Source organism: Spongiactinospora gelatinilytica (assembly GCF_003236385.1).
GTDB lineage: Bacteria > Actinomycetota > Actinomycetes > Streptosporangiales > Streptosporangiaceae > Spongiactinospora > Spongiactinospora gelatinilytica.
The window spans coordinates 1-46,359 of sequence record NZ_POUA01000013.1 but is presented as its reverse complement, the minus strand read 5'-3'; the positions used below and the strand labels follow the sequence as shown (position 1 = coordinate 46,359).

Below are 46,359 nucleotides of genomic sequence, written 5' to 3'. Positions count from 1 at the left end.
CGTCGGGGAGGGCCGAGTGGAGACGGGAGCGGTGCCGCATGGCGGCTTCGTGGGCGATCACCTGGAGCGGGTCCATGACAGCCTCCTTAATCGATTAAGAGCTTAATCGATTAAGGGCGTTGTGGCAAGGGGCGGGCCGCTACGTTGGGAGCATGGCGGCGCGTGGCAACAAGGTGACCCTCCAGACGATCGCCGACCAGGTCGGCGTCTCGCGGGCGACCGTGTCCTACGCCTTCTCCCGGCCCGACCAGCTCAGCGACGCGCTGCGCAGGGAGATCCTGCGGGTGGCGGCCGAGCTGGGGTACGCCGGGCCGGACGCCGCCGCGCGGTCGCTGCGGCTCGGCAGGGCGGGCGCGCTCGGGCTGTTGTTCACCGAGACGCTGTCCTACGCCTTCGCCGACCCCTACGCCATCGACTTCATCAGGGGGCTCACCGGGGCCGTCGAGGACGCCGGAGTGGGGCTGTTGCTGCTGCCGTTGCAGGGCGGCGGCGGCAGCCGGGCCGCGACCGTGCGCGACGCCGTGGTGGACGGGTTCTGCATGTTCTCGCTGCCCGACGGGCATCCGGCCGTGGTGGAGGTGACCCGCCGCAGGCTGCCGGTCGTGGTAGTGGACGAACCCTACCTTCCCGGTCATCCGTTCATCGGGATCGACGAGCGTACGGCGGGCGCGCAGGCCGCGCGCCACCTGCTGGACCTCGGCCACCGCCGGATCGCCGCGATCGTCACCGGCCTGTACCACGACGGCGCCGGCGGCTGGTGCGGCCCGGAACGCCGGGACGGCGCGATCTTCCAGGCCATGCGCACCCGCATTCTGGGATACCGCACGGCGGCCGAGGAGGCCGGGCTGGACTGGGACCGGGTGCCGATCTACGAGGTGCCGCGCAACCTGCGCGAGCAGGCCAGGCAGGCCGCCCACGAGGTGCTGCGCCTCGCGCCGCGGCCCACCGCGCTGCTGGCCAACACCGACATCCTGGCGCTCGGCGCGATGGACGCGGCGGCCGATCTCGGCCTGCGCGTCCCGGCGGACCTGTCGATCGTCGGGTTCTCGGACAGCGGAGCCGAGGAGGCGGGGCTGACCACCGTACGGCAGCGCGGTCCCGAGACCGGCGAACTGGCCGGCCGGCTGCTGCTCGCCGCCGACCCCGCGCCGCCCGGCCGCACGATCGTCCCGCACGAACTCGTCGTCCGCCGCTCGACCGCGCCGCCATCCAGCGAATGAGCCCGCGCGTGGCGCGGGCGCCGGGCGGGCACAATCGCCCTCGGTCACGCCCCATCGCCTACCGCTGAGGAGCGCCAACCGTGCCCGGTTCCGCCGATTCGTTCCGCGCCGCCCGCGACGCACTGCTCCGGTTCTCGCACGACCGTGCGGCCGCCGCCCGGGAGTTCCGCTGGCCGGAGTTCGGCCCGGTGTTCAACTGGGCCACCGACTGGTTCGACGAGATCGCCCGGGGCAATCCCGCCACCGCGCTGTGGATCGTGGCGGAGGACGGCACCGAGACCAGGCTGTCCTTCGATGAGCTGGCCCGGCGTTCGGACCAGGTGGCGACCTGGCTTTCTGACGCCGGAGTACGGCAGGGCGACCCGGTCATCGTCATGCTGGGCAACCAGGTCGAGCTGTGGGAGACCACGCTGGCCGTCATGAAGCTCGGCGGGATCGTCATGCCGACCGCCACCGCGGCCGGTCCGGCCGACCTCGCCGACCGGGTGGCCCGCGGCGGCGCGCGCTTCGTGATCGCCAGGGCGGCCGACACGGCCACGTTCGAGCGGGTGCCGGGGGAGTACACCCGGATCCTCACCGGGGAGAAGGACGCGCCGGGGTGGCTGCCCTACCGCGAGGCGTACACCGTGAGCCCGCGCCGCTGCACCGCCAGGACCGCGCCCGGCGACCCGCTGCTGTACTACTTCACCTCCGGGACCACCTCCCGTCCCAAGCTGGTGGTGCACACTCAGGTGTCCTATCCGGTGGGGCACCTGACGACGATGTACTGGCTCGGCGTACGCCCGGGCGACGTCCACCTGAACATCAGCTCGCCCGGCTGGGCCAAGCACGCCTACAGTTGCCTGTTCGGCCCGTGGAACGCCGAGGCCACGGTCTTCGTCGCCGACCACGCGCGCTTCGACGCCGCGGCGCTGCTCGACCGCATCCGTGCGGCGGGCGTGACGACGTTCTGCGCCCCGCCCACGGTGTGGCGGATGCTGGTGCAGACCGACCTGTCCGGCGGTCCGGGCGCGCTGCGCGAGGTCACCGCCGCGGGCGAGCCGCTGAACGCCGAGGTCATCGCGCAGATCGAGCGGGCGTGGGGGCTGACCGTCCGCGACGGGTACGGCCAGACCGAGACGACGCTGCTGGTCGGCAACTCGCCGGGCGTTCCGGTGCGGCCCGGGTCCATGGGGCTGCCGATGCCCGGCGTCGGCGTCGAGCTGATCGACGCGGCCACCGGGCTGCCGGGCGATGAGGGCGAGGTGTGCCTGGACCTCGCCGCCGGGCCCCGCAACCTGATGGCCGCCTACCTCGCCGACGAGGGGCCGGTCACGCCGGGCGCGTCCGACGGCCGGTACCACACCGGCGACATCGCCGTCCGCGACGTCGACGGCTACATCACCTTCCTGGGCCGGGCCGATGACATGTTCAAGGCGTCGGACTACCGGATCAGCCCGTTCGAGCTGGAAAGCGCGCTGATCGAGCATCCGGCGGTCGCCGAGGCCGCCGTGGTGCCCGCGCCCGACGCGATCCGGCTGGCGGTGCCCAAGGCGTACATCACGCCGGCGGCCGGCTGGGAGCCGGGCAGGGACACCGCGCTGGCGATCTTCCGGCACGCCCGCGAACGGCTCGCGCCCTACCAGCGGATCCGCCGCCTGGAGTTCGGCGACCTGCCCAAGACGACCTCGGGCAAGATCCGCCGTGTCGAGCTGCGGGCCAGGGAGCAGGGGGCCGCCGTCGCGCCCGGGGCGCACGAGTGGCGCGACGACGAGTTTCCTGAACTGCGCGCCGCGGGCGGCTGACGGCCGCCCGGTCCGGCCGGGCCGCCGGGCGCCCCTCCGAGGCGGTCAAGGCCGGCCGTACGATCTGCCTCGGCCGCGGGTGATCACCCCGGTCTTCCGGTGAGGAGGCCGCGCAGGCGTTCCAGGAGCCGTCCGCGGCGCAGTTCCACGACCATCACGACCAGCAGGATCAGGCCCTGGGCGATCTGGTAGAGGAACGGGCTGAGCCGCATGATGTTGAACCCGCTGGCCAGCACCTGCAAGGCGATCGCGGCGAGCACGACCCCGGCCACCGAGCCGCGCCCGCCGAACGGGTCGGTGCCGCCGAGTACCGCGATCACGATGGCGAGCAGCACGTACGAGCCGCCGTAGTCGGGGCTGGCGCTGGTGGACTTGGCCGCGATCACGATGCCGGCGATCCCGGCGAGCAGCCCGCTGATCAGGTAGGTCCGCATCAGCACGCCGCGCTCGTCCACGCCGGAGTACCTGGCCGCGACCGGGTTCGCGCCCACCAGGACGATCCTGGTGCCAAGGCCGGTACGCGAGACGATGTGCCAGATGAGCAGCGCCGCCCCGATGAAGATCAGGAACGCCACCGGCACGTACGCGATCGTCGCGTCACCGAGCCACAGGAACGTGTCGGGGAAGCCGTACTGCGCCTCGCCGTCGGTCCACAGGATCGCGATGCCGTTGAAGATCTGCATGGTGGCCAGCGTGGCCAGGATGGGGGAGACCCGCACTCGGGAGACCAGCAGGCCGTTCACCGCGCCGCAGGCCATCCCGACCAGCAGCGCCGCCGCGCAGAACGCCACGAGCAGCAGCGGGCTGGTCGCCGTCTCGCCGCCGGCCGCGATGTAGAGACCGGCGGTGGTGAGCGCGGCGAGGTTCGCGGTGGCCACCACGGACAGGTCGATGCCGCCGGTGATCATGGTGAGCGCCATCGCCAGCGCGAGCAGCCCGATCTCCGGCACCGAGTAGGCGATCGACTGGAAGTTCAGCGCCGTCGGGAACACTCTCGGCGCGAGCGCCGAGAACACCACGACGAGCAGCAGCGTGAGCGCCACCAGCCGTGTCACGTGCGCGTTGCGCAGGGCGACCCCCGCCACGGTCCGAACGCCCGTCATGACCGCACCTCCGCGAGGATCGGGGGGGATTTGCGTCTGCCCTGGCCAAGGGCCTGCAGGCCGACGCCCAAAAGGACGAGCAGGCCGACCGCGAGGCGCTGCCAGGCGCTCGGCACGCCGAGCAGGACGAGGGAGTTGTTGATCACGGCGATGAGCGTGACGCCGAGCACGGTCCCGAGGACCGAGCCCCGCCCGCCGAAGATCGACGCGCCGCCGATCACGACGGCCGCGATCACGTCCAGCTCGCTGCCGACCAGGTCGTAGGGGTTGGCCTGGCGGCTCAGCGTCACGTGCATGAGCCCGCCGAACCCCGCCAGCGCCCCGGCGAACAGGTAGACGAACGTCTGGACGCGCCCGACCCTGATCCCCACCCGGCGGGCGGACTCCACGTCGCCGCCGATCGCGTAGATCGACCGGCCCAGCATGGTGCTCCGCAGCAGCAGCGCGACCAGGACGCACAGCACCGCCACCGGCAGCGCGAGGAGGGTCATCCGGGCGGTACCGCCGCCGGTGGTGACGGCGAACAGGTCCGAGCGGGCCAGGGACTCCAGCCCGGTGGGCAGGTTGGAGAGGTACTGGGAGCCGACGAACGCGATCAGCGCACCCCGCACGATGCCCTGCGTGCCCAGGGTGACGATCAGTGTCGGCAGCCGGAGTCCGGCGACCATGGCCGCGTTGAGCCCGCCGAGCACCGCCCCGGCCAGCGCGGCGAGCGCGAACGGCCAGACGGTCCCGTCCGCGCCGAGGTCGTTCATGAGCACGATGACGCCGTAGCCGCTGAAGATCGCGATGGCGGTGAACGAGACGTCGATGCCGCCCGAGATGATGACCACCAGCATGCCGAGCGCGAAGGTGAGGTCGACCAGCAGCGACCTGACCACGTTGGTGAGGGTCGCCGGGCCCAGGAATCCGGGTTCGACCACCCCCATCATCAGCACGAGGAGAATGATGAGGCCGGCCAGCAGCCCCTCGTTGTTCTCCCCGCGCAGCCGGGAGAGTCGCATGGCGTTCACCCGGTCAGCCCGTCCGTGACGGCCTGGACGCTCATCCGGTCCGAGGTGATCTCATCGACCACCCGGCCCCGCCGTACGACCAGGACCCGATGGCAGACGCTCACCAGTTCGGGCACGTCGTCGGAGATGACGAGCACCCCCATGCCGGCGCGGGCGCGGTCGCGCAGCACCTGGAGGATCCCTTCCTTGGAGCCGATGTCCACCCCGACGGTGGGGCTGTTCAGCACCAGTACGCGCGGCGAGCGGGCCAGCCACTTGCCGAGCACCACGCGCTGCTGGTTGCCGCCGGACAGGGTGCGCACCGGGGCGGACACATCGGAGGTCTTGATCCGCAGCGACTCGACCGCGGTGGTGACCGTGCGCTGGACGGCCTCGCCGCGCAGCCGCCCGGACCGCGAGATGAGCCGGTCGATGCTGCCCGCGATGAGGTTGCGGCGGATCGACTGGCCGAGGAACACGCCCTGGGTCAGCCGGTCGCCGGGCACGTAGGCGATCCCGGCGCGGATCGCGTCGTGGACCGAGCGCACCCGGACCGGCTCGCCGTCCACGAGGATGTCGCCGGTGTCGGCGGGCCGCATGCCGAAGATCGCCTCGGCGATCTCGGTACGGCCGGAACCGAGCAGCCCGGTCAGCCCGACCACCTCGCCGGCCCGCACCGAGAACGACACGCCGGCGAACTCGTGCCTGCGCCCGAGCCCGCGGGTCTCAAGTACCGGGCGGGCGTCCGGCGGCAGGCCGGTGACATCGCGGTCCTCGGTGACGTCCTGGCCGGTCATCACCCTGACCAAGGTGGGCCGGTCCAGGTCCTTGACCTCGCCCGCGTGAACGACCTCGCCGTTGCGCAGCACGGTCACCCGGTCGGAGATCCGGAAGACCTCCTCCAGCTTGTGGCTGACGAACACCACCGCCAGGCCCTCGGCGCGCAGCGTGTCCACCAGGGCCAGCAGCGCGTCCACCTCCCGCCAGGTGAGGGCGGTGGTGGGCTCGTCCATGAACAGGACCTTGGCGTCGTGCGCGAAGGCCCGGCAGATGGCCGCGAGCTGGCGCTGGGCGACCGGCAGGTTCTCCACCCGCTCGCCGAGGTCCAGGGAGACGCCCAGGCGTTCGGTGGTGGCCCGGGCCAGGGCCATCGCGTCGCGGCGGGAGACCAGCCGCCGCCGCGACGCCACCCGGGCGACCATCGCGATGTTCTCGGCGACCGACAGGTTGGGAAACAGCGACAGATCCTGGTGGATCACCTGGATTCCCAGCTCGACGGCCCGGGTGGGGGTGAGCCGGCCGACGTCGTGGCCGTCGAGCGTGATGGTCCCGGAGTCGGGCTGCTCCACGCCGCTCACTATCTTGATCAGGGTGGACTTGCCCGAGCCGTTCTCCCCGGCGAGGCAGTGCACCTCCCCGCGGCGGATGTCCACATCCGCGTCGCGCAGTGCCGCCACGCCCCCGTACGTCTTCCTGACGCCGCGCACGCGCAGCACGATCGCCGTTTCCGGCATCCGCGCTCCTTCCGGCGGGGCTGGGGCCGCACGCCGGTCCCAGCCCCGGGATGGTCTAGAACTTGTATTCGGCGGCGTTGGACTTGTCCACGTCGATCCAGGCGTTGCCGTGGAAGGTCGTGGCGTTGCCGGGGAACCGCTTCAGCGACTCATAGCCGGGCAGCCCGAGGTTCGTGCCCTCCTCGACCTGCTTGCCCTCGGCCAGCAACCGGGCGATCTTCAGCATGGCCTTGCCCGCGACCGCGGGGTCCCAGAAGAAGATCTTGTCGATCGAGCCGTCGGCGAAGTACTTCTCCGAGACCGACGGGATCGAGGTGCCCATCACGCACACCTTGTCCTGGAGGCCCGCCTCCTGGACGGCCCGGCCGATGCCGGCGACGTCGGTCGCGGCGCTGCCGATGATGCCCTTGATGTCCGGATTGCGAGTGAGCAGTTCCTTGGTCCGGTCATAGGCGACGCCGGTGTTCTCCTGCGACTCGATCGGGTCGGCGACCCGCGTGACGCCCTTGAACTTCTCCTGCGCCCGCGCCTGGGCGCCCGCCGCCCACTCCATGTGGGTCTTGGCGGTGAGGTGACCGACGAAGTTGGCGTACTTGCCGGACTCGCCCATGCACTTGGCCAGCTCGTCCATCATGTGCGCGCCGTACGCGGTGTTGTCGAACGCCTCGATGTCGGCGTCGGTGTTCTTCTGGTCGCTGGCCTCGTGGGTGACGACCTTGATACCGGCGTCGCGGGCCCGCTTGAGCACGCCCTCCAGCGACTCCGGCGAGTTGGGGACGACCGCGATGGCGGTCGGCCGCTGCGGGATCAGGTCCTGGATGATCTTGACCTGCTTCTCGGGACCGGCGTCGTCGGCGCCGGTCTGGGTGGCGTCGATGCCGGTCTCCGTGGCGAACTCCTTGACGCCGGTCTCCATCCGGTTGAACCAGCCGACGCCGGTCAGTTTCACCACGGTGACGAAACGCAGGTCGGCGGGGGCGGCGGTGTTCCCGCCGCCGTTCCCGCCGTCCGAGCTGAGGTCCGCGCTCGAACCACAGGCGGCGAGGGCACTGGCGGACGCGACGGCCACCAGGAGCGTTGAGATCTTGCGCATTGAGGGCTCCTGTCCGGAGGGTCGATTCAGGCGCCGCCCCTGCGCGCCGGCTCCCAGTGGCCGGACTCGGCGGCCACGGAGACCAGGCGCTTGACCCGCTCGGGGTCCACCTCGTTCCACGTGACGCCGTCGCGCTTGAGGGCGGTGCCGACGATGCAGGCGTCCGCGATCGCCAGCATCTGCGCCACGGTCTGTGGGTTGACGCCGGTGTTGGCGATGACGGGTACCTCTCCGACCGCCTCCTTGGCGGCACGGAGCTGCGCGACGTCCACGCCGGTGCCGGTCACGACACCGGACACGCACACCGCGTCGGCGAGCGAGCTGAACACGGCCGACCGCGCGGTGAGCGCGATGTCGCGGGGCGCGATCGGCGCCGCGAACTCGGCGGTGACGTTGTAGAACATCTTCACGCCGTCCGCGCCGATCCGGTCGCGGAAGGAAAGGGTCTCGGCCGGGTCGGTGTTCCACACCCCGAAGTCGCCCGCGTAGGCCCCCGTGAACACTTCGCGGACGAACAGCGCGCCGGTGGCGTGGGCGAGGGCGAGGGCGGCCTTGGGGTCCCAGAGCACGTCCACGCCGAAGGGGATCGGCAGGTCGCGGCTCAGCTCGGCCACCGCCGCGCCCATCACCGCCGTGGTCTCCGGCCCGGCCACCGTCCGGTACGGCCGGTCGCCCTCGTTGCAGAACATGACCGCGTCCACACCGCTGTCCGCCAGGTGCTCAAGGTCGCGGCGGACGGCGTCGATCACGCCGCGCACCCCGGCCGACCTGTCGTGCAGCGGCTGGCCCGGCAGCGGCGGGAAGTGGGCCATCGCGATGACGGCCTTGCGCTTGCCGAACATCTCCTGGAAAAGGGTCATGCCATCCCTCCGTTGCGAAGTTGCGCCGCGCCGCGCGACAGGTCGGTGTCGCGCAGGCGGGCGTTGAGTGCGACGAGCAGATCGGTGGTCGCGACGACGTCCGAGAGCTGCCCGGTTTCCGTTGGCGCGTGGGTGTAGCGCACCGGGATGCCCACGCCGACGGCGGCGATGCCCTCGGCGGTGGCCATCGGCACGAACGCCGCGTCGGTGATGATGCCGACCATGGCGTCGTGCTGGAGCGGGACGCCGGCGTCGCGTCCCGCGGCCTCGACGGCGCGGACCAGCCCGGGGTGCGGGATGAGCCCGCCCAGGGTGCCGCGCCCGTGGAAGGAGAGGCGGGAGAGCGTCGGGCCGCCGCCCAGCGCGACCGAGCCGACCCCGCTGAGGTCGGGGGTGTCGGTGGCGGGGGCGACGTCGACGTTCACCACCACGTCGGGGGCGAACCGTGACACCAGGGCCAGCGTGCCCCTGACGTGGAACTCCTCCTGAGTCGTGAACGCGACGTGGACGGGCTGCGGTGGCGGGTCGGCCAGCAGCCGGTCCACGTACGCCAGCAGCGCGGCCACGCCGACCCGGTCGTCCAGCGACTTGGCGGCGAACCGGCCGCCGGCCAGCTCGTCCCAGGTGGGCGCGTAGGTGATCGGATCACCGACCCGCACGCCCAGGCGCGCCGCCTCCTCCCGGCTGTTCGCGCCGAGGTCGAGGTAGAGGTCGGTGGCCGGGCGGGCCACGTACTTCTCCTCCGGCGGGGTCAGGTGGTGGCTTTTCACGCCGACGACCGCCGGTATGTCGCCGTCGCGGGTGTGGACGACCAGGCGCGCGGCCGGCAGCACCCGCTCCGGCATGCCGCCGAGCCGGTGTACGCGAAGCCAGCCGTCCGCCTCGATGCCCCGCACGACCAGCCCCAGCTCGTCGAGGTGGGCGCTGACCAGGATGCGCGGCCCGTCACCGGAGCCGCCCACGGTCACCGCCACCTGGCCGAGCCGGTCCACCACGGGCGTGAGCCCGCGTGCGGTGAGGTGGTCGGCCACCGCGGCGGTCAGCCGGTCCTCGTTTCCCGCGGGGGCGGGCGTCGCGGACAGCGACCTGATCAGCCCTGACGGATCGCCGAGCGGGTCCCAGGAGGTCAACCTGTACCTTCCTTCCTGCGCGAAGTTGGGCGCCAGTTTGCACGGTTACGTGCAGAACCGTCAAGGTTTTTGCGCGGAAGCGTGCAATGGCACCGGGTTCTGCGCTTTCTCCCGTGCACGGATTCGCGTATGGTGCTGCCACCGGGAGGGGAGATGCTCACGAGTCAGCGAAGGCGCGAGATTCTGCGCAGGGTGGCGGAAGAGGGTTACGTCGAGGCCCGCGCACTGGCCGGCGACCTTGCGGTGGACCCGTCCACCATCAGGCGCGACCTCGACGCGCTCGCCCGGGCGCGGCAGATCACCCGGGTCAGGGGCGGGGCGCGTCCCGCGCCGAGCGGCGCGGCCGACGTGCCGTACGTGGTCAAGCAGCAGGAACGGCTGCTCGCCAAGACGGCCATCGCCCAGGCGGCGGCCGAACTGGTCGCCGACGGCATGTCCGTGGTGCTGGACAGCGGGTCCACGATCTACCAGGTCGGCCTGGCCCTGAGGGAGCGGCGCGGGCTCACCGTGGTCACCAACGACCTGCGCACGGCCAAGATGCTGGCCACCGTGCCCGACATGCGGCTGCTGGTCTCCGGCGGCGAACTCCTCGGGTCGGTGTACTCGCTGGTCGGCCACGCGGCCGAGACGTTCGTCCGCGACGTCGCGGTGGACATGGCCTTCCTCGGCGCCGACGCGATCGAGGTGGCGGCGGGCATCACCAACACCAACAGCCTGGAGGTCCCGCTCAAGCGGGCGATGATGGAGTCGGCCGGCCGCACGGTCGTGTGCGCGGACAGCAGCAAGTTCGGCAGGCGCGCGCTGGTCAAGGTGGCGGCGCTGGACGAGGTGGGGCTCGTGCTCACCGACACCGAGCTTCCCGAGGGGGAGGCCGGGCCGTACGGCGGGGTGCTGCGCCGGGTGCCGGTCGCCGAGACCCCGGCGCCCGATCCCGGCGACGGCGACACCGAGGCGGTGTTCGCGTGAGCGCGCCGGCTTCCGCGGGCCGTTTCCTGGGCATCGACGTCGGCACCGCGTCCAGCAAGGCGGTGCTGGTCGCCGAGGACGGCACGGTGGTCGCCTCCGCGACCCGCCCGCACGAGACCGCCAACCCCCGGCCCGGCTACTTCGAGCACGACCCCGAGGGCGTGTGGTGGGCCGACACGGTCGCGCTGCTGCGCGACCTACGCGAGCGCGCGGGCCTTTCCGCGGTCGCCGGGGTCTGCGCCAGTGGCATCGGGCCGGTGGCGCTGCTCACCGACGCCGCCGGGCGGCCGCTGCGGCCCGCGATCCTGTACGGCATCGACACCCGCGCCGGCCGGGAGATCGGCGAGCTGACCGCGCGGCTCGGCGCCGAGCGGGTCGCCGAGGCCGCGGGCAACCCGCTGACCAGCCAGGCCGTCGGCCCCAAGCTGATGTGGGCGCGCCGCCACGAGCCGGAGACCTGGGCGCGGGCCCGCCGCTGGTACCAGGCGTCGAGCTGGCTCGTCCACCGGCTGACCGGCGAGTACGTGATGGACCGCTACTCCGCCAGCGCCTCGGACCCGATGTACGCGCTCGACGCCCACGACTGGTGGGACCCCGCCTGGGAGGCGCTCCGGTCTGAAGGGGCCCCCGGGCTGGAGCGTCCCCGCCTGGCCGCTCCCGGCGAGGTCGTGGGCGAGGTCGCCCCCGCCGCCGCTGACACGCTCGGCCTGCCCGCGGGTGTGCCGGTGCTGGCCGGCACGATCGACGCACTGGCCGAGGCGTACAGCGTCGGCGTGCGCGACGTCGGCGACATGATGGTCATGTACGGCTCGACGATGTTCTTCATCCAGCACGCCGCCGCCCCCGCCCGTCACCCCGGCCTGTGGAACAACGCCTCGCTGACCGGCCGGGGCTTCTCGGTGGCCGCGGGCATGGCCACCTCGGGCCTGGTCACCGGCTGGTTGCGCGACCTCACCGGCGTCGGCTACGCCGAACTGGCCGCCGAGGCGGAGCGGGTCGCCCCCGGCAGCGACGGGCTGGTCCTGCTGCCCTACTTCGCCGGGGAGCGCACGCCCGTCGCCGACCCCGGCGCCCGGGGCGTGTGGGCCGGGCTCACCCTGCGGCACACCCGCGCCCACCTCTACCGCTCGATCCTTGAGGGCGTGGCGTTCGGCGTGCGCCACAACATCGAGGCCATGGCCGAGGCCGGCGCCGACCCCGCCCGGCTGGTCGCGGTCGGCGGCGGCGCGACCGCGCTGTGGCCGCGCATCGTGACCGACGTGACCGGCAGGCCGCAGGACCTGCCGTCCACCACGGTCGGCGCCTCCTACGGCGATGCCCGCCTGGTCGCCGACGCGCTCGGCGTGGACACCTCCACCTGGAACCCCGTCAAGGAACGCCTGGAGCCCGACCCCGTTCCCCGCGACCGCTACGACGAGCTGTACGGCGTCTATCGCCGCACCTACCAGGCGCTGCGCACCGACCTGCACCTGCTCGCCGAGATCCAGACCGGCGGCCGACCGGCAGAACGGTCAGCAGACCTGACTGCTGATCCCGTTGATTCCGTGGCCCGAATCAACCGAGACGACCGTGAATCCGGCTGAATCGGCGGCCAGGTCCAGGCCCGGGTCCCGGCGCGCCACGCGCTCGCGCAGATGCTCGATCGCCGCGCCCGGCAGGGCGCCCGCGTCGGCGAGCCGTTCCCGGTAGGCCGCGTAGACCGAAAGCGCCTCGGCGGGCCGGCCGGAACGGTAGCAGGCCAGCATCAACAGACCCGACACCTCCTCGTCCGGCGGGCCGTCCCCGGCCAGTCGGGACAGCTCGGGGATGATCCGGGCGTGCCTGCCCAGCCGTAGTTCGGCCTTGAGGAGGGCGATCACCGCGGCGCGGTGCTCCTCCTTCAGCACCTGCCGCTGCTCGGCCGCCCACCGGCCGGTCAGCCCGTTCAGCGGCTCGCCGGCGATCAGGCGTTCCGAACCCCATTCCCGCAGTGCCGCGCGCAGCAGCCGCACGGCCTCGGGGTCATCGTCGTGCAGCCGGGCATAGCCATCCCGCGCCTGGTCGCGGAATCGGTGCACGTCCACCTCGTCGCGCTCGGCGCGCACCCGGTACAGGCCGCCCTTGCCCTCGGGCAGCAGGTGGCCGCCCGCCCGCGCCCTGCCGAGGTGGCGGCGCAGGTCGCTCGCGTAGTGGTGGATGACCTTGCGCGCGCTTTTGATCGGCTCGCCGTCCCACAGGGTGCCGATCAACTGCTCGATATGTACTGGATCGGTCTCTGAGAGCAGGAGTACGGCCAGGAGTAAACGCTGTTTACGGTCGCCGAGATGTACCCACACTCCCTCCCGATAAGCATCGACTTCACTCAACAATCGAAACCGCATCGCCCCTCCTTCGCGAACTACGAGCCGCCACCCGGCGTGATATCCGATCCTCTTTTCCAGCGGGCGGCACCGGCACCCCCGCCAACAGCCCCACAAGGGAAAGGACGTAACGATGGAAACCGCACAGGAAACCCGGCGGCGTGCCGCCGAATGGTTCAAGGCCACCGCCAGTGACAACGGCGGAGGCTGCGTCGAGGTCGCCAGGCGCGGCGAGGGGGTTTCGGTCCGCGACTCCAGGGACCCCGCCGGCCCCGTGCTCCACTTCAGCGGCAAGGAGTGGACGGAGTTCATCGCCGGGGTGCACGCCGGGGAGTTCGACCTGACGACCTGACACGGGGTTGTGCCTGGCGGGGGGAAGGTGCCCGCCGCCCGTCCGCGCACGGGCGGCGGGCGGCCGGGGCGCCATGGCCGCGGCGGTCAACGCGCCGATCCGCCGATCTCGGCGCGCAGGGCAGCGAGGAATTCGCGTGCCTCGTCCTGATAGATCGCCGTTCCGCTGAGCAGATTCCATTGCCGTTCGTAGATGGCGACGTCCTCCGCGGCGTTGGCGTTCAGCCGGACATGGGTGGTCTCGACCTGGACGAAGGTGTCCTCCGCGCTTTCGTCACCGATGTACACCGTGAACCCGTGCGCCGGGCAGACCACCGCTTCCCTGTTGTGCGGTATCAACCCGATCGAGACGTTCTCCAGCGTGCTCAGGGACGAGACCCTGTCCAATTGGGCCAGCAGCAGTTTGGCCGGGCCGGGGCGGCATCTCAGCGCCGCCTCGGTGACCAGGAATTCAAAACGCCGGTTTTCCTGATAAAGTGCGAGCTGGCGTTGCAGGCGGGCGGCCACCGCCATCGCCAGATCGCCCTCCGAGTAGGGCGGGTCGAATAACAGAAAGACCCGCCGGGCATACTCGGCGGTCTGTAGCAGGCCGGGGACGAGCGTCGGCTGGAAGACCCTGACGAGCTTGGCCTGGTCCTCCTGCTCCCGGATGTCGTCCTGCAGATGGGGTTGCCGTTGCAGCGCCGTCCGCCAGGTGTGGATCTCGGTGAACGCCGACTCGGTCAGGTCGACCAGCCACTCCCGCGTCTGCGTGGAGGACTCCACCGCGTCGGCCCACGCGGTCACCTCCGGCATCGTCGGGATCACCGTGCCCGACTCGATCCTAGAGATCTTGGACTGGCTCATCCCGATGCGATGGGCGAGGTCCCGGCCGGAGATCCCGGCGAGGTCGCGCAGCCGGCGCAGCTCGGTGGCCAGCCGCTGTCGCTTGGTCAGATGTACTCCGCCATCACCGCTGCTTCCGTCCCGCACAGCGCCCCCCGTGGCAGTCACGCAATTGAACATCCTTGGATTACCTGATTTAGCGTGATTCCAAATGATGTAGCACTAAATCAGGTCGAGTCGGGGATGTCAAACCAGGCGCAGTCCGGACATCGTTCCCGCTCTGCCGTGTCAGGCGGGCCTCGCGCTCGCTGAGCGGGCTTCTGGCGATTCGCGATGATGCGGCTTGATGCGACACGACGGCGCCGGGCCTGCCGACTGGCAGGCCCGGCGCCGGTGGATCAGCCGAGGGACGTGCGGTTTCAGTCGAAGACGTAGCGGACGCCGACGCCGCCGTGGGCGGCGTTGGCCGTGGTGCCGTTGATGTTGTTGACATTGCCGGACAGGTGCCCGTTGCCCAGGGCCTGGATGATGCTCTCGCCGAACAGGTTGCCCGACTGTGCCGCCTCGAGGTTGCGCGTGCGGTTGTTCCAGGAGTCCGCGTGGGCAGGCGCCGACAGCAACGAGACCGCCGCGGCGGCCGCGATGACGGCACCTGTGACACACAGCTTCTTGATCACTTGAGCTCCCTGCCGAGTTGGTTGACCGTTGTGGAGCAATGGCATGGTCATCCTATAACCCTGTGTGCCGGATCAGTAGCGGACCGTGACGCCGATTTGATCGCGGTGTGGCCACGCCCGGCAGGGGAGTCCGCGCCCGGCAATCGCCCTGAATCACCGCACATCCCGCCCAACAGTCCTTATGGTGGGCTGCGCGAGGAGGGCGGGGATTGTCGCCCTTACGTAGATGTAGCCGAGAGGGTTGACCGAGAGACGGAAGGTAGTGGATAAAGTAAACCGGGAGGGGGCCCCGTATTACAGATCTGTCCGGACCTTATCGGAGCCGCCGATGTCGAGCATGGCCGCATCCATTCTGGTGGGCCGTGACGCGGAGCTCGCCGCGCTCCTCGACGTGATCACCTTGCCGCCGGCGATCGCCCTGCTGGAAGGCGAGGCGGGCATCGGCAAGACACGCCTGGTGCACGCGGCGATCGACGGGTTGCCGGTGCGCGAGCGCACAGTGTTGCTCGGACACTGTCACCAGATTCGGGAGCCGTTCCCTTACGGCCCTGTCTTTGATGCGTTGAGGCATGTGTCGGGTCTGTCGGCAGACGGGCTAAATCCAGTCATCGGGGCGCTACGGGCGTATTTGCCGGAGTTGGCGGGAGAATTGCCGCCCTCGCTACCGCCGCTCGACGACCCGAGGGCCGAGCGGCATCGGCTGTTCCGCGCCGTCCATGCGCTGCTCGCCGCGGTGGCCCCCGCCGTGCTCGTGGTCGAGGACCTGCACTGGGCCGATGACGGCACCCGTGACCTGCTGCGTTTCCTGACCGACGAGCCTCCGGAAGGGTTCGCGCTGATCGTCACCTACCGGCGCGAGGATCTACCGGTCCCCGGCCTGCCGTTCGGGCGCGCCCACCGCAGGCCGCCGGGCACCCGCGGCGGCGTGATCGCGCTCAGGCCGCTGGCCGCCGCCGACGTCGGCAGGCTGGCCGGGGCGCTGCTCGGCCGCTCCGACCTGAGCGAGGCGTTCGCCGCCAAGCTCCAGGAACGCACGGCCGGCATCCCCTTCGTGATCGAGGAGGTCGTGCGCTCGCTGCCGGGCGGCGACCGCGACCCGCTCGCCGGAGAGGGCGGCGCGGACGCGCTGGACGGCATCGGCGTGCCACTGCTGCTGCGCGAGGCCATGGCCGAACGCCTGGCCGGGCTCTCGCCCCCCGCGCTGAGCGCGGTGCGGGCCGCGGCCGTGCTGCGCGTGCCCGCGAGCGAGGAACTGATCGCCGCCGTGGCCGGCGGCGCCTCAGAGGCCGGGCTGCGCGAATGCCTCAAGGCCGGCGTCCTGCACGAGCACACCGAGGGCCGGTACGGCTTCCGCCACGCCCTCGCCCAGCAGGCCGTCTACGACGCGATCCCCGGCCCCGACCGCCGCCTGCGGCACGAGCGGGCGATGGCCGCGCTCGCGCCACTGGACCCGCCGCCGCTGGTCCAGCTCGCCTTCCACGCCCGCCGCGCGGGCGCGATCCAGGCATGGCAGCGCTACGGCGCCGCCGCCGCCGACCACGCCGCCTCCATCGGCGACATGCCGATGGCGGTCGACCTCATGGAGGGCATGCTCGCCGACTCCGAACTGCCGAATGCCGTACGCGGCCCGATGGTGCTGCGGCTCAGCAGGGTCGCCGCGGTCGGGCTGTCCCACCGGCGGGTCGTGGGCCTGGTACGCCGCCTGCTGGCCGACGACTCGCTGTCGCGCGAGGTACGCGGCGAGGCCCGGCTGAACCTCGGCGTACTGCTGTGCAACCAGGCCGGCGAGGTGGCCGCCGGGCGGAGGGAGACCCTGGCGTCCCTCGCCGACCTGGAAGACCGTCCGGACATCGCGGCGCGCGGGCTGGCGCTGCTCGCGATGCCTCCCTGGGGTGACGACTCGCTGGCCACCCATCTGTCGTACATGGAACGCGCGGAGAAACTGGTGGCCACCACCGGCGATCCCGAGCTGACCACGGCCGTGCACGCCAACCGGGTCGCGCTGACCATGCTCGTGGGCGCGCCCGAGGCGGCCCAGCTGGTCGGCACGCTGCCGGCGAGCGACCCTTCGGCCGCGGTGCGCAGGCAGGTGGCGCGGGGGTACGCCAACTTCTGCGACGCGGCCGTCGCGCTCGGCAACTACGACACCGCGAAAAGCTACGAGGCCGAGACGAGGCGGCTGGCCGAGGAGACCGGGGCGCAGTACCCGGACTATCTGGTCCAGTTGTCCTCGCTGCGCCTGGACTGGCTGACCGGCCACTGGGAAGGGCTTTGGGACCGGGCCGCCGCGGTGGTGCGGATGACCGCCGAGACGCCGCTGGTCGCGGTGGACGCCCGGCTGGTGCTCGGCATGCTCGCCGCGGCCAGGGGCGAGTGGGACGAGGCGGAGAACCACCTGCAGGAGGCCGGGCCGAACGACGCCGACTCGGGCTTCCTCCCGGTCATGTGCTCGGCGTCCGGCGGGCTGATCGAGCTGTACCTGATCCGCGACATGGTGGACGAGGCCGTGGCCGAGGCCGGGCGCGCGGTCGGCAGGATGCGCCACAAGGGCATCTGGGTGTGGTGCGACCGGTTGGTGCCGCCCGCCGTGAGCGCGCTGCTGCGGGCCGGGCGCGAAACCGACGCCGCCGAGCTGGTCGCCGACTTCGAGGCGGGCGTGGCCGGCCGCAGCGCCCCGGCCTGCCTGGCCGCGCTGGAGATGGCGCGCGGGATCCTGGTGGAGTCGCGCGGCGAGTTCGAGGAGGCCGCCGGCCTGTACGCGCGGGCCCGCGCCGCGTTCGAGCCGCTGCCGCAGCCCTTCGCCGCGGCCAGGGCGGCCGAGGCCGAGGCGGGCGCGCGGCTCGGCCTCGGTGACCGCGCCGCCGCCGCCCGGCTGCTCGCCGACGCGGCCGGCCGCTTCGCCGGGCTCGGGGCGACCCACGACGCCGCCCGCTGCCGCAGGACGATGCGGGAGATCGGGGTGGAAAAGCCGCCGCCGAGGGGCCGCAAGAGCGGCGGGAACACGCTGTCGCCCAGGGAACGCGAGGTCGCCAGGCTGGTCGGGCTGGGCCGCACCAACCGGGAGATCGCCGAGGTGCTGTTCCTGTCGCGCCGCACGGTCGACACGCACGTCGCCAACGTGCTGCGCAAGCTCGGCGTCCGTTCGCGCGGCGAGGTGACGCCCCCGCCTGACTGAGCCGTTCGCCATGGCACCTCCCTTCGTTCGCCGGGCCTGTTCGTGTTCTGGATGAGATGGGACGGGATGTGGCGAGCCCCGGCCGGTGGCATCGCACTGGGGCGAGCGCGCTGCCACCGGCCGGGGACCGGTGCCCCCTTCCTCTGGGGTCTGGGATGGATATGACCGTGCTTTTCGCCGTGCCCTACGCGTGCCTTACAGGGTGATGCTCCAGGAGTCGAGCGTCCCCTGGTCCTGCGGGTAGACGTCGGTGACCTGGAGGGTCCAGGTGCCGACGGCGTTCTGGCTGACCGGCACCGAGTAGGTCCTGGTCTCGTACGGCGTGCAGTAGGTGCCGCCGTACTGGTCCACCAGATAGGTCGCGCCGTTCGGGGCGCGCAGGGTGAGGTGCAGGTCCTCGGCGCAGGTGTGGTCGATCGTCACGCTCAGCTTGACCGGGGACTCGGCCCTTCCGGTCGCCGTGGAGCTGATCGAACTCGACACCGTGGTGTAGTCGTAGACCGGGTAGTCGGTGTCGTTGGTGAAGGTCCGGTCACCGCCGTCGTCGCCCACGGTCAGCCGGTAGGTCGCCGTGTGCGTCGCGGTCTCGCCGGTGCCGGTGATCGTCACGTTGTACGTGCCGGGCGGCGTGTTCCCCGAGGTGGAGATGGTCAGGCTGGACGTTCCACCGGAGGTCACCGTGGGCGGGTTGAGCGTGGCGGTGGTTCCGCCGGGCAGCCCGGCGGCGGCCGACAGGTTCACCGTCTGGGGGGTGCCCGCGGTGGTGGTCGTGCCGACCGTGGCGGTGGCCTGGCCGCCGGGCTCCACGGTGCCGGACGCCGGGTTCACCGAGATCGAGAAGTCGCGCTCGTTGCCGGGACCGCCGACGGCGAGCTTCCAGATCGCGTACGCCGAGGCGTCCCCGGCCCGGTCCAGGATCGTGTCGTTGATGTTGTTGATGTTGTCGCACGCCTGGTGGTAGCAGGAGTCGTACGCCTGGTTGGCGCTGCCGCCCCACTTGGTCGCCTGGCCCGAGGTCTTGCGCGCGCTCGCGCCCGCGGCCACGCCGGAGGTGGCGATGCCGGCGTTCCTGAAGGAGGCGTCGTCGGAACGGTTGGCGCCCTCGACGTTCTCCTCGGGGGACAGGTTCAGCCCGTCGTAGAACGCCTTCAGGTGCTGGGCGGCGGTGGTGGAGATGTTGTTGATGAAGTAGCCGCCGTTGCGCGAGCCCACCATGTCGTAGTTGTGGTAGACCTTGATCTTGCTCCGCTCGGTGGAGCTGAGCGAGTTGACGTAGAAGCGGGAGCCGTTCAGGCCCTGCTCCTCGTCGGTCCACCAGCCGAAGCGGACGTGCTTGGCCATCGTGGGCCGCTTCTCCGCCAGGGTCAGCGCGACCTCCAGCAGCATGGCCGAGCCGGAGGCGTTGTCGTTGATGCCGGGGCCCGCGCTGACACTGTCGAGGTGCGCGCCGGCCATGATGACCTGGTTCTCATCCCCGCCCGGCCAGTCGGCGATCAGGTTCGGGCCGGAGCCGCCGGTGCAGCCGGAGGTGCACGGCTGGCGGACCACGGTGTAGCCGGCCTCGCGCAGCTTGCCCTCGATGAAGGAGACCGAAGCGGTGTAACCGGCGCTGTAGGAGCTGCGGTTGCCGCCGTTGCCGGTGGCGATCGTCTGGAACTGCTGAAGGTGCGCCTTGACATCGGTCACGCTGATGTCCGGCGGATCGATCTCACCAGGGCCGCCGTCGTCCACCCGCAGGCTGTAGGTCGCCGTGTGCGTGGTCTTGCCGGTGCCCTTGACCGTGATCGAGTAGGTCCCCTCGCCCACGGAGGAGGCGACCTGGAAGGTCGCGTTCGAGGAGCCGCCGCTGGTCACCGAGGTGGGGTTGAAGCGCACGGTGACGCCGTTGGGCACGTTCTCCGCCGTCAGGCCGACGGTCTGCGCGTTGCCCGCGGTGGTCTGGGTGTCGACCCGCGCCGAGATCTCCTTGCCGGGCTCCGCGGTGCCGGAGGAGGGGGCCAGGGAGATCGAGAAGTCGTCGCCCGGCTGGCCACAGGCCGGCTCGCCGGACTGCGTAGGCACGCTCACCGCGTTCCAGGCGTTCTTGACCGTGTTGCACTCGGCGCTGTTGGCGCCGTACAGCTCCACCACGGCGGCCATGGACGCGGAACGGACGTTGGCGTATCGCCAGCTCGACGTCTTGCGCCCGAGCGCGCCCATGAAGACCTTGCCGGCCTTCTGGATGCCGATGCCGGTCACCGACGAGGGGCCGCCGGTGCAGATCGGGCTGTTCGGCTTGCCGCCGCCGGGGCTGCTGCCCTCGGCGACCAGGTAGAACCAGTGGTTCAGCGGGCCGGCCGCGGCGTGCACCTCGGTGTTGGGGATCTGCGTGGACCAGCAGTTGGGGTCCCGGTTGACCAGGCTCGGGTTGTACATGTTGCGGATCGGGCCGTTGCCGACCAGGTTGACCTCTTCGCCGACCAGGTAGTCGGGCTCGTCGAGGTTGGCCGGGTGGTTCACGTAGTACTCGGTCAGCGCGCCGAAGATGTCTCCGGTGCCCTCGTTGATGCCGCCGTTCTCGTTGCCGGAGCCGGCGCCGCCGGGCGTGGTCTGGAAGATCGCGTGACCGTACTCGTGCGCCACCACGTCGATCGGGGTGGCCTGCTTGGTGTTGGCCTGGTTGTGGCCGAAGTTGGTGTAGCTGCCGTTCCAGAACGCGTTGACGTCGTTCAGGCCGACCCGCGCGGGGAACCCACGGCCGCTGCCGTTGATACCGTTGCGGCCCAGCCACTCGCGCAGCATGTCCCATTCCTTGCCGACGGCGAACAGGACGTCGACGCAGGCCGTCTCCAGGTTGGTGCCGCTGCCGTTGCCCCAGTTGTCGTCGGGCCCGGTGTAGGCGGTGCCGCCCTGGCCGCCGCAGGAGATGCCGGGCCGGCCGGAGTCGGTCATGGAGTACTGGCTGCCGGACCGGGAGGTCCCGATGGTCACCGGGTTGCCGTTGTAGTGGCCGTTGCCGGTGCCCGCCAGGATCTCGTCATAGGAGTCGGCGATCTTGCCGGACCTGGCGTCCACGAAGACGTGCTGCTTGCTGGGCTTGCCCGAGGCCACGCCGGAGACCACGACCTCCCAGGCGAGCTTGGGCTTGGCGCCCCAGGCCAGGACGACCAGGCGCGGCTGGGCGCTGTCGTCGACCCGGCTCAGCTTGGTCTTGGCGGTGGCCAGCGCGCGGCCGGAACCGACGCTCGCCTTGGTCGGCACGTTGCTCGGGCTGGGGCCGGAGGCGGCGGCCGTGTCGCGTACCCGGCCGCTCGCGTCGGTCACCACGACGGCGTCGCCGCCGACGACGGGGAGGCCCTTGTAGGTGCGCTCGTAGGCGACGTAGTGCATCCCGCCGGCGCCCGGTGTGACGCTCAGGCGGTGGTAAGCCTCATCAGGACCCCTGCGGAGTTCGTCGAGCCCGCTGAAGACCGCCTTGTCGGCGGCGGCCGCGGCGAGCGACTTGGGGTCGGCGGCGGCCTTGACGGCATCGGCCGCGGCGGGGGTGGCCCCAGGCGGGGCCGCGTACGCCGACGACGCCGGTAACGCCGTCGATGCGACCACGGCGACGCCTAACGCCGCCGCGAGGAGGGTCGTGCGTTTCACTTGATTCCTTTCGGCTCTCCCTGGCCTGGCCGCCGGTCGGCGGCCGTTGGCCCACCGCGTCGCCGGAGGTCGTCCGGCGGCGCGGTGATCGGGAAACGGGGGGTGAAGGATATGTAGCGGCCAGAACGGGTTTGGAGGGGTGATCGGCCCGTTCTGCCCTGTGCCGCCCGACGCTAAGGTCTCGCCTCACCGAGAAAAATCCGTAACCGTATCGGTAGCCCATACCTAAATCGGCTGAGAAGCCCGCATACGTACCCACCCGGTCTGGAGGGTCGCGCGAGCGTCGCCTATGGTGGCCGGGGGTGGGAGACGGCCGCGAGGCCGAGGCATGTGATGAGGCGGTTCCCAGTGCAGGTGAGTCATCAGTCCCTTCATCGCTTTTCGCCGCGGCCGGCTCCCGGTGAGATCGTTTTCGGCGTCGCCGAGCTGCAGGCCGTACGGGCGTACGCCGCCGCCTACGTCCGGGCGCTCGGGCTCGCGGACGACTGGGTCGCCGACTTCCTGGTCGCGACGAACGAGGTCGCCACGAACGCCGTCATCCACGGCGCCGGCGTCGCCCGGCTGCGGGTGTGGGACGCGGGCGGGCAGGTGGTGGCCGAGGTGTACGACGAGGGCGTGTGGCCGCGGGCCGAGGGCGAGCCCGAGCTGAAGCCGCCGGGCCCCTACCCGACCGGGGGGATGGGGCTGTGGCTGGCGCACACGGTGGCCTCTGGGTTCCGGCTGAGCACCGGGGCGGCGGGCACGACTGTGACGCTGTGGTTCGACCGCGGTTGCTGAGGGGCCGCCAGAGCCATGGGCTACTAGGGCAAATCCTCTATACCAGGAGGAAACTCCTGTTTCCGGCTATATACGATGTGTTGCTACTTGGAAACCTTTGGCGTGACACCTGGTATTCACCCCGTCACCGGCTGCGCGCCAGACGGGCGGCCTACCTTTCGTCCGGGGCGCGTACCCCGAGCGCCCCGGACGAAAGGAGTCGCCGATGAAACGCCGTAACTTACTCCGCGCATCGGTGGTCGGCGCGGGGGCGCTGGCCTTCACCGGAAGCCTGTGGGAGGGCGCGTTCGCCGCCCCCGCCCAGAACGCCACCGGCCCCTATGGCCCGCTCCAGCGCGCCGACGCCAACGGAATCCAGTTGCCCGCGGGCTTTTCCAGCCGGGTGGTCGCCCGTTCCGGTCAGACCGTCCCCGGTACCTCCTACACCTGGCACGCGGCCCCCGACGGCGGCGCGTGCTTCGCTGACGGCAGCGGATGGATCTACGTGTCCAACGCCGAGATCGGCAGCGGCGGCGGCGGCGCGTCGGCGATCCGGTTCGACTCGGCGGGCACGGCGACGTCCGCCTACCGGATCCTCGGCGGCACCAACCGCAACTGCGCCGGCGGCGCGACCCCGTGGAACACCTGGCTCTCCTGCGAGGAGGTGGACACCGGGCGGGTCTGGGAGACCTATCCGTTCAGCGGCTCGAGCGCCACGGCGGTCGTCCGCCCGGCGATGGGGCGCTTCAACCACGAGGCCGCCGCCTGCGACCCGGTGCGCCGGGCCATCTACCTCACCGAGGACAAGTCCGACGGCTGCTTCTACCGTTTCCTGCCCACCACCTGGGGCGACCTGTCGTCCGGCACCCTTCAGGTACTCCGCGCGGGCACCGCCACCTCCGGCTCGTTCACCTGGGCGAACGTACCCGACCCCGATGGCTCGCCCACCGCCACCCGCAACCAGGTCTCCGGGGTCAAGCGGTTCAACGGCGGCGAAGGGTGTCACTATGCCAGTGACACCGTGTGGTTCACCACCAAGGGCGACAACCGCGTGTGGCAGGTCAACCTGGCCGACAACACCTACGAGCTCGCCTACGACGACAACCTGGTCACCCCCGGCACGGCCCCGCTGACCGGCGTCGACAACATCACCGGCGCCGGCTCCGGCGACCTGTACGTCGCCGAGGACGGCGGCAACATGGAGATCTGCCTGATCACCCCCGATGACAAGATCTCCGTCTTCCTGCGGATCGGCGGCCAGAGCTCGTCGGAGATCGCCGGTCCGGCCTTCACGCCCGCGGGCGACCGCCTGTACTTCTCCTCCCAGCGCGGTACCAGCGGCTCCTCGTCCGGCGGCATCACCTACTGCGTGACCGGTCCGTTCCGCACCTGACCCCCCTTCCGTCCCGACGTCGGGCCGGGTGCGTCCATCCGGGGCACGCGCCCGGCCCGGCGCGTGACGACGTTTCCCGTTCTTGCCACCATTCGGTCACAATGGGTGAAAATCCCTATTGAAAGTGTCGGGAAAATGCACAATCCTGAGGGTGGTATCCGGCCGCGGACGAGAGGGAACCCGATGAGCGTCACCGACGAGGTACTGGCCAATGCCGAGCGCTACGCCGCCGCCTTCGCCCTGGGCGATCTGCGGCTGCCCCCCGCCAAGCGGCTCGCCGTGGTCGCCTGCATGGACGCCAGGCTCGACCCCTACGCCGTGCTCGGCCTCCGCGAGGGCGACGCGCATGTGATCCGCAACGCGGGCGGCGCGATCACCGCCGATGCCCGCCGCAGCCTGGCGATCAGCCAGCGGCTGCTGGGCACCCTGGAGATCATCCTGATCCACCACACCGACTGCGGCATGCTCACCTTCACCGACGACGCGTTCAAGGCGGGCCTCCAGGCCGAGACCGGGGTCAGGCCGGACTGGGCCGCCGAGGCGTTCTCCGACCTGGAGGAGGACGTCCGGCAGTCGATCGCCAGGATCAAGGGCGACGCCTTCATCCCGTACACCGACCGGGTGCGCGGATTCATCTACGAGGTGGAGACTGGCAGGCTGCGCGAGGTCAAGCCCTGAAACCGGCTCGTGAAACCGGCTCGTGAAAGCGGCTTGTGAAACGGCGGCGCGGACGCCGGGGGCCTCGCCCCTGGCGTCCGCGCCGCCGGACCGCTCCCGCGGGAGCCGGTTCAGTGCTCGTGCTCCTCTCCGCCGCCCAGGCCGGGGGCCCACGGCTTGGCGGTCATCCCGTTCAGGTCCCAGACCACCTCACCGGCGCGGACCGTCAGCTCACAGGTGAGCTTCTGGTCTCCGGTGAGCTTGAACCCGAAGCTGTCGGTGTAGCCGAACGCGCCCTTGTCCAGGGAGAAGACCGCGATGTCGGCGGGCGCGCCCACCGACAGATGGCCGAGGTCGGCGCGCTTGACCGACTGGGCGGACTTCCAGGTGGAGGCCGCCACCACGTCCTTGAGCGGCATGCCGAGGACGAGGAACTTCGACATGACGTTGGCCATGTCCTTCATGCCGGAGTTCATGCTGGTCACGTGCAGGTCGGTGGAGAGCGTGTCCGGGGTGAAGCCCTCCTTCATCCCCGGCACCGCCACCTTCCAGGCGAAGCTGCCGCCGCCGTGCCCGACGTCGAACAGCACGCCGCGCTTGCGGCCGGCCCACATGCCCGGGTTGAGCTTGCCGTCCTCGCCGAGTTCGCCGCGGTTGCCGGAGTAGGCGTGGGTGTAGATGTCACCCGGCCGCAGCTTCTCGGTGAGCAACTGCGCCAGCGGGCGTTCGGGGCGATTGCTGCCGAAGTCCACCATCACCGGGATGTTCGCCTGCTCTCCGGCGCTCACCGAGCGTTCCACCGGCTTCCAGTCCATGCCCTCGTAGTGGGCGGTCTTGATGCCGACGATCACCCCCGGGTACTTCTTCGCCGTCCGCGCGGCGGGCCCGGCCCGCATGTCGTTCAGATTCTGTTCGTACCTCCCGCCGGCCATCCCCTTGCCCACGATGTTGAGGAAGGCCAGCACCCGGGTCTTGGACTTGTCGATCACGTACTTCTTGAACTCGCCGAAGTTCTTCCAGCCCGCCGAGCCGGTGTCCACCGCGGTGGTCACCCCGGCCCGGAAGGTGAAGCCGTCGGGGGCGACGGCCAGCACGCCCGACGCGTAGGCGTCGTTCCTGCCGGTGAACATGTGGGCGTGCAGGTCGATGATGCCGGGCGTGACGTACTTGCCCGACGCGTCCACGGTCCGTGTCGCCTGGGCCGGGTCGATGCCCGCTCCGACCTTGGCGACCTTGCCGTCCTTGACGGCGACGTCCGTGACCGCGTCGATCCCGTTCTTGGGGTCGATCACGTGACCCTGGCGGATCACGAGGTCGTAGGCGGCCTCGGCGTGCGCCGGCGGGGCCGCGCCCGCCGTACCGGCGACCAGGGTGAGCAGCGCCGGAAGTACGGCGCGGCCGAGGAGGGACCCCGGCGTGCGCGATCGATGTCTCATGTCCATCTCGTCCCGTCCGTGCTCATCTGACCGCGATGCAGTCGATCTCGACGAGCGAGTCGCCCGGGATGCCGGACTTGGCGGCGATGGTGGTGCGCACGCCGGGCTTGGCGCCGAACCGGCCCTTGAACACCTCGTTCATCCCGTCGTAGTCGGCGAGGTCGTTCAGGTAGACGTTCACCTTGAGGACCTTCTCCATGGAGGAGCCGACCGCTTCGAGGTTGCGCTTCAGCTCCTTCAGCACATGGTCGGTGTGCGCGCGGATGTCACCGGGGAAGTGCGCGCCGATCCCGGAGAGGAACACCAGGTCGCCGTAGGTGACGACCGGGCTGAACAGCGGGTCCTTGGGCGGCTGGCCGCCCGGCCAGTGGACCTCCTTACGGGGCTTGTGGCCGTGCCCGCGGCCGGCCGCCTCCACGTCGTCGGCCGCGGCGGCGGTGGCGGTGGCGAGGACCGGCACGGCGGCGACCGCGGCCACGGCCGGCGCGCTGCGCATGAAGTCCCGGCGGTTCGAGGTCACGCTTCCTCCTTCTTCCACGCCGCTCGGGCGTGCTGGGGTTCTTCGGTGTCGCGATGGGTTCGGGGGGTCGGATGGCGGGCGGGGTCAGCCCGCACGGGTGGCCGTCCAGGTGGCCTTGAGGTACTCGCCCATGTCGAGGTCGCCGCGCATGGAGCCGCCCGCCACGGTGCCGGTGAAGGTGAAGTCGAGGGCGTCGCCGTGCGACTCGGGGTACACGCTGCGCAGCCGTACGGTGTCGCCGCTCACGGTGCCGGTCAGCTCCCGGGTGACGAACTCCCCGGTGTGGGAGCCGGTCACCTTGTCGCCGCTCTGGGTGAGTTGCAGCCGGTGCGCGGTGGAGCTGCCGGCCAGGTACTGGATCTTCACCGCCCAGGTGCCGCCGACCTGGACCGATGGCGGCTTCGGCGGCTCCGGCGGGGCCGGCGGGTCGCGCAGCACCTCCACCAGCCGCCGGGCGATGGCCTTCTCGTCGCCGGGGGAGAGCATGTACGGCGTGATCGACACGCCGGTCCTGCCCGAGCCGCCCGTCTGGTTCAGGGCGATCCGCGGCTCGTCCGCGTAGAGGGTGTCCATCACGGTCTTGCCGGACACGCCGAGCCGCTTCTCCTCCCACAGGATGCGCAGCGACGGCGTCCGGTTGGACAGGCCCTCGGGCTGCACGACCTCGGTGGTCACGCCCTGGACGGAGGAGACCCGGCGGGCGATGTACCGGAGCCAGGACTCCCAGCGGGCGTACTCGGCGTCGTGGTCGCGCCGCACCCACATCTCCACCGCCATGAGCATGCCCATGGCCTCTTCCTTGCCGACCTTGAAGCCGCGGGCGAAGCCGTGGTGCGGGGCGCTGTGCACCCAGGCCGCCCGGACCAGGTCCTCGCGGCCGAGCAGCAGCCCGGCCGACTGCGGGCCTCGGATGGCCTTGCCGCCGCTGTAGGCGACCAGGTCGGCGCCGTGGCCCAGGTGGACGTTGGGGATGGTCAGGATCTCCGCCGCCGCGTCCACCAGGACCGGCACGCCGCGCGGCTTGGCCACCTCGGCGATGACCTTGGTGTTGAGCTCGCTCTTGTCCACGCGCGGCCCGGCCATTATGTAGACCAGCGCGGTCTGCGGCCCGATCGCCGCCTCCAGCTCCTGGCGGGTGGAGACCTCCACGATCTTCACCCCGACCGCGCTGATCGCCGCCTCGTAGACGTTGCGGGAGTGCTTGGGGATGATCACCTCGGTCTTCTGGAAGCCGGTGAGGTCGGGGATGCGCACGTGCAGGTCGGGGTTGCCGCCGGCGACGCAGGCCGCGGTGGCGTGCGTCATAGCGGCCGCGCACCCCGAGCTGACCAGCCCGAACTCCGCCTTGGTCAGCTCGGCCAGGCGCCTGCCCACGGCGTCGGCCAGCTCGTCCAGGTGGACGTACTGCCGGGACGCCTGGTCGATCGCCTCCCGCACCTGGGGCAGCATCAGCGAACCGCTGAGGATCGTGAACGTGCCGCGCGCGTTGATCAGCGGGCGTACGCCGATGGCCCGGTAGAGGTCCTTGGCGGCGGCGGCCCCGGCGGGGACGGCGTGCGCCGCGGCGGCGGCTTCGGCGGCGGGGCTCAGTAACGGACCCAGCGCGAGGGCGCCGCCCACTCCCGCGCTGCGTTGGAGGATCTTACGACGAGACAGAGCGTCAGCACGCACCATGGCCCCCAGGCACCTCGTATGTCGTGGCCAGGCCAACGCTATGGAGGTGGGGGACGGGTGTTAAGCGCGTTTTTCTGATGACCGTATTCGTGAGGCGAATGAACGGCGCGCATCCGCCGGGTGAAGAATCGGCGGCCAGGGGGCTGAAGTGCGAATTTTCCCTGGTAGATCCGGTTACGAGCACGCCAGGGGCTCCTCGCCGGTGGGCGGGGGCTGCACCTGGCGGCCGGAGAACGGCCGGTCGGCGTGGTCGGCGTCGCGGCACAACCGATCTGATGCGATCGCGCCCTAACTATACCGATAACTCCTGGTAAGAGCTGTTCGCCCCCCTTGCGGGGCATTGGGGTGGTCGGGGCCGCGGGCGGCTAGGTAACGCGCATCCGTAACGCGGGCGTTTCCCCGGAAAACCGATGTCATTACGGAGTCACGGCCCGAGTGATGCCCGCACTGGAGCGCCGCTCGGCCTCGCGCCCGCGGCGGTTCGGCGGCCGGGGCCGGGCCGTCGCGGGCAGCGTCCGCGCGGCGGAGCGCCCATGGGCCGCCGGACCCAACCCGGGCCGGGTCCGCCATGCGGGGTGAGCGGTACCGGGGCGCTCATCGCGCCCGGGATGAACGGACGCTTTCCAGGTAGGATGAATCGCTCAGGGTGCCGGGGTGTTTTCCATAACGCCGGCATATGCACCGGGGTGATAGATGTTGTGGCCATGAGGGCTGGATGTTATGGCCTTCGGATATGGGCTAGGGCATGGTCCCGAATCCCGGGTGGGCGCCGAGCCAGTTCAGATAGCGCTGACTGCGGCGTACCGCGTCCATGTGGGCGGCCTTGGCGTGTACCACGAGGGCGGGGGCGGCCTCGGCGGCGGGCGACTCCGGGTGCCAGCCGAGCACCTGCCGCCAGCGCAGCGGCGCGCCCACGATGGGCAGCAGGGTGACGCCCGGGGTCAGCCGGAACGTCGCCTGGCACAGTGCGACGGCCCGGCCGAGCTGGGCCAGGTGGACGCAGGTCGCCACGTCGGTCTCGTAGATCGTGCGGGGGGTGAAACCGGCCCGTGCGCAGGCCGCGGCGAAGCAGTCGGCGAAGCAGCCGTCCCCGGGCGCGACGGCCCAGTTCTCCTGGGCGAGCGCGCCCAGTTCGACCTCCGGCTCGCCCGCCAGCGGGTGGTTCTCGCCGAGCAGGATGCACACCGCGTCCAGGGCCACCGCCCGCCAGGAAAGGTTCTCGCCGGACGGTGGAGAACTGTCTCCGCAGACCCCGACGACGGCGAAGTCGAGCCGGCCCACCATCAGCATCTCTGACAGCTCGTTGGCCGACCAGGAGGTGTGTGTGCTGACGCTGGCGTTGGGATGCGCCGCGGCCAGCCGGTCCACCAGGCCGCCCAGGATGGGGCTGTTGGTCGCGCCGATGCGGTAGCGCTGCTGTTCACCGTCGGCGTTGTCGGCGAACCTCGCGAACCGGGCGGCCTCCTCCTGTAGCTGGCGGGCGGCCGGCAACAGCACCCTGGCACGGGTGAGCACCAGCTCCCCTAACGCGGTGGGCCGCGCCCCGGTGTGGTCACGCTCGAACAGGGCGCCCCCGAGCGCGCGCTCGATGCGCTTGAGCTGGGCGGTCAGGGCGGGTTGGGCCAGGCCGAGCACGGTTGCGGCCTTGGATACGCTGCCTGCTTCCGCGACGGCACGAACTATCCTGAGGTGGCGGAGCTCCAGATCCATAGCCGAACGGTATGGCCCGGACGTCCCCCTGCCAATGAGAAAATGTCACGAAGTTTGACGATTCTGAGTCGGAACGTTCCTAAATCAGGTCTAACTTCGCTAATCGGTCATCTTGTACGCTTTGGCGATCAACTCATACGAGCGTATACGATTCTCGCCGCCGTGCATCGTCGCAGTGATCATCAGCTCGTCCACGCCGGTCCGCTCGCACAGCTCTGACAGCCCGGCCCGGACGGCGTCCGGCTCGCCGTACACGACATTGGACAGCCAGGAGTCCAGGAACTCCTCCTCGACCATGGAGTAGGGGTACTCCTCGGCCTCCTCCGGAGTGGGCACCGGCGAGGGCGTGCCACGGCGCAGCCGCAGCATGGCCAGGCCCCCGGTACGGGCCAGCCGGTGCGCCTCGCGGGCGGTGTCGGCCGCGACCGCGCTCACCCCGATCATCGCGTACGGCCGGTCCAGCACGGCCGACGGCTGGAACGCCGAGCGGTACAGGGCCAGCGCCGGCTCGGTGTTGGCGGCGCTGAAGTGGTGGGCGAACGCGAACGGCAGCCCGAGCAGCCCCGCCAGTTGCGCGCTGAACCCGCTGGAGCCGAGCAGCCAGACCGGCGGCCGGCCCGCCGGGTCGCGCGGCACCGCCAGGATGCGCTCGAAGCGGTGGCCGGGCTCGAAGGAGCCGTCCAGGAACGACACCAGCTCGCTGACCTCCTGCGGGAACCGGTCGGCGTCGCCGCGGCGCAGCGCCGCCGCGGTCGCCCCGTCGGTGCCCGGGGCGCGGCCGAGGCCCAGGTCGATGCGGCCGGGGTGCAGCGCGTGCAGCATGCCGAACTGCTCGGCGATGATCAGCGGGGCGTGGTTGGGCAGCATCACCCCGCCCGAGCCGAGCCTGATCGAGCTGGTGTGCGCGGCCAGGTGGGCGATGAGCACCGCGGGGGAGGAACTCGCCACGCCGGGCATGCCATGGTGCTCGGCCACCCACAGCCGGTGGTAGCCCCAGCGCTCCGCGTTGCAGGCGAGCTCGGTGCTCGTGCGCAGCGCCTCTGCGGGGGTGTGGCCGGCGCTCACGGTCGCGAGGTCCAGCACCGACAGCGGAACTTCGGCATCGCCCTTGGCGATGCCCCTGATCTCGTCGCTCACGTCGGGCACAACTCAGAGCATGCCCGGCCCTATTCCAGGTGACGCCGGGTCTCTGGTGGGTAAGCGAGAACTATGACAATGGGTATAGATCCTCGGGTACTCCCGGAAGAAGACCTGCTCCGCGAGCTGCGCCACGTCCACGTGACGCGCACCGAGACGCTGCGGCACGGATCCGACGACGCCCTCGACCACCACACGGTCCGCACCAGGGAGCTGGAGGCCGAGTACCTGCGCCGCCACCCCGAGCGGGAGATCGACCCGGAACGCCTGAGGGAAGGAGCGCGACAACGTGTCTAGACATGCGCCGCATTCGCCGCATTCGCCGCCGAGGAGCCTGCATGACGTCCAGGCGCTCACCGACGCCGACACCACCGTGTACGAGGCGGTCTGCTCGCTCGCGGTGGACGGCCGGATCGCCCACGTGCCCGACGTGGCCCAGATGACCGGGCAGCCCGAGCACGAGGTACGGCAGCGCCTGGTGCGGCTGGTGGAGAACGGCTGGCTGAACCAGAAGGGCGAGGGCTTCGCACTGGGCCCGCACGACTGGGGCCTCGAATACTGACCCCCCGGCCCTGGATCCTCCGGACGGTCCTGGGCGATCATGGAGGGAGACTCCGGCGATCCCGGGAGGATCGATGACCCCTGCCGACCCCGGCGCGCTCGCACCGGCCAGGGCACGTGAGCTGTTCCGGGGCGGGCTTCGCACGCCCACCGCCGGGTGGTGCCGTGGCTGGACGCAGGCCAACCTGCTCGCCGTGCCCCGTTCCCTCGCCTACGACCTGCTGCTGTTCGGGCAGCGCAACCCCAAGGCCTGCCCGGTGCTCGACGTGGGCGACCCGGGGGCCTTCGGTACCGAGATCTTCGGCGGCGACCTGCGCACCGACCTGCCCGGCTACCGCGTCTACGAGAACGGCGAGCCGGTCGCCGAGCCGGCCGAGGTGACCGGCCTGTGGCGGGAGGACCTGGTGGCCTTCCTGATCGGATGCAGCTTCACCTTCGAGGACGCGCTGGTCCAGGCGGGCGTCCCGGTACGGCACCTTGCGGCCGGCACGAACGTGCCGATGTTCGTCACCTCGCTGAAGTGCCGGCCCGCGGGGGCGCTGGCCGGGCCGCTGGTGGTGTCGATGCGGCCGGTCCCCGCGTCGCTGGTGGCCGAGGCGGTCCGGATCACCGCGCGCTACCCGGCGGTCCACGGGGCCCCAGTCCATGTGGGCGACCCCGCCGAGATCGGGGTGACCGACCTCGGCAGGCCCGATTTCGGCGATCCGGTGGAGGTGCGGCCCGGTGAGGTCCCGATGTTCTGGGCGTGCGGGGTGACCCCGCAGGCCGCGGTGATGGCGAGCGGGGTGCCGTTCGCCATCGGGCACCTGCCCGGCCACATGGCCGTCACCGACGTGCGCGACCACCGCTTCCTGGTCCCCTGACCCGTTAATGCGGACACTCCCAATATCCTGTGAAATGACAGGACATTATGAGGGGGTCAGGTGGCGGTCTCAGGCGGCGGTGCCCCGGAATCTCCGGGCGGTCCGGCGACCACGGATGGTCGGCGGGCGGGTGTGGAGGTCGGCGACGCCGACGCCGTGAAGGAGGGCGCCGCGCGGCGTTCCGGGCTGCGCGGCTGGCGCGAGGGCATCCGGGCCACGCCCGGCGGCAGCCTGGCGCTGAAGATCGGCGTCGGCGTGGTCGGGGCGCTCCTGGTGATCGGCGGCCTGGTCATGGTGCCCTTCCCGGGGCCCGGCTGGCTGGTCGTCTTCGCCGGGTTCGCGGTACTGGCCACCGAGTTCGTGTGGGCGCTTCGGGTGCTGCAGTTCGGCAAGCGCACGCTGGCCGCGTGGACCGACTGGCTCAAGCGGCAGGGCTGGACGGTCCGCATTCTCATCCTCGCGGTCACCCTGCTCGCCGCCGGGGCCATCGTCTGGCTGGGCCTGAAACTCAGCTTGGGGATTGATGTCGTCCGAATGGCATTGTCCTATTTTGGAATGGCTTAAGGATTTGTCGCTCGCGGGGCTTAGGATGCCCGCGTGAGATTATCGATCCGTACTGGCGTGGTGGCGGGTTGCCTGGCGTTGTCCGCGTCGCTGACCCCCGCCGCGGTGGCCCAGGCCGCCGAAGACACGGAGGTCGAGCTCCCCGGCACGGGAGTCGTCCTGCATGAGAAGTCCACCGACCGCCTGCTGGTCACCGCCTACATGGTGGGCGACGACGTCTACCTGCGCGGCAAGGGCGGCGACGCGTTCGCCAAGAAGTCCGGCTACACCGAGATCACGGTCTCGCCCGGCGGCGCGCGGGCGGCCGGGCTGCGCGACAAGTACGCGAGCAGCGGCTATGACCAGGTGGCCATCATCGACCGGGCCACCGGGACGGCCAAGTACATCAGGACCGTCAAGAAGCCCTTCATCACCGCGGCGCTCTACTGGTCCCGCGACGGGCGCAAGATCTTGGGCACCACGCAGCGCAAGGTCGGCAAGAAGTGGCTCACCCACGGCTTCTCCGTGATCGACGTGGCGGCCGGCACGCACAGCGAGGCCAGGCTGCCCAAGCCGCTCAAGGACCACAGCTTCGAGTGGAGCCCCGACGCGCGCAGCGTCTACATCGTGCAGGAGGGCAAGCTCCTGGAGTACGGGCTGGACGGGAAGCCGCGCCGCACCCTCGACGTGGGCGTCACCGCGTCCGGTGACGACGTGTTCTCCCCCTCCGGCAAGCGGTTGCTGACCTGGTGCCCGAAGAGATACCGGGAGCCCGTGTGCGTGGCGGCCCGCGGCACCGGCAAGGTCGTCAAGCGGCTCGCGGTGGAGCCGGAGCACCTGTGGGGCTGGTGGGACGAATCCCACCTCATGATGGTCTACAAGAACGACGGGGCCTACCGTTCGGTCGTCACAGACCTGAACGGCAAGACCACCCGGGTGCTCGCCGACATCACCTCCTCCGCGTGGAAGAACGACGACATCTACCTGTCCTACACGCGCAGGTGAGCCGCCGTGCCGCGGATCACGACCGGATGCTCGCCGCGCGGCGTCAGCCGGCCGATGACCGGCGCGCCGGGGATCTCCCCGGCGATGAGCAGCCCGCCTGAGGTCTGGGCGTCGGCGAGCAGGAGCAGCAGGTGCTCGCCGGCGTCGCCCGGATCGAGGTGCGGCGCCACCCACTCCAGATTGCGCCGCGATCCGCCCGGCACGTAGCCGTCGCGGATCGCCTCCCAGGCCCCCTCGATGACCGGTACGGCGGCGGCGTCGATTTCGGCGGTGACACCCGAGGCGCGGGCCAGTTTGTACAGGTGGCCGAGCAGCCCGAAGCCGGTCACGTCGGTGGCGCAGCGCACGCCGGCCGCTGTGGCCAGGGCGGCGGCGTCGGCGTTGAGCGCGGTCATCACCTCCACCGCCTGGGGGAAGGTCTCGCCGGTGGCCTTGTGCCTGTTGTTCAGCACGCCCGAGCCGATCGGCTTGGTCAGGGACAGCGGCAGGCCCGGGCGTCCGGCGTCGTTGCGCATCAGGCGATCGGGGTCGGCCAGGCCGGTGACCGCCATGCCGTACAGCGGCTCGGGGCCGTGCACGCTGTGGCCGCCCGCCAGGTGGCAGCCCGCCTTGGCGGCGATGTCGGCCCCGCCGCGCAGCACCTCGCCGGCCACGTCGTACGGCGGGCCCTCGCGCGGCCAGCACAGCAGGTTCAGCGCGACCAGCGGCCGGCCGCCCATCGCGTACACGTCGGACAGCGCGTTGGCGGCGGCCACGCGTCCCCAGTCGTAGGGGTCGTCCACGACCGGCGTGAAGAAGTCGGCGGTGCTCACCACGGCCTGTCCCGCCGAGATCCGCACCACGGCGGCGTCGTCGCCGGTGTCCAGGCCCACCAGCAGGTCGCCCTGCGGCGTCCCCCCGGTCAACCCGGCCAGCCCGGCCAGCACGGCTTCGAGTTCACCGGCCGGGATCTTGCAGGCGCAGCCGCCGCCCTGGGCGTAGTGCGTCAAGCGGAGCATCGGTACCTCCCTGTCGCGGGGGACGTGTCACGGGCCGTTTCGTACCCCACCGCGCACCGGGCCACGCGGCGCTCAACGGCCTCTCCTGCGGCGCAGATGCCGCCGCAGGGCATGCCCGGCCAGGCGGAGCGCCGCGCCCCGGCGGCCCGGAGCGACCAGGCCCGCCATCCGCAGCGGCAACGCGAGGCCCCGCCAGACGCGCACCCGCCCGCTTCGCCCGATCGCGACGGCGAGCGGCGCGCCACACCCCGTCCGAGGCGGCAGCGGGTACTCCGCCGCCAGCCCGGGGTCCCGGCACGACCGGATCACGACCGGCACGCCCAGCACCCCGGCCAGCCGTACCGCGATCGCCGAGCACCCCCCGCAAGCCGCGTCATGCACCACCACCACCCGTGCCACATCGCCCATCACGTCACCCTCCACTGATTCCGCAGGCCAGTGAGATGACCGTGGCCAGGGCGGTCGCGAGCGCGAGTGGGCGGTGGGCGGTCCGCCAGCGTGCGTCCCAGCTTCCGCCTCGGGTGGAACCGTCGTGGGCCACGGTGGCGGCGGCCGCGGCCCAGCGGGCGGCGGCGAATCCGGTCGCGGCGGCGAGCGCCCCCGCAGGGGGGACGGCCAGCAGCAGCGCGGCCAGCAGCAGGTGGGGGAGCGCCGAGGGCGAGTAGGTCCGCATCCCGGTGCCCATCTCGAACCCGAACTGCAGCGCCCCCGCGACCGGCCCGCGCAGCACCACGTGCTCGGGTACCAGCCGCCGGTTCTCCGGTACGGCGAACCGCAGCACCCCCGCCTCGCGGAGCAGCACCGCCGCCGCGGCCGGTGCGAGCAGGGCCGGTCGCAGCGGGCCGGGCAGCAGCGCCTGGAGCACCCCGCCCACGGCGACGGCGCAGGCGGCGACGCTGCACGCCCCGGCCAGGAGGCCGAGGCCGAAGCAGGCCAGGGCGGCGGGTCCGCGCCAGACCGGCGCGCTCAGCAGGAACGCCGAGTTGTGGCTTCACGTGCTGCCCGAGTTGGCGTATCCGGCGTTGAGCCCCGCCCAGAGGAACATGACCAGGGCGGGCGCGTCCAGACCGGCCAGCGCCCAGGCTCCGCCCGCGATCGGCACGGCCAGCGTCTCCGGGCGCAGCATCGTGCGCCGCGCGGCCGTACCCGCGGTCACAGTTCGCACATGGCGATGGTCAGGCCCCGGTAGCGGGTGCCGTCGCGCCAGGTCACGGTGGTCATCGCGTCGGAGCAGCGGTAGAGGTCGTCGCCCGAGGTCCAGCGCCAGGCGGTCCTGGTGTCCCGGGAGCCGCAGAAGGAGTCGGTCCGGTGGGCGGTGTACTCCTCGCCGACGTCGGAGTCGGCGCGGGAGCCCTCGAAGTGCCAGTTGGCGTCGTTGCAGGGGTAGGAGCCGATCCGCCAGCCGCCGTAGCAGGCGGCGGGCCCGGAGAACCAGTTCGCATCCGAGGCGGAGTACCCGTCCGGGTAGGCGTCCTTGCAGTCGCCGGAGGTCCACTCCGAGGACGGTCCCCGGGAGGCGCGCGCCGCGCGGCGGGTCAGGTACCAGTCGAACGGCGCGAGCGTGGCCGCGAGGGCGGCGACGGCCAGGCCGCGCAACAGGGTGGCGCGCGAGATCGGCGGCCCGCCGATGAGCGCCCGGATCCGGCTGGGTTCCCGGCCCTCGTCCGGCCCTCCGGGGCCGCCGTTCGGGCTGATCTCCGGGATGGTGGCGGTGAGGTGCGTGCTCATGCGCGTCCTCCTTGGTTCGCGGGTACGGCCGGCGCGGGCAGGGCCCGCGTGAGAAGGGCGGGGACGTCGGTGTCGGCGTAGACGAAGGCCCGGTGGGCGATGACGCCGTTCGCGCGGACCAGGTAGAGGCAGGGCGTGTAGCCCTCGTACATCTCCGCCCACGCGCCGGGGTCGGCCAGCGGCGCGCACTCGCCCGGCCCGCCAGGGTCGGCGAGGCGCCGCGCGGCCTCCTCCGCGGCCACCAGGCCGACCAGCCGGACGTCCGGCCGGTCGGCGGTGAACGCGCGGGCCTGCCGCCACAGCCCGGGGCACAGCGCGCAGCCGCCGTCCAGCAGGACGACGAGCGAGACCGCCTGCCCTCCGGCGGGTGACAGCCCGGCGGGCGCGAGCCGTGCGGCATCGCCAGCGCCCTCGGCCCGCTCCAGGCCCCGCAACCGCGCATAGACGGCCCCGACGGCGAGCACCGCGAACGCCGACACCCCCATCGAGCACAACGCCAGCGCCGTCCCGACGTTCACCGCCCACCTCGTCCAAGAGCATGCGCGGCGGTCATGCGGACCACCGGACCCGGATGGTGGTGAGGACGGTGTCCACGGCGGCGCCGGTCGCCTGGCCGCGGGTTTCGTCGCGGCCGGGGCGGGTGGGGAAGACGACGGTGTAGGCGGCGGTGCCGGTGGCGTAGACGTAGCGCCACTCGAACGGCGTGCCGGCCAGGGCGGCGCGTGTGGCCGGGTCGAGATCCAGCCGCTCTTTCCACACCTCCGCCTCGCCGAGCCGTGCGCCGCGCCATTCGGGCAGTCCGTCCTTCGCCGCCTTGGCGTCCCGGATCATGACGACCAGCCGGTCGCCCATGCCGACCACGAACGTGCCGTACTGGCGTATGCCGGGACCGGCCGTGCGGCGCGGGGTCAGCGTGGCGCCCTGCCGCGAGTCGCGGAAGAGGACCGACGTCGTCAGCTCGTCGAGGACGGCGGGACGCGGCGCGGGACCGCCGAACCAGGTCGTGGCCTCGTGGTAGGGGCCCGCCCAGACCAGGCAACTGCGCGACCGGTCCGCGGCCTCATAGAGCACGAGGTCATACCCCCTGCGCCCGCGTACCTCGCGCCGCGCCCCCGGGAGGATCTTGCCGGGGATCACCTTGTGCTGCCCGGCGGGCGCTAGGTCGTAGGCGCGCAGCAGCCGCGGCCCGGCCATCCGCGTGTGGCCGTACCACTCCAGCCCGCCCGCCTGCTCCGGCAGGTCCACCGTCACCCGCGCGCCGTCCGCCGCCCGCAGGACGGCCTGCGCCATCGTCGCGCCCATATGCCCCTCGACCTGCCCTCATCGACAGAAGTCACAAAACCCGGGTCAGGCTATGCGCGCGGGCGGGCCGTCCCCCGGCGAGGACACACCACATGGCCAACGCTTGAACCGCACCCGGTTCACCCTGGGCGCGAGGAGGTGGGGCTCAGAGGTACAGGCCGGTGCCGTGGTCGGTCTGCGGGGTGGCCACGGCGTGCAGGTCACGCTCGCGCATCACCAGGTAGAGCTGCCCATGGACCTCGACCTCGTACTGTTCTTCGGGATTGAACAGCACCTTGTCACCGACCTTGACCGAGCGCGCGTTGACCCCCACCCCGCACACCTCGCCCCAGGCGAGCCGGTTGGCCATCTTCACCGTCGCGGGGATGACGATTCCAGAGGTGCTGCGGCGTTCTTCCGCCTCGCCGACCGTTTTGATCATCACGCGGTCGTGCAGCATCTGGATCTCGAACTTCGGGTCAGCCACAGGGGAAGTCTATGCATCCGTGCGACCACAATTGCGGAAAGCGCTCTCTTGGGCGGATCGAGGGTCCAGCGCCGTCAGCCGCTCGTGGCGGGGGCGGGGCTGCGCCGGCGCGACTCGGGGACGATCAGCGGGGTACGGCTCTGCGGGTCTTCGATGATCTCGCAGCGCAGCTCGAAGACCTCGGCCACCAGGTCGGCGGTGACGATCCGTGCGGGATCGCCCTCCGCGATGATCTGGCCGTCGCGCATCACGATCAGGTGGGTGGCGTAGCGGCACGCCTGGTTCAGGTCGTGCAGTACCGCGACCAGCGTGTGGCCCTGTTCGTGCAGGTCGGCGCAGAGGTCCAGGACCTCGATCTGGTGGGCGACGTCCAGGAAGGTGGTCGGTTCGTCCAGCAGCAGGATCGGCGTCTCCTGGGCGAGGGCCATGGCCAGCCACACCCGCTGGCGCTGCCCGCCGGACAGTTCGTCCACCGGGCGGTCGGCCAGGTCGGCCACGTGCGTGGCGGCCATCGCCGCGTTGACCGCCGCCTCGTCCTCGCGCGACCACTGGCGCATCAGCCGCTGGTGCGGGTAGCGCCCGCGGGAGACCAGGTCGGCGACGGTGATCCCGTCCGGCACGATCGAGCTTTGCGGCAGCAGCCCGAGCCGCCTGGCCACCTCCTTCGACGGCAGCGAGGTGATCACGCTGCCGTCCAGGTAGACGGCCCCGGTGCGCGGTTTGAGCATGCGGGCCAGAGCACGCAGCGTGGTGGACTTGCCGCACGCGTTGGGACCGATGATCACGGTGAACGACCGGTCCGGGATGGTGATCTCCAGGTTCGTGGCGATCTCACGCTCGCCGTACCCGAGGGTGAGGTCGCTGCCGTGCAGGCGCGGGCCGGTGCCATCGATGCTCAACGTCGTTCCTTCCGCAGGAGCAGGACCAGGTAGCCACCACCGAGTGCGGCGGTGAGCACGCCGACCGGGAGCTGGACCGGCGCGAGCACGCGCTGCGCCGCGAAGTCGGCGAGCACCAGCAGCACCGCGCCCATCAGCGCGACGCCACCAGCGTGACGCCGGGGGAGCGGGTCAGGCGGCGGGCCAGTTGGGGCGCGGTGAGCGCGACGAACGCCACCGGGCCCGCCGCGGCCGTCGCCACGCCGCACAGCGCCACCGCGACGGCCATCGCGCAGCCGCGGACGCGCTGCACCTTGATGCCCATCGCGGCGGCGGCGTCGTCGCCCATCTCCATCATCCGCATGGGCCGCGACAACGGCACGCACAGCGGCAGCAGTACCGCCAGGGCGAGCGCGACGGGCACGGCGTGCTCCCGGCCGCGCCCGCCCAGGCTGCCGGTCAGCCATGCCGCGGCCGTCGCCGCGTCGTTGATGTTGGCGCGGGTGAGCAGGTAGGAGTTGACCGCGAGCAGGATGGCGTTCACGCCGATGCCCACGAGCACCAGCCGGTAGCCGTGGACGCCGCGCCGGTAGGCCAGTACGTAGACGCAGACCGCGGCGAGCGCGCTGCCGGCCAGCGCGCCGCCCGCAATCATCGCCGTCGCCCCTCCGGCGACCGTCGCGATGATCGCCCCGGTGGCCGCCCGATCGCCGTCTTCGGCCCGCACCGGCTCAAGGACGGCGGGCGCGACCCGCAGGTCGGCGAGGTGGACATCACCAAGGTCGAATCGCTCGGCAACGTGTTCGACGAGTTCAACGTCGAGAAGTACGCTTCGCTGCGGCCGGAGCTGCTGATCAGCGGGATGTATGTGAAGGACGAGCTGTGGTACGTGCCGAAGAAGTCGGCGGCGGCCATCGAGAGCGTGGCGCCCACCGTCGGCGTGCGGATCTCCGGCCCGCCGCTCGACGAGATCATCGGCAGGTACGCGGAGCTGGCCGCCTCCCTCGGCGCCGATCTCGGCGCTCCCGCCGTGGTGGCCGCCAAGTCCAGGTTCGAGGCCGCGTCGGCCAAGCTGACCGAACTGGCCGGGGAGAAGAAGCTGAAGGTGCTCATCATGTCGGGCGGCCCGGACAGCATGTGGGTGGTCGTTCCCTCGGATCACGCGGGCGTCACCTACATGACGTCGATCGGGCTGGACGTGGTCGTGCCGGAAAAGCCCGACGCCGGGGGCTTCTTCGAGACGATCAGTTGGGAGAACGCCGACAAGTACGCGGCGGACGTGATCCTTTGTGACGACCGCGCGCGGTCGATGACCCTGGCGGAGATGAAGCAGAAGCCGACGTTCGCCAAGCTGCCCGCGGTCGCGGCGGGCCAGACGTTCCCGTGGCGGGCGGAGGAGCGGTTCAGCTACCTCGGCCACGCGGGGGTGCTCGAAGAGCTGGTCGCGGCCCTCACCAAGTCGAAGAAGCTCGTCTAGCCGGGAAGGTGCGCGCCGCGGACCTCGACGATCTCGGCCAGCGGGAACTCCAGATAGTCGCCCGCCTCCTCACACCAGGCGTCGAGGACGCCGCTGCGCAGCTCGCCGTGGCTGATGGTGGCGGTCAGGCCGCCGGTCAGCGTGATCGCCGCGCGCACCCCGCGGTCCACCACGAATCCGAGCAGCGACTGCTGCGCGGTGGGCAGGCGGGTGGCGCCGCGGCCGATGACGGCCCAGGTGCGCCCGCCCGGGCGGGGCTCGGTACCGGCCGCGCCGAGCAGTCGCCTGGCGTGCTCGCGGGGGTCGGGCGGCGGCTCGGCGATGTCGCCCGGCGGGGCCTCCAGCTCGGCGACCTGCCCGCCGGGCAGCAGGATGAGCCGCCCGCCCCGAGGTTCTTCGATCTTGGCGCGGCGGATCGTGATCTCGCCGGTGTCGTCGATCGGCACCGGCGCGTACCCCGCCTCGCGCAGCGCCGCCAGGGTGCGGTCGGCGGGGGCCGAACCGGCCAGCACGGTGGGGGCCAGGGCGCGCAGGCCGAGCCGGGACAGCCGCCGGTTGGCGGCGATCTCGGCGAGCAGGGCCGGATCGGACGCCTGCACGATGCAGGTGACGCTGGTCACGGTCACCTCGCCGTGCCGCCGCGCCACGTCGTGGACGAGGTAGCTGAGCGGCTGAGGTACCGTGCCCACGGCCGCGAGGTCATCGAGCAGGCCGTCCGGGGTGTCGCCCGCGTCGAGCGCCCTGCGCACGCTCTGCGGGGAGAAACGCCAGACCGAGGCCGCCGCCGCGCCGCGTGACTCCCGGTCGGCGGCGCGGTCGAGCAGCGCGGCCAGCTCCGCCGAGGGCGGGCCGGTGACCACGGCCGTCAGGTCGGCTCCGAACAGCGCGCTGCGGCGTACGCCGGCCAGCGCCCGGGTGGAGCACTCGACCAGCGCGGGGTCGTGCTCCACGGCCGGGGCGTGGTCGTCGTGCTCGGCGCCGGCCACCAGGTCCAGCGCGGCGAGCGCCCGGCCGAGGTCGGTGAGCGCGTCGTGGGCGATCAGGCCGAGCAGCCTGGCCTCGTCCAGCACGGCCGGGGCGATCTCGGCCAGCAGCGCGGGGTCCAGGGTGGGAGCGTGCCAGCCCACGTGCCGTACCAGCCCCGCGCGGTCGGCGTGCGCGGTGGCGTCGGGCAGCCCGGCGAGCACGCCGAGCACCGCACGGCGGATGCGGGCGATCATCGTCCCGGCCGGGTCGTCGCCGAGGACCGTCGCGTACTTGCCGTTGACCTTGCGCAGTGAGGAGCGCTCCATCCGCCACCAGGCGGCCAGCAGCGCGCGCAGCCGGGTCGCGCCGTCGTCCAGCCGCCAGTGGTCGAAGCGCTCGGTGGGCACCAGCCCGCCCGCCGCCTCGTCCCAGGCCAGCAGCCTGGCCACGGCGCAGATCTCCAGCAGCAGCCGGGTCTCGTCCTCGTCGCAGGAGGTCTCCTTGGCGACCCTGCGCACCTCGCGCACGCCCACCCCGCCGCTCTTCAGCAGCGGCAGCGGCGTCTTGGCGGTGTTGTCCAGCAGTGCCGCGCAGCGCTCGACCACGTGCGGGGCCGCCAGCGCCATCAGGTGATCGACCTCCTCGGGATCGACCGGCAGCGTGGCGAGGTCGGGCGGGACGGCGGTCAGCGGCGGGTGCCAGCCGGGCCCGCGTACGGCCAGCGCGACCTCGCGCGGCATCTCCGCGACGTTCCAGCTCGGCCGGAACAGCAGGCCGTGGTCGGCCGCCCATTTCTCCGCCGATCCGGGCACGACGAACAGCCCGCCGTCCACGTCGCGTACCGGGCCCTCCCAGGCGAACTCCTCCGCCAGCCCGCGCGCGCCCTGCGGGGCCTCGGCCAGCAGCGCTGCCACCTGCGCGGGGTCGGACAGGATCTCGGCCACCCGCAGCGCGGCCCGCCGCTTGGGGCCGTGGGAGGGCACGCCGAGGTTCTTCGCCAGGGCGCGCAGCGCGTCCGCGCTGATCGTCCAGGAGTTGAGGTAGTGGGCCAGCGGCTCGCCGAGGCCGCACGGCGCGGGCCACCAGCGGGCCAGCGCGGGGGCCAGGCGCACCCGGCCCTCGTCGTCCGGCCAGGCCAGGGCGTGCTCGTGCAGCCGGTCCAGCCAGGGGCGCACGTCGTCCTCGGGTACGGCGAGCAGCGCGGCCAGCCCGGCCACCGTGGGAGAGCCGCCGATCACCAGGCACGCCTGCGCGATCTCCAGGCAGGGCAGCGGCAGGCCGCGGACCGCCTCCGTCATCGCGATACCGTTGCCCAGCCGCTGCGCCAGCGTGTCCAGGCGGCGCGGCCAGGGGGCGGCGAGGGCGTCGGGCCGGTTGGCAAGGACGCGGGCGAGCCTGTCTTCGTCAAGGGTCTTCAGCCAGCCGAGCAGGTGATCGTCCATCTCTCAGCTCTCTTTGGGGGTCGCGCGCGGGACTAACCGAGGGCCGTAGGCAACCACGGTAATGCAGATCAGATGCCTGACGGGGGAGAGCCGCCCACAATGGAACGCGTTGTGTGGGCCGCGCGGCATCGAGGCCCGCTCCGCGCGGCGAGATGAGCGCGCCGGGCGTCGCGGCGTCGCCGTGCCGCCTGGCGGCTGCCGGCTATCCGCCGATGACGGCCCAGACGATCTTCCCGTACGGCGGCAGCGGCGACCAGCCCCACCGCGCGCTCAGCGACTCCACGATGTGCAGGCCGAGCCCGCCGGGCTCCAGCGGCCCGGGGTGGCGCAGCACCGGGCCGCTGGCCTCGGGGTCGGAGATGGCGCAGGTGACCATGGGGCCCCGGCGGACCAGCGACAGGCGGATCTCTTGGACGCGCCGGGAGTACTCGCCCGGCGCCAGCCGAAGGCCGTGCCGCAGGGCGTTGGTGGTCAGTTCGGAGACGATGAGCGAGATGTCCTCACACAGCGAGGGCAGGCCCCAGCCGGTGAGGGTGCCCGTGGCGAAGCTGCGCGAGCTGTGCACGGAGACCGCGTTGGGCGGCAGAACGAACGTGGCGCTGGCCGTCGCCGCCGGCGAGAGGCCGGTCACCAGGTCTCGCGCGGCGTCGGGCCACCAGCCTGCGGGCGGCCACCAGCCGGGCGCGGTCGGGTGACCGGACGCGCGCACAGCTCCGGTATGGCCGGTATGAGCGGACTGCACAGGATCATGATGATGCAAACTAGCGTGCATGTGCAAGAGCGGATGCACGTGCATCCGGGACATGCAACCGCTACCGTTACCCCTGAACCAGTACTTCTAAAGCAAAGGAGGAACTTGATCGCGGGCAGATCCAACCGCCCGCAAAAGTGACACACTGTGAATGAGTAAAACGACCTAGGAGCAGCACGTGTCGATGGATCCGCCGGGAACCGGTTCCACTGTTCGTCGCATCATGCTCGGCGCGAGCCTGCGCCGGCTGCGCGAGAGCAGAGGGCTCACCCGTGAGGCGGCCGGGTTTCACATCCGGGCCTCGGAATCCAAGATCAGCCGCATGGAACTCGGCCGGGTCGGATTCAAGACGCGTGACGTAGAAGACCTGCTCACGTTGTACGGCGTGCTCGACGACGCCGAGCGGCGGAGCCTGCTGGAGATGGTCCGCGAGGCCAACACGCCAGGTTGGTGGCACAAATACGGTGACGTGCTGCCCGGCTGGTTCAACACCTACGTCGGGCTGGAGGAGGCGGCGAGCGTCATACGCACCTACGAGGTGCAGTTCGTTCCCGGCCTGCTGCAGACGACGTCGTACGCGCGAACCGTCGTCCAACTGGGATATCCCGACGATTCGGCACAGGACATCGAGCGACGTGTGCATCTGCGCATGCAGCGGCAAGAACGCTTCACCAGGAAGGACGGCCCCCGGTTGTGGGCCGTCATCGACGAGGCGGCGCTGAAGCGGCCCATCGGCGGGCCGGCGACCATGCGCGAGCAGCTCCATCACCTGCTGGAGGTCGCCACCCTCCCCAACATCACCATCCAGGTGATGCCCTTCAGGTTCGGCATGCACGCAGCCGAGGGTGGCGCGTTCAGCATTCTGCGGTTTCCCGAGTCCGATCTTTCGGACGTCGTTTACGTCGAGCAGCTCTGGGGTGCCCTCTACCTGGACAAACGTGAGGACGTTGACCCGTACCTCACCGCCATGGAGCAGTTGTGCGTGGAAAGCACCACTCCTGGGGGCACTGCCGAGATCCTCGGCGAACTTCTCAGAGAGATATAAATGAACCACACCTACAACGGCATGCCCGCACATGACCTGATCGACGTGAGCTGGCGCAAGTCCCGGCGGAGCAATTCGACCGGCAACTGCGTCGAGCTGGCCAAGCTTCCGGACGGAAGCGTCGCGGTCCGCAACTCCAGGTTCCCGCAGGGCCCCGCGCTGATCTACACGCGCGAGGAGATGCGGGCGCTGGTCCTGGGGGTCAAGGACGGCGAGTTCGACAGCCTTCTCGTGTAACGCCGTTTCTCACATCCGGCGCACCGGCCGAAGGAGATCGGCGCGCTAGATGCGTTACGGGGTGGTCTTGCCCGGCGGGCGGACACCGGCTCACCACCGGTTCCGGCGACCGGGAATCGGGGCATGCTCGGCCGGATGACCGTGCGTCCGACGGTGGACGCCTGACGGACGCCCGGCGGACGACGCATGCGGCCATCCGCGTCACCGGAGGCGGGGACATCGCGAACGACGCCCGCCACCGGCCGTGGAAGCGGCCGTCCGGGTGCGGTATCCCGCCATGCGCGGGCGGCCGGATGAGCCCGGATGAGCACTGCCCGGCGCACACCTGATGGCGTCGGCGCGCCCGTCATGTCGCGCGCCCGCGAAGACCCTCCCGTGCGGATATCCCGGGTGCCGTAGCCCACGCGGCGCCCTCCTTCCACACGACCGCCCGACGAGATTAGACGCGCGAGTTCCACTGGAGGATTACCGGCTTTTCGTGTTCGTATCCGAGTTCGCTGTAGGTGCCGGTGTCGAGCTTGAACATCCGCCCGTCCCCGGGCGGCAGGCCCAGCCACCGGGCCGCCAGCACTCGCAGTACGTGGCCGTGCGCGACCACGGCCACCGCGCCCTCCGCCGCGCGGGCGCGGGCGATCACCTTGTCGGCGCGTTCGCCCACCTGGGCCGCGGACTCGCCGGGGTGGTCGGCGTCGCCGGGGATCACGCCGTCCCGCCAGAGGTACCAGCCGGGGTGCGACCGGCGGATCTGCGGCGTCGTGATGCCCTCGTATCCTCCGTAATCCCACTCCCATAGGTCGGGCTCTACCTCATAGCCGGTGAGGCCCGCAAGGTCCGCGGTGGCCCGGGCCCGCTGGGCCGGGCTGACCAGGACGGCGGCGAACGCCCGCCCCGCGACCAGCGGCGCGAGCGCCCGCGCCTGCCCCTGGCCCCTCGCGGTGAGGGGCACGTCGGTACGCCCGGTGTGGCGGCCGTCGCGCGACCACTCCGTCTCCCCGTGTCGTAGCAGCAGCATCTCGTCCATGGTCCTTCCATCTTCTCCCGCAGGGCGGCGAGGTCCGTGGCCGGGGAACGCCGTGGGCCCCCATAGGCTCATCGGAGACCTCGAAGTCGGAGGCGTCAAAGGAGGAAACGGCATGGATCCGGTCCGGGTGGGGCTGGTGG

At 71.6% G+C, this 46,359-nt stretch carries 47 protein-coding genes; 18 read left to right on the top strand and 29 right to left on the bottom strand.

Annotated elements, in window-relative coordinates:
* Positions 1-152 precede the first annotated feature (152 nt).
* Both C1I98_RS03345 and C1I98_RS03340 read left to right on the top strand, forming a co-directional pair.
* Entirely contained in the window at positions 153-1,220 is a 1,068-nt protein-coding gene (locus C1I98_RS03345; RefSeq protein ID WP_111165571.1) for a LacI family DNA-binding transcriptional regulator, read from the top strand.
* An 80-nt stretch (positions 1,221-1,300) separates the two neighbouring features.
* Positions 1,301-3,004 carry an AMP-binding protein gene (locus C1I98_RS03340; protein ID WP_111165570.1) on the top strand — a complete coding sequence of 568 codons (1,704 nt, stop codon included), beginning with the start codon at positions 1,301-1,303 and terminating at the stop codon, positions 3,002-3,004.
* An 83-nt stretch (positions 3,005-3,087) separates the two neighbouring features.
* On the opposite strand, the gene C1I98_RS03335 is transcribed toward C1I98_RS03340, so the two are convergent.
* Genes C1I98_RS03335 through C1I98_RS03310 form a run of 6 tightly spaced genes read right to left on the bottom strand, consistent with a single transcriptional unit; the run spans position 3,088 to position 9,696 of the window.
* Positions 3,088-4,107 (bottom strand): ABC transporter permease, encoded by a 1,020-nt coding sequence (locus tag C1I98_RS03335; RefSeq protein WP_111165569.1) that lies wholly within the window; start codon positions 4,105-4,107, stop codon positions 3,088-3,090.
* Positions 4,104-5,111 (bottom strand): ABC transporter permease, encoded by a 1,008-nt coding sequence (locus C1I98_RS03330; protein WP_111165578.1) that lies wholly within the window; start codon positions 5,109-5,111, stop codon positions 4,104-4,106. Before C1I98_RS03330 ends, C1I98_RS03335 begins: the two co-directional genes overlap by 4 nt.
* A 5-nt stretch (positions 5,112-5,116) precedes the next feature.
* A complete protein-coding gene (locus C1I98_RS03325) occupies positions 5,117-6,613 on the bottom strand; it encodes a sugar ABC transporter ATP-binding protein (RefSeq protein ID WP_111165568.1) in 1,497 nt (498 codons plus the stop codon).
* A 55-nt stretch (positions 6,614-6,668) separates the two neighbouring features.
* Complete coding sequence (locus tag C1I98_RS03320; RefSeq protein WP_111165567.1) at positions 6,669-7,706, bottom strand: autoinducer 2 ABC transporter substrate-binding protein; 1,038 nt, start codon at positions 7,704-7,706, stop codon at positions 6,669-6,671.
* 26 nt (positions 7,707-7,732) lie between these two features.
* Positions 7,733-8,566: a BtpA/SgcQ family protein gene (locus C1I98_RS03315; protein ID WP_111165566.1), complete on the bottom strand. Its 834-nt coding sequence runs from the start codon at positions 8,564-8,566 to the stop codon at positions 7,733-7,735.
* Positions 8,563-9,696 carry a M42 family metallopeptidase gene (locus tag C1I98_RS03310; RefSeq protein ID WP_158557896.1) on the bottom strand — a complete coding sequence of 378 codons (1,134 nt, stop codon included), beginning with the start codon at positions 9,694-9,696 and terminating at the stop codon, positions 8,563-8,565. The genes C1I98_RS03315 and C1I98_RS03310 overlap by 4 nt, the downstream gene beginning before the upstream one ends.
* Before the next feature lie 153 nt (positions 9,697-9,849).
* Between C1I98_RS03310 and C1I98_RS03305 the strand changes: the two genes are divergently transcribed.
* Positions 9,850-10,662 carry a DeoR/GlpR family DNA-binding transcription regulator gene (locus C1I98_RS03305; protein WP_111165564.1) on the top strand — a complete coding sequence of 271 codons (813 nt, stop codon included), beginning with the start codon at positions 9,850-9,852 and terminating at the stop codon, positions 10,660-10,662.
* Complete coding sequence (locus C1I98_RS03300) at positions 10,659-12,245, top strand: FGGY-family carbohydrate kinase (protein WP_199536696.1); 1,587 nt, start codon at positions 10,659-10,661, stop codon at positions 12,243-12,245. The genes C1I98_RS03305 and C1I98_RS03300 overlap by 4 nt, the downstream gene beginning before the upstream one ends.
* Here C1I98_RS03300 and C1I98_RS03295 read toward each other — a convergent pair.
* A complete protein-coding gene (locus tag C1I98_RS03295) occupies positions 12,174-12,977 on the bottom strand; it encodes an AfsR/SARP family transcriptional regulator (protein ID WP_158557895.1) in 804 nt (267 codons plus the stop codon). The two genes, C1I98_RS03300 and C1I98_RS03295, sit on opposite strands and share 72 nt — an antisense overlap.
* A gap of 157 nt (positions 12,978-13,134) precedes the next feature.
* Here C1I98_RS03295 and C1I98_RS03290 point away from each other — a divergent pair, with 157 nt between their 5' ends.
* Positions 13,135-13,353 (top strand): DUF397 domain-containing protein, encoded by a 219-nt coding sequence (locus tag C1I98_RS03290; protein ID WP_111165562.1) that lies wholly within the window; start codon positions 13,135-13,137, stop codon positions 13,351-13,353.
* A gap of 86 nt (positions 13,354-13,439) precedes the next feature.
* Here the strand turns inward: C1I98_RS03290 and C1I98_RS03285 are convergent, their stop codons facing one another.
* Both C1I98_RS03285 and C1I98_RS03280 read right to left on the bottom strand, forming a co-directional pair.
* On the bottom strand, positions 13,440-14,324 hold the full coding sequence (locus C1I98_RS03285; protein ID WP_233507120.1) for a helix-turn-helix domain-containing protein: 885 nt from the start codon (positions 14,322-14,324) through the stop codon (positions 13,440-13,442).
* A gap of 272 nt (positions 14,325-14,596) precedes the next feature.
* A complete protein-coding gene (locus C1I98_RS03280; RefSeq protein WP_111165560.1) occupies positions 14,597-14,854 on the bottom strand; it encodes a hypothetical protein in 258 nt (85 codons plus the stop codon).
* Positions 14,855-15,191: 337 nt separating this feature from the next.
* Here C1I98_RS03280 and C1I98_RS03275 point away from each other — a divergent pair, with 337 nt between their 5' ends.
* Complete coding sequence (locus C1I98_RS03275) at positions 15,192-18,029, top strand: ATP-binding protein (protein ID WP_233507118.1); 2,838 nt, start codon at positions 15,192-15,194, stop codon at positions 18,027-18,029.
* 195 nt (positions 18,030-18,224) lie between these two features.
* Here C1I98_RS03275 and C1I98_RS03270 read toward each other — a convergent pair whose 3' ends face one another.
* On the bottom strand, positions 18,225-21,653 hold the full coding sequence (locus C1I98_RS03270; protein ID WP_111165558.1) for a M28 family peptidase: 3,429 nt from the start codon (positions 21,651-21,653) through the stop codon (positions 18,225-18,227).
* 354 nt (positions 21,654-22,007) lie between these two features.
* On the opposite strand from C1I98_RS03270, the gene C1I98_RS03265 reads away from it, so the two are divergent.
* The 3 genes from C1I98_RS03265 (at position 22,008) to C1I98_RS03255 (ending at position 24,480) form a co-directional block, all read left to right on the top strand.
* A complete protein-coding gene (locus tag C1I98_RS03265; protein WP_158557894.1) occupies positions 22,008-22,430 on the top strand; it encodes an ATP-binding protein in 423 nt (140 codons plus the stop codon).
* A 205-nt stretch (positions 22,431-22,635) separates the two neighbouring features.
* Positions 22,636-23,802: an alkaline phosphatase PhoX gene (locus tag C1I98_RS03260; RefSeq protein WP_111165556.1), complete on the top strand. Its 1,167-nt coding sequence runs from the start codon at positions 22,636-22,638 to the stop codon at positions 23,800-23,802.
* 183 nt (positions 23,803-23,985) lie between these two features.
* The gene (locus C1I98_RS03255; protein ID WP_111165555.1) at positions 23,986-24,480 is read left to right on the top strand and encodes a beta-class carbonic anhydrase; all 495 of its coding nucleotides are present in this window, start codon (positions 23,986-23,988) and stop codon (positions 24,478-24,480) included.
* 110 nt (positions 24,481-24,590) lie between these two features.
* Here C1I98_RS03255 and C1I98_RS03250 read toward each other — a convergent pair whose 3' ends face one another.
* The 3 genes from C1I98_RS03250 to C1I98_RS03240 all read right to left on the bottom strand — a co-directional run bounded on the left by C1I98_RS03250 (position 24,591) and on the right by C1I98_RS03240 (position 28,089).
* Positions 24,591-25,895 carry an amidohydrolase/deacetylase family metallohydrolase gene (locus tag C1I98_RS03250; RefSeq protein WP_111165576.1) on the bottom strand — a complete coding sequence of 435 codons (1,305 nt, stop codon included), beginning with the start codon at positions 25,893-25,895 and terminating at the stop codon, positions 24,591-24,593.
* A 22-nt stretch (positions 25,896-25,917) separates the two neighbouring features.
* Positions 25,918-26,415, bottom strand: a complete 498-nt coding sequence (locus tag C1I98_RS03245) for a RidA family protein (RefSeq protein WP_111165554.1) — start codon at positions 26,413-26,415, stop codon at positions 25,918-25,920.
* Positions 26,416-26,499: 84 nt separating this feature from the next.
* Positions 26,500-28,089: an aminotransferase class V-fold PLP-dependent enzyme gene (locus C1I98_RS03240; RefSeq protein ID WP_199536695.1), complete on the bottom strand. Its 1,590-nt coding sequence runs from the start codon at positions 28,087-28,089 to the stop codon at positions 26,500-26,502.
* A 438-nt stretch (positions 28,090-28,527) separates the two neighbouring features.
* On the opposite strand from C1I98_RS03240, the gene C1I98_RS41135 reads away from it, so the two are divergent.
* The gene (locus C1I98_RS41135) at positions 28,528-28,668 is read left to right on the top strand and encodes a hypothetical protein (protein WP_158557893.1); all 141 of its coding nucleotides are present in this window, start codon (positions 28,528-28,530) and stop codon (positions 28,666-28,668) included.
* A gap of 159 nt (positions 28,669-28,827) precedes the next feature.
* Here the strand turns inward: C1I98_RS41135 and C1I98_RS03235 are convergent, their stop codons facing one another.
* Together C1I98_RS03235 and C1I98_RS03230 are read right to left on the bottom strand one after the other, a co-directional pair.
* Positions 28,828-29,799: a LysR family transcriptional regulator gene (locus tag C1I98_RS03235; protein ID WP_111165553.1), complete on the bottom strand. Its 972-nt coding sequence runs from the start codon at positions 29,797-29,799 to the stop codon at positions 28,828-28,830.
* 99 nt (positions 29,800-29,898) lie between these two features.
* Positions 29,899-30,945 (bottom strand): LLM class flavin-dependent oxidoreductase, encoded by a 1,047-nt coding sequence (locus C1I98_RS03230; protein WP_233507117.1) that lies wholly within the window; start codon positions 30,943-30,945, stop codon positions 29,899-29,901.
* 69 nt (positions 30,946-31,014) lie between these two features.
* Between C1I98_RS03230 and C1I98_RS03225 the strand changes: the two genes are divergently transcribed.
* From C1I98_RS03225 to C1I98_RS03205, 5 genes are all read left to right on the top strand, one after another.
* A complete protein-coding gene (locus C1I98_RS03225; protein ID WP_233507115.1) occupies positions 31,015-31,233 on the top strand; it encodes a DUF6158 family protein in 219 nt (72 codons plus the stop codon).
* On the top strand, positions 31,226-31,498 hold the full coding sequence (locus tag C1I98_RS03220) for a hypothetical protein (protein ID WP_146607263.1): 273 nt from the start codon (positions 31,226-31,228) through the stop codon (positions 31,496-31,498). The genes C1I98_RS03225 and C1I98_RS03220 overlap by 8 nt, the downstream gene beginning before the upstream one ends.
* Before the next feature lie 73 nt (positions 31,499-31,571).
* Positions 31,572-32,360: a putative hydro-lyase gene (locus C1I98_RS03215; protein ID WP_111165550.1), complete on the top strand. Its 789-nt coding sequence runs from the start codon at positions 31,572-31,574 to the stop codon at positions 32,358-32,360.
* Between the two features lie 60 nt (positions 32,361-32,420).
* Positions 32,421-32,924 (top strand): TIGR02611 family protein, encoded by a 504-nt coding sequence (locus C1I98_RS03210; RefSeq protein ID WP_233507114.1) that lies wholly within the window; start codon positions 32,421-32,423, stop codon positions 32,922-32,924.
* Positions 32,925-32,957: 33 nt separating this feature from the next.
* Positions 32,958-33,908, top strand: a complete 951-nt coding sequence (locus C1I98_RS03205) for a hypothetical protein (protein WP_146607262.1) — start codon at positions 32,958-32,960, stop codon at positions 33,906-33,908.
* On the opposite strand, the gene selD is transcribed toward C1I98_RS03205, so the two are convergent.
* The 11 genes from selD to C1I98_RS03160 all read right to left on the bottom strand — a co-directional run bounded on the left by selD (position 33,893) and on the right by C1I98_RS03160 (position 40,007).
* A complete protein-coding gene (selD, locus tag C1I98_RS03200) occupies positions 33,893-34,906 on the bottom strand; it encodes a selenide, water dikinase SelD (RefSeq protein WP_111165547.1) in 1,014 nt (337 codons plus the stop codon). The two genes, C1I98_RS03205 and selD, sit on opposite strands and share 16 nt — an antisense overlap.
* A gap of 72 nt (positions 34,907-34,978) precedes the next feature.
* Positions 34,979-35,314 (bottom strand): hypothetical protein, encoded by a 336-nt coding sequence (locus C1I98_RS03195; protein ID WP_146607261.1) that lies wholly within the window; start codon positions 35,312-35,314, stop codon positions 34,979-34,981.
* 4 nt (positions 35,315-35,318) lie between these two features.
* On the bottom strand, positions 35,319-35,780 hold the full coding sequence (locus C1I98_RS03190; protein WP_111165545.1) for a hypothetical protein: 462 nt from the start codon (positions 35,778-35,780) through the stop codon (positions 35,319-35,321).
* A gap of 117 nt (positions 35,781-35,897) precedes the next feature.
* Positions 35,898-36,071 (bottom strand): hypothetical protein, encoded by a 174-nt coding sequence (locus tag C1I98_RS41130; RefSeq protein ID WP_158557892.1) that lies wholly within the window; start codon positions 36,069-36,071, stop codon positions 35,898-35,900.
* Positions 36,059-36,634, bottom strand: a complete 576-nt coding sequence (locus C1I98_RS03185; protein WP_111165544.1) for a hypothetical protein — start codon at positions 36,632-36,634, stop codon at positions 36,059-36,061. The genes C1I98_RS41130 and C1I98_RS03185 overlap by 13 nt, the downstream gene beginning before the upstream one ends.
* The gene (locus C1I98_RS41125) at positions 36,631-37,152 is read right to left on the bottom strand and encodes a hypothetical protein (RefSeq protein ID WP_158557891.1); all 522 of its coding nucleotides are present in this window, start codon (positions 37,150-37,152) and stop codon (positions 36,631-36,633) included. Before C1I98_RS41125 ends, C1I98_RS03185 begins: the two co-directional genes overlap by 4 nt.
* Before the next feature lie 31 nt (positions 37,153-37,183).
* Positions 37,184-37,936, bottom strand: coding sequence for a hypothetical protein (locus tag C1I98_RS03175; protein WP_111165542.1), 753 nt, complete (start codon positions 37,934-37,936; stop codon positions 37,184-37,186).
* A gap of 145 nt (positions 37,937-38,081) precedes the next feature.
* Positions 38,082-38,402: a GroES family chaperonin gene (locus C1I98_RS03170; protein WP_111165541.1), complete on the bottom strand. Its 321-nt coding sequence runs from the start codon at positions 38,400-38,402 to the stop codon at positions 38,082-38,084.
* Positions 38,403-38,476: 74 nt separating this feature from the next.
* Positions 38,477-39,301 carry an ABC transporter ATP-binding protein gene (locus C1I98_RS03165; protein ID WP_233507109.1) on the bottom strand — a complete coding sequence of 275 codons (825 nt, stop codon included), beginning with the start codon at positions 39,299-39,301 and terminating at the stop codon, positions 38,477-38,479.
* Positions 39,298-39,435 carry an iron chelate uptake ABC transporter family permease subunit gene (locus C1I98_RS44885; protein ID WP_199536694.1) on the bottom strand — a complete coding sequence of 46 codons (138 nt, stop codon included), beginning with the start codon at positions 39,433-39,435 and terminating at the stop codon, positions 39,298-39,300. The genes C1I98_RS03165 and C1I98_RS44885 overlap by 4 nt, the downstream gene beginning before the upstream one ends.
* Positions 39,435-40,007 (bottom strand): FecCD family ABC transporter permease, encoded by a 573-nt coding sequence (locus C1I98_RS03160; protein WP_199536693.1) that lies wholly within the window; start codon positions 40,005-40,007, stop codon positions 39,435-39,437. Before C1I98_RS03160 ends, C1I98_RS44885 begins: the two co-directional genes overlap by 1 nt.
* 39 nt (positions 40,008-40,046) lie before the next feature.
* Between C1I98_RS03160 and C1I98_RS03155 the strand changes: the two genes are divergently transcribed.
* Entirely contained in the window at positions 40,047-40,757 is a 711-nt protein-coding gene (locus C1I98_RS03155) for an ABC transporter substrate-binding protein (RefSeq protein WP_199536692.1), read from the top strand.
* Here the strand turns inward: C1I98_RS03155 and C1I98_RS03150 are convergent.
* Both C1I98_RS03150 and C1I98_RS03145 read right to left on the bottom strand, forming a co-directional pair.
* Entirely contained in the window at positions 40,754-43,165 is a 2,412-nt protein-coding gene (locus tag C1I98_RS03150; RefSeq protein ID WP_111165539.1) for a helicase-associated domain-containing protein, read from the bottom strand. The two genes, C1I98_RS03155 and C1I98_RS03150, sit on opposite strands and share 4 nt — an antisense overlap.
* A 202-nt stretch (positions 43,166-43,367) precedes the next feature.
* Positions 43,368-43,874, bottom strand: a complete 507-nt coding sequence (locus tag C1I98_RS03145) for an ATP-binding protein (RefSeq protein WP_233507107.1) — start codon at positions 43,872-43,874, stop codon at positions 43,368-43,370.
* Between the two features lie 226 nt (positions 43,875-44,100).
* Here C1I98_RS03145 and C1I98_RS03140 point away from each other — a divergent pair, with 226 nt between their 5' ends.
* Both C1I98_RS03140 and C1I98_RS03135 read left to right on the top strand, forming a co-directional pair.
* Positions 44,101-44,961, top strand: coding sequence for a Sco1979 family transcriptional regulator (locus C1I98_RS03140; protein WP_497844036.1), 861 nt, complete (start codon positions 44,101-44,103; stop codon positions 44,959-44,961).
* A complete protein-coding gene (locus tag C1I98_RS03135; protein WP_111165537.1) occupies positions 44,962-45,198 on the top strand; it encodes a DUF397 domain-containing protein in 237 nt (78 codons plus the stop codon). It begins immediately after the preceding gene.
* A 439-nt stretch (positions 45,199-45,637) separates the two neighbouring features.
* Here the strand turns inward: C1I98_RS03135 and C1I98_RS03130 are convergent, their stop codons facing one another.
* Entirely contained in the window at positions 45,638-46,219 is a 582-nt protein-coding gene (locus C1I98_RS03130; RefSeq protein ID WP_111165536.1) for a histidine phosphatase family protein, read from the bottom strand.
* Positions 46,220-46,359: the final 140 nt, after the last annotated feature.

Coding starts and splice junctions, on each gene's coding strand:
- C1I98_RS03345 (WP_111165571.1), top strand. CDS start 153: ATGGCGGCGCGTGGCAACAAGGTGACCCTCCAGACGATCGCCGACCAG.
- selD (WP_111165547.1), bottom strand. CDS start 34,906: ATGCTCCGCTTGACGCACTACGCCCAGGGCGGCGGCTGCGCCTGCAAG.
- C1I98_RS03330 (WP_111165578.1), bottom strand. CDS start 5,111: ATGCGACTCTCCCGGCTGCGCGGGGAGAACAACGAGGGGCTGCTGGCC.
- C1I98_RS03325 (WP_111165568.1), bottom strand. CDS start 6,613: ATGCCGGAAACGGCGATCGTGCTGCGCGTGCGCGGCGTCAGGAAGACG.
- C1I98_RS03320 (WP_111165567.1), bottom strand. CDS start 7,706: ATGCGCAAGATCTCAACGCTCCTGGTGGCCGTCGCGTCCGCCAGTGCC.
- C1I98_RS03305 (WP_111165564.1), top strand. CDS start 9,850: ATGCTCACGAGTCAGCGAAGGCGCGAGATTCTGCGCAGGGTGGCGGAA.
- C1I98_RS41135 (WP_158557893.1), top strand. CDS start 28,528: ATGCCCGCACTGGAGCGCCGCTCGGCCTCGCGCCCGCGGCGGTTCGGC.
- C1I98_RS03255 (WP_111165555.1), top strand. CDS start 23,986: ATGAGCGTCACCGACGAGGTACTGGCCAATGCCGAGCGCTACGCCGCC.
- C1I98_RS03225 (WP_233507115.1), top strand. CDS start 31,015: ATGGGTATAGATCCTCGGGTACTCCCGGAAGAAGACCTGCTCCGCGAG.
- C1I98_RS03185 (WP_111165544.1), bottom strand. CDS start 36,634: ATGAGCACGCACCTCACCGCCACCATCCCGGAGATCAGCCCGAACGGC.
- C1I98_RS03275 (WP_233507118.1), top strand. CDS start 15,192: ATGGCCGCATCCATTCTGGTGGGCCGTGACGCGGAGCTCGCCGCGCTC.
- C1I98_RS03150 (WP_111165539.1), bottom strand. CDS start 43,165: ATGGACGATCACCTGCTCGGCTGGCTGAAGACCCTTGACGAAGACAGG.
- C1I98_RS03250 (WP_111165576.1), bottom strand. CDS start 25,895: ATGAGACATCGATCGCGCACGCCGGGGTCCCTCCTCGGCCGCGCCGTA.
- C1I98_RS03135 (WP_111165537.1), top strand. CDS start 44,962: ATGAACCACACCTACAACGGCATGCCCGCACATGACCTGATCGACGTG.
- C1I98_RS03235 (WP_111165553.1), bottom strand. CDS start 29,799: ATGGATCTGGAGCTCCGCCACCTCAGGATAGTTCGTGCCGTCGCGGAA.
- C1I98_RS03240 (WP_199536695.1), bottom strand. CDS start 28,089: ATGGTGCGTGCTGACGCTCTGTCTCGTCGTAAGATCCTCCAACGCAGC.
- C1I98_RS03260 (WP_111165556.1), top strand. CDS start 22,636: ATGAAACGCCGTAACTTACTCCGCGCATCGGTGGTCGGCGCGGGGGCG.
- C1I98_RS03195 (WP_146607261.1), bottom strand. CDS start 35,314: ATGGGCGATGTGGCACGGGTGGTGGTGGTGCATGACGCGGCTTGCGGG.
- C1I98_RS03130 (WP_111165536.1), bottom strand. CDS start 46,219: ATGGACGAGATGCTGCTGCTACGACACGGGGAGACGGAGTGGTCGCGC.
- C1I98_RS03315 (WP_111165566.1), bottom strand. CDS start 8,566: ATGACCCTTTTCCAGGAGATGTTCGGCAAGCGCAAGGCCGTCATCGCG.
- C1I98_RS03290 (WP_111165562.1), top strand. CDS start 13,135: ATGGAAACCGCACAGGAAACCCGGCGGCGTGCCGCCGAATGGTTCAAG.
- C1I98_RS03335 (WP_111165569.1), bottom strand. CDS start 4,107: ATGACGGGCGTTCGGACCGTGGCGGGGGTCGCCCTGCGCAACGCGCAC.
- C1I98_RS03215 (WP_111165550.1), top strand. CDS start 31,572: ATGACCCCTGCCGACCCCGGCGCGCTCGCACCGGCCAGGGCACGTGAG.
- C1I98_RS03175 (WP_111165542.1), bottom strand. CDS start 37,936: ATGGGCGCGACGATGGCGCAGGCCGTCCTGCGGGCGGCGGACGGCGCG.
- C1I98_RS44885 (WP_199536694.1), bottom strand. CDS start 39,435: ATGGGCGCGGTGCTGCTGGTGCTCGCCGACTTCGCGGCGCAGCGCGTG.
- C1I98_RS03140 (WP_497844036.1), top strand. CDS start 44,101: ATGGATCCGCCGGGAACCGGTTCCACTGTTCGTCGCATCATGCTCGGC.